The organism is Microbacterium sp. NPDC060117 (assembly GCF_042729315.1).
In the GTDB taxonomy this organism is placed as follows: domain Bacteria; phylum Actinomycetota; class Actinomycetes; order Actinomycetales; family Microbacteriaceae; genus Microbacterium.
The window spans coordinates 735,903-791,275 of record NZ_JBHWXR010000001.1; the positions used below are offsets into that span (position 1 = coordinate 735,903).

The 55,373-nt window shown below is 71.1% G+C and carries 51 protein-coding genes (1 of these 51 only partly in view); 26 read left to right on the forward strand and 25 right to left on the reverse strand.

The window, feature by feature from the left end:
• The first annotated feature begins 69 nt into the window (after positions 1-69).
• Positions 70-486 (forward strand): VOC family protein, encoded by a 417-nt coding sequence (locus tag ACFWCK_RS03305; protein ID WP_378804518.1) that lies wholly within the window; start codon positions 70-72, stop codon positions 484-486.
• 77 nt (positions 487-563) lie between these two features.
• On the opposite strand, the gene ACFWCK_RS03310 is transcribed toward ACFWCK_RS03305, so the two are convergent.
• The gene (locus tag ACFWCK_RS03310; protein WP_378804519.1) at positions 564-1,190 is read right to left on the reverse strand and encodes a MarR family winged helix-turn-helix transcriptional regulator; all 627 of its coding nucleotides are present in this window, start codon (positions 1,188-1,190) and stop codon (positions 564-566) included.
• Between the two features lie 94 nt (positions 1,191-1,284).
• On the opposite strand from ACFWCK_RS03310, the gene ACFWCK_RS03315 reads away from it, so the two are divergent.
• The gene (locus tag ACFWCK_RS03315) at positions 1,285-3,453 is read left to right on the forward strand and encodes an MMPL family transporter (protein ID WP_378804520.1); all 2,169 of its coding nucleotides are present in this window, start codon (positions 1,285-1,287) and stop codon (positions 3,451-3,453) included.
• A 15-nt stretch (positions 3,454-3,468) separates the two neighbouring features.
• Here ACFWCK_RS03315 and ACFWCK_RS03320 read toward each other — a convergent pair whose 3' ends face one another.
• From ACFWCK_RS03320 to ACFWCK_RS03330, 3 genes are all read right to left on the reverse strand, one after another.
• Positions 3,469-4,929: an MFS transporter gene (locus ACFWCK_RS03320; protein ID WP_378804521.1), complete on the reverse strand. Its 1,461-nt coding sequence runs from the start codon at positions 4,927-4,929 to the stop codon at positions 3,469-3,471.
• Between the two features lie 85 nt (positions 4,930-5,014).
• Positions 5,015-6,346 carry a M20/M25/M40 family metallo-hydrolase gene (locus ACFWCK_RS03325; protein ID WP_378804522.1) on the reverse strand — a complete coding sequence of 444 codons (1,332 nt, stop codon included), beginning with the start codon at positions 6,344-6,346 and terminating at the stop codon, positions 5,015-5,017.
• Between the two features lie 63 nt (positions 6,347-6,409).
• Positions 6,410-7,198, reverse strand: a complete 789-nt coding sequence (locus tag ACFWCK_RS03330; RefSeq protein ID WP_378804523.1) for a CPBP family intramembrane glutamic endopeptidase — start codon at positions 7,196-7,198, stop codon at positions 6,410-6,412.
• A gap of 56 nt (positions 7,199-7,254) precedes the next feature.
• Here ACFWCK_RS03330 and ACFWCK_RS03335 point away from each other — a divergent pair, with 56 nt between their 5' ends.
• A complete protein-coding gene (locus ACFWCK_RS03335) occupies positions 7,255-8,022 on the forward strand; it encodes an SDR family NAD(P)-dependent oxidoreductase (RefSeq protein WP_378804525.1) in 768 nt (255 codons plus the stop codon).
• Between the two features lie 59 nt (positions 8,023-8,081).
• On the opposite strand, the gene ACFWCK_RS03340 is transcribed toward ACFWCK_RS03335, so the two are convergent.
• Positions 8,082-8,735 (reverse strand): response regulator, encoded by a 654-nt coding sequence (locus ACFWCK_RS03340; RefSeq protein ID WP_378804526.1) that lies wholly within the window; start codon positions 8,733-8,735, stop codon positions 8,082-8,084.
• The gene (locus ACFWCK_RS03345) at positions 8,732-10,480 is read right to left on the reverse strand and encodes an ATP-binding protein (protein WP_378804527.1); all 1,749 of its coding nucleotides are present in this window, start codon (positions 10,478-10,480) and stop codon (positions 8,732-8,734) included. The genes ACFWCK_RS03340 and ACFWCK_RS03345 overlap by 4 nt, the downstream gene beginning before the upstream one ends.
• Before the next feature lie 143 nt (positions 10,481-10,623).
• Here ACFWCK_RS03345 and ACFWCK_RS03350 point away from each other — a divergent pair, with 143 nt between their 5' ends.
• A complete protein-coding gene (locus ACFWCK_RS03350; protein WP_378804528.1) occupies positions 10,624-12,168 on the forward strand; it encodes a CitMHS family transporter in 1,545 nt (514 codons plus the stop codon).
• A 63-nt stretch (positions 12,169-12,231) separates the two neighbouring features.
• On the opposite strand, the gene ACFWCK_RS03355 is transcribed toward ACFWCK_RS03350, so the two are convergent.
• On the reverse strand, positions 12,232-13,170 hold the full coding sequence (locus ACFWCK_RS03355) for a DUF1684 domain-containing protein (RefSeq protein ID WP_378804529.1): 939 nt from the start codon (positions 13,168-13,170) through the stop codon (positions 12,232-12,234).
• Between the two features lie 229 nt (positions 13,171-13,399).
• On the opposite strand from ACFWCK_RS03355, the gene ACFWCK_RS03360 reads away from it, so the two are divergent.
• Entirely contained in the window at positions 13,400-13,987 is a 588-nt protein-coding gene (locus ACFWCK_RS03360; RefSeq protein ID WP_378804530.1) for a flavin reductase family protein, read from the forward strand.
• Between the two features lie 9 nt (positions 13,988-13,996).
• Here ACFWCK_RS03360 and ACFWCK_RS03365 read toward each other — a convergent pair whose 3' ends face one another.
• Positions 13,997-15,484: a YdiU family protein gene (locus ACFWCK_RS03365; protein ID WP_378804531.1), complete on the reverse strand. Its 1,488-nt coding sequence runs from the start codon at positions 15,482-15,484 to the stop codon at positions 13,997-13,999.
• A gap of 187 nt (positions 15,485-15,671) precedes the next feature.
• Here ACFWCK_RS03365 and ACFWCK_RS03370 point away from each other — a divergent pair, with 187 nt between their 5' ends.
• The 7 genes from ACFWCK_RS03370 (at position 15,672) to ACFWCK_RS03400 (ending at position 22,248) form a co-directional block, all read left to right on the forward strand.
• On the forward strand, positions 15,672-16,061 hold the full coding sequence (locus ACFWCK_RS03370) for a carboxymuconolactone decarboxylase family protein (RefSeq protein WP_378804533.1): 390 nt from the start codon (positions 15,672-15,674) through the stop codon (positions 16,059-16,061).
• Positions 16,058-17,374 carry a M20/M25/M40 family metallo-hydrolase gene (locus ACFWCK_RS03375; RefSeq protein ID WP_378804534.1) on the forward strand — a complete coding sequence of 439 codons (1,317 nt, stop codon included), beginning with the start codon at positions 16,058-16,060 and terminating at the stop codon, positions 17,372-17,374. The genes ACFWCK_RS03370 and ACFWCK_RS03375 overlap by 4 nt, the downstream gene beginning before the upstream one ends.
• A gap of 221 nt (positions 17,375-17,595) precedes the next feature.
• The gene (locus ACFWCK_RS03380) at positions 17,596-18,636 is read left to right on the forward strand and encodes an amino acid ABC transporter permease (protein ID WP_378804535.1); all 1,041 of its coding nucleotides are present in this window, start codon (positions 17,596-17,598) and stop codon (positions 18,634-18,636) included.
• Complete coding sequence (locus ACFWCK_RS03385) at positions 18,633-19,424, forward strand: amino acid ABC transporter ATP-binding protein (RefSeq protein ID WP_378804536.1); 792 nt, start codon at positions 18,633-18,635, stop codon at positions 19,422-19,424. Before ACFWCK_RS03380 ends, ACFWCK_RS03385 begins: the two co-directional genes overlap by 4 nt.
• Before the next feature lie 67 nt (positions 19,425-19,491).
• Complete coding sequence (locus tag ACFWCK_RS03390) at positions 19,492-20,490, forward strand: ABC transporter substrate-binding protein (protein WP_378804537.1); 999 nt, start codon at positions 19,492-19,494, stop codon at positions 20,488-20,490.
• A gap of 73 nt (positions 20,491-20,563) precedes the next feature.
• A complete protein-coding gene (locus ACFWCK_RS03395) occupies positions 20,564-21,712 on the forward strand; it encodes an LLM class flavin-dependent oxidoreductase (protein ID WP_378804538.1) in 1,149 nt (382 codons plus the stop codon).
• The gene (locus ACFWCK_RS03400) at positions 21,709-22,248 is read left to right on the forward strand and encodes a GNAT family N-acetyltransferase (RefSeq protein ID WP_378804539.1); all 540 of its coding nucleotides are present in this window, start codon (positions 21,709-21,711) and stop codon (positions 22,246-22,248) included. Before ACFWCK_RS03395 ends, ACFWCK_RS03400 begins: the two co-directional genes overlap by 4 nt.
• A gap of 82 nt (positions 22,249-22,330) precedes the next feature.
• On the opposite strand, the gene ACFWCK_RS03405 is transcribed toward ACFWCK_RS03400, so the two are convergent.
• The 8 genes from ACFWCK_RS03405 to ACFWCK_RS03440 all read right to left on the reverse strand — a co-directional run bounded on the left by ACFWCK_RS03405 (position 22,331) and on the right by ACFWCK_RS03440 (position 32,333).
• Positions 22,331-23,212 (reverse strand): DUF1684 domain-containing protein, encoded by an 882-nt coding sequence (locus tag ACFWCK_RS03405; RefSeq protein WP_378804540.1) that lies wholly within the window; start codon positions 23,210-23,212, stop codon positions 22,331-22,333.
• Positions 23,209-24,594, reverse strand: coding sequence for an NtaA/DmoA family FMN-dependent monooxygenase (locus tag ACFWCK_RS03410; protein WP_378804541.1), 1,386 nt, complete (start codon positions 24,592-24,594; stop codon positions 23,209-23,211). Before ACFWCK_RS03410 ends, ACFWCK_RS03405 begins: the two co-directional genes overlap by 4 nt.
• A gap of 27 nt (positions 24,595-24,621) precedes the next feature.
• The gene (locus ACFWCK_RS03415) at positions 24,622-25,812 is read right to left on the reverse strand and encodes an LLM class flavin-dependent oxidoreductase (protein WP_378804542.1); all 1,191 of its coding nucleotides are present in this window, start codon (positions 25,810-25,812) and stop codon (positions 24,622-24,624) included.
• Positions 25,813-25,882: 70 nt separating this feature from the next.
• A complete protein-coding gene (locus ACFWCK_RS03420) occupies positions 25,883-26,905 on the reverse strand; it encodes an LLM class flavin-dependent oxidoreductase (protein ID WP_378804543.1) in 1,023 nt (340 codons plus the stop codon).
• A complete protein-coding gene (locus tag ACFWCK_RS03425; protein WP_378804544.1) occupies positions 26,905-28,560 on the reverse strand; it encodes an ABC transporter substrate-binding protein in 1,656 nt (551 codons plus the stop codon). The genes ACFWCK_RS03420 and ACFWCK_RS03425 overlap by 1 nt, the downstream gene beginning before the upstream one ends.
• Positions 28,561-28,621: 61 nt before the next feature.
• Positions 28,622-30,319: a dipeptide ABC transporter ATP-binding protein gene (locus tag ACFWCK_RS03430; RefSeq protein ID WP_378804545.1), complete on the reverse strand. Its 1,698-nt coding sequence runs from the start codon at positions 30,317-30,319 to the stop codon at positions 28,622-28,624.
• Complete coding sequence (locus tag ACFWCK_RS03435; RefSeq protein ID WP_378804546.1) at positions 30,316-31,269, reverse strand: ABC transporter permease; 954 nt, start codon at positions 31,267-31,269, stop codon at positions 30,316-30,318. The genes ACFWCK_RS03430 and ACFWCK_RS03435 overlap by 4 nt, the downstream gene beginning before the upstream one ends.
• On the reverse strand, positions 31,266-32,333 hold the full coding sequence (locus ACFWCK_RS03440; protein WP_378804547.1) for an ABC transporter permease: 1,068 nt from the start codon (positions 32,331-32,333) through the stop codon (positions 31,266-31,268). The genes ACFWCK_RS03435 and ACFWCK_RS03440 overlap by 4 nt, the downstream gene beginning before the upstream one ends.
• Before the next feature lie 271 nt (positions 32,334-32,604).
• Between ACFWCK_RS03440 and ACFWCK_RS03445 the strand changes: the two genes are divergently transcribed.
• The 4 genes from ACFWCK_RS03445 to ACFWCK_RS03460 are packed head-to-tail and all read left to right on the forward strand — an operon-like array spanning position 32,605 to position 36,533.
• On the forward strand, positions 32,605-33,336 hold the full coding sequence (locus ACFWCK_RS03445) for a GNAT family N-acetyltransferase (RefSeq protein WP_378804548.1): 732 nt from the start codon (positions 32,605-32,607) through the stop codon (positions 33,334-33,336).
• Positions 33,333-34,655, forward strand: coding sequence for an O-acetylhomoserine aminocarboxypropyltransferase/cysteine synthase family protein (locus ACFWCK_RS03450; protein WP_378804550.1), 1,323 nt, complete (start codon positions 33,333-33,335; stop codon positions 34,653-34,655). The genes ACFWCK_RS03445 and ACFWCK_RS03450 overlap by 4 nt, the downstream gene beginning before the upstream one ends.
• Positions 34,652-35,980, forward strand: a complete 1,329-nt coding sequence (locus ACFWCK_RS03455) for an NtaA/DmoA family FMN-dependent monooxygenase (protein ID WP_378804551.1) — start codon at positions 34,652-34,654, stop codon at positions 35,978-35,980. Before ACFWCK_RS03450 ends, ACFWCK_RS03455 begins: the two co-directional genes overlap by 4 nt.
• 28 nt (positions 35,981-36,008) lie before the next feature.
• On the forward strand, positions 36,009-36,533 hold the full coding sequence (locus tag ACFWCK_RS03460) for an NADPH-dependent FMN reductase (RefSeq protein ID WP_378804552.1): 525 nt from the start codon (positions 36,009-36,011) through the stop codon (positions 36,531-36,533).
• A 240-nt stretch (positions 36,534-36,773) separates the two neighbouring features.
• Here the strand turns inward: ACFWCK_RS03460 and ACFWCK_RS03465 are convergent, their stop codons facing one another.
• Together ACFWCK_RS03465 and ACFWCK_RS03470 are read right to left on the reverse strand one after the other, a co-directional pair.
• On the reverse strand, positions 36,774-38,045 hold the full coding sequence (locus ACFWCK_RS03465; protein WP_378804553.1) for a DUF222 domain-containing protein: 1,272 nt from the start codon (positions 38,043-38,045) through the stop codon (positions 36,774-36,776).
• Positions 38,046-38,137: 92 nt separating this feature from the next.
• Positions 38,138-38,653: a methylated-DNA--[protein]-cysteine S-methyltransferase gene (locus tag ACFWCK_RS03470; RefSeq protein WP_378804555.1), complete on the reverse strand. Its 516-nt coding sequence runs from the start codon at positions 38,651-38,653 to the stop codon at positions 38,138-38,140.
• A 587-nt stretch (positions 38,654-39,240) separates the two neighbouring features.
• On the opposite strand from ACFWCK_RS03470, the gene ACFWCK_RS03475 reads away from it, so the two are divergent.
• The 5 genes from ACFWCK_RS03475 (at position 39,241) to ACFWCK_RS03495 (ending at position 42,793) form a co-directional block, all read left to right on the forward strand.
• Positions 39,241-39,699, forward strand: coding sequence for a carboxymuconolactone decarboxylase family protein (locus ACFWCK_RS03475; RefSeq protein WP_378804556.1), 459 nt, complete (start codon positions 39,241-39,243; stop codon positions 39,697-39,699).
• Between the two features lie 33 nt (positions 39,700-39,732).
• Positions 39,733-40,656: a sigma-70 family RNA polymerase sigma factor gene (locus tag ACFWCK_RS03480; RefSeq protein WP_233310121.1), complete on the forward strand. Its 924-nt coding sequence runs from the start codon at positions 39,733-39,735 to the stop codon at positions 40,654-40,656.
• 90 nt (positions 40,657-40,746) lie between these two features.
• Positions 40,747-41,328: a cation transporter gene (locus tag ACFWCK_RS03485; protein WP_378804558.1), complete on the forward strand. Its 582-nt coding sequence runs from the start codon at positions 40,747-40,749 to the stop codon at positions 41,326-41,328.
• A 20-nt stretch (positions 41,329-41,348) separates the two neighbouring features.
• A complete protein-coding gene (locus tag ACFWCK_RS03490) occupies positions 41,349-41,711 on the forward strand; it encodes a metalloregulator ArsR/SmtB family transcription factor (protein ID WP_233310119.1) in 363 nt (120 codons plus the stop codon).
• Positions 41,711-42,793, forward strand: a complete 1,083-nt coding sequence (locus ACFWCK_RS03495) for a cation diffusion facilitator family transporter (RefSeq protein WP_378804559.1) — start codon at positions 41,711-41,713, stop codon at positions 42,791-42,793. Before ACFWCK_RS03490 ends, ACFWCK_RS03495 begins: the two co-directional genes overlap by 1 nt.
• Positions 42,794-42,831: 38 nt before the next feature.
• Here ACFWCK_RS03495 and ACFWCK_RS03500 read toward each other — a convergent pair whose 3' ends face one another.
• Complete coding sequence (locus ACFWCK_RS03500; protein WP_378804560.1) at positions 42,832-43,584, reverse strand: AAA family ATPase; 753 nt, start codon at positions 43,582-43,584, stop codon at positions 42,832-42,834.
• Between the two features lie 149 nt (positions 43,585-43,733).
• On the opposite strand from ACFWCK_RS03500, the gene ACFWCK_RS03505 reads away from it, so the two are divergent.
• Positions 43,734-44,681, forward strand: a complete 948-nt coding sequence (locus ACFWCK_RS03505) for an endonuclease/exonuclease/phosphatase family protein (protein WP_378804561.1) — start codon at positions 43,734-43,736, stop codon at positions 44,679-44,681.
• Between the two features lie 21 nt (positions 44,682-44,702).
• On the opposite strand, the gene ACFWCK_RS03510 is transcribed toward ACFWCK_RS03505, so the two are convergent.
• Together ACFWCK_RS03510 and ACFWCK_RS03515 are read right to left on the reverse strand one after the other, a co-directional pair.
• A complete protein-coding gene (locus ACFWCK_RS03510) occupies positions 44,703-45,305 on the reverse strand; it encodes a hypothetical protein (RefSeq protein ID WP_378804562.1) in 603 nt (200 codons plus the stop codon).
• A 4-nt stretch (positions 45,306-45,309) separates the two neighbouring features.
• Complete coding sequence (locus ACFWCK_RS03515) at positions 45,310-46,578, reverse strand: ammonium transporter (protein WP_233310114.1); 1,269 nt, start codon at positions 46,576-46,578, stop codon at positions 45,310-45,312.
• 168 nt (positions 46,579-46,746) lie between these two features.
• On the opposite strand from ACFWCK_RS03515, the gene ACFWCK_RS03520 reads away from it, so the two are divergent.
• Positions 46,747-47,787 (forward strand): zinc-dependent alcohol dehydrogenase family protein, encoded by a 1,041-nt coding sequence (locus ACFWCK_RS03520; RefSeq protein ID WP_378804564.1) that lies wholly within the window; start codon positions 46,747-46,749, stop codon positions 47,785-47,787.
• A 24-nt stretch (positions 47,788-47,811) separates the two neighbouring features.
• On the opposite strand, the gene ACFWCK_RS03525 is transcribed toward ACFWCK_RS03520, so the two are convergent.
• From ACFWCK_RS03525 to ACFWCK_RS03540, 4 genes are all read right to left on the reverse strand, one after another.
• Complete coding sequence (locus ACFWCK_RS03525) at positions 47,812-48,717, reverse strand: type II CAAX prenyl endopeptidase Rce1 family protein (RefSeq protein WP_378804565.1); 906 nt, start codon at positions 48,715-48,717, stop codon at positions 47,812-47,814.
• Between the two features lie 134 nt (positions 48,718-48,851).
• On the reverse strand, positions 48,852-50,072 hold the full coding sequence (locus ACFWCK_RS03530; RefSeq protein WP_378804566.1) for an RNA polymerase sigma factor: 1,221 nt from the start codon (positions 50,070-50,072) through the stop codon (positions 48,852-48,854).
• Complete coding sequence (locus ACFWCK_RS03535; RefSeq protein WP_378804567.1) at positions 50,069-50,437, reverse strand: YciI family protein; 369 nt, start codon at positions 50,435-50,437, stop codon at positions 50,069-50,071. The genes ACFWCK_RS03530 and ACFWCK_RS03535 overlap by 4 nt, the downstream gene beginning before the upstream one ends.
• 177 nt (positions 50,438-50,614) lie before the next feature.
• Positions 50,615-51,508 carry a LysR family transcriptional regulator gene (locus tag ACFWCK_RS03540; RefSeq protein WP_378804568.1) on the reverse strand — a complete coding sequence of 298 codons (894 nt, stop codon included), beginning with the start codon at positions 51,506-51,508 and terminating at the stop codon, positions 50,615-50,617.
• A gap of 78 nt (positions 51,509-51,586) precedes the next feature.
• Here ACFWCK_RS03540 and ACFWCK_RS03545 point away from each other — a divergent pair, with 78 nt between their 5' ends.
• The 3 genes in view from ACFWCK_RS03545 to ACFWCK_RS03555 are tightly spaced (each overlapping or abutting the next) and all read left to right on the forward strand, a layout consistent with a single transcriptional unit that may run on beyond the window.
• Positions 51,587-53,170, forward strand: coding sequence for an aminotransferase class I/II-fold pyridoxal phosphate-dependent enzyme (locus tag ACFWCK_RS03545; RefSeq protein ID WP_378804569.1), 1,584 nt, complete (start codon positions 51,587-51,589; stop codon positions 53,168-53,170).
• Positions 53,167-54,633: an amino acid permease gene (locus ACFWCK_RS03550; RefSeq protein ID WP_378804570.1), complete on the forward strand. Its 1,467-nt coding sequence runs from the start codon at positions 53,167-53,169 to the stop codon at positions 54,631-54,633. The genes ACFWCK_RS03545 and ACFWCK_RS03550 overlap by 4 nt, the downstream gene beginning before the upstream one ends.
• On the forward strand, positions 54,630-55,373 hold the 5' portion of the coding sequence (locus ACFWCK_RS03555) for a universal stress protein (protein WP_378804571.1). 153 nt of this gene lie beyond the right edge of the window; the window shows 744 of its 897 coding nt (coding positions 1-744); it begins with the start codon at positions 54,630-54,632; its stop codon lies off the right edge, out of view. The genes ACFWCK_RS03550 and ACFWCK_RS03555 overlap by 4 nt, the downstream gene beginning before the upstream one ends.

Here is a 55,373-nt window from a genome sequence, read left to right on the forward strand (position 1 = left end):
GTCGGTGGCCGGATCCAGACTGAGTGCGGCGCCGGAGCGGTGCCGTCGATCCGAGCACGGAGGACATCGATGACCAACCTCAATCCGTACATCTCGTTCCGCGGCGACGCCCGCGCTGCGATGGACTTCTACCAGCAGGCCCTCGGTGGCGATCTGCAGGTGATGACCTTCGGCGACATGCCGGGCATGCTGCAGGATGAGGCCGAGCAGACGCTCGTCATGCACGCTCAGCTGACCACTCCCGGCGGCCTGGTGCTGATGGCCTCTGACACCCCCGGATACATGGAGTACAAGGCTCCGCAGGGTGTCTCGGTGTCACTGAGCGGCTCCGACGAGGCCGAGATCCACGCCGCGTGGGACAAGCTCGCCGACGGCGCCACGGTCAGCCAGGACTACGGTCCCGCGCCGTGGGGCGGACAGTTCGGCATGCTCACCGATCGGTTCGGCGTCGACTGGATGTTCTCCGGCGGGGAGGGCAACGCCTGATCAGCATGCACGGACCCGCCGGGCGGAGCCGGGCCTGACAGGGCTGGCCCCGACCACTCACCGGGTTCCGCCGCGATTCAGAGTTCGGGCTCGGCGGTCGCCCACTCGACGCCGTCGAGTCCGAGCTCGCCGGTCATGTCGCGCAGGAATCGGATCACGACCTCGCGCTCGGCCTGCGTCAGGCGCGCCGCGGAATGGAAGCGGCGCGCCTGCTGCCGCCCGACGGTCTCCATGGCCGCGCGCTGCGTGTCCGGGGTGATGGTGATCGCGAGCGCGCGGCGGTCCGAGGGGTGCGCGGCGCGCGTGACGTGCCCGCCCTTCTCGAGCCGGTCGAGCAGCTTGGTGGTCGACGCGGTCGAGATCCCCAGGTGCTGTGCGATCCCGCCGGGCGTCGCGACGGCGCCGCGGTTCGCGCACACGATCAGATAGTGCAGCGCCCGCATGTCGGTCTCGTTGAGCTTCATGTACCGGCGAGACGCCTCGGCGAGGCGCTGCTCGGCGTCGCGCAACTCGCCGAGGGAGGCCATCAGCTCGCCGATCTGCCGGATCGCGCTCGCATCGACGCCGGCGCGATCGAGCAGGACACTGTCGGGATCGCTCGCCTCGATGTCGTAGACGGCGCCCGCTTCGACGCCATCGCGCGTCTGCCCCCCGGCTCGCGCAGCGAGTCTCTGCTCGTCCGCGTCGTCGCGCCGCTCCGCCATGCCGTCATGCTACACCGGGCATCTTTTCACGCCAGGGTGATTACTTGCCAAGCTAGCAAATTCGATCTATCCTGCGGGGGACGGAAGGAACCCGATGACCGCCCCGCAGCACGTCGCACGCCCGCGCCGGCCCCGCCGCCTCCTGCGCATCATCCTGCCCGCGCTGATCATCATCGGATGGCTGGCCGCCGCGTCGCTCGGCGGCCCCCTGTTCGGCAAGGTCGACGAGGTCTCCTCGAACGATCGCACCGCGTATCTGCCTTCCTCCTCCGACTCCGCCCGCGTGCAGGAGCTGCAGACCCGCTTCGCCGGATCCGACGAGATCCCCGCGATCGTCGTCGCCGCCTCCGACGCCACGCTCACGGATGCCCAGCGCACCGCACTCTCCGACGCCGTGGCCGCCACGACTGACATCCCCGGCGTCGGCGACGACGTCTCCCCCGCGCTGGTCTCGGACGACGGCAAGGCCGTGCAGGCCTTCATCCCGATCCGCTCCGACGCCGACCTCGGCGACGTGGTCGCGGAGCTGCGCACCTCCCTCGACAAGGCCGCGCCGGACGGCGTGCGCGTCTACATCACGGGCCCGGCCGGTTTCAGCGCCGACCTCGTCGCCGGTTTCGCGGGCATCGACGGGATCCTGCTCGGTGTGGCTCTCACGGCGGTGTTCGTGATCCTCGTGCTGGTCTATCGCTCCCTGCTGCTGCCGGTCGTGGTTCTGATGACGAGCCTGTTCGCGCTGTGCACCGCCCTGCTGCTGGTGTGGTGGCTCGCGAAGTGGGGCGTGCTGCTGCTCAGCGGACAGACCCAGGGGATCCTGTTCATCCTCGTCATCGGCGCCGCGACCGACTACGCGCTGCTGTTCGTCTCGCGCTTCCGTGAGGCCCTGCGCGTCGAGCAGGACCGCGCGAAGGCGGTGCTCGCGGCATGGAAGGGCTCCTTCGAGCCGATCCTCGCCTCGGGCGGCACGGTGATCGCCGGCCTGCTCTGCCTGCTGCTCAGCGACCTGAAATCGAACAGCGCCCTCGGCCCTGTCGCAGCGATCGGGATCGCTTTCGCGATGCTGTCGGCGCTCACCCTGCTGCCCGCTCTGCTCATGGCGTTCGGGCGCGCCGCGTTCTGGCCGCGGCGTCCGGTGTACGCGCCCGAGGCCGTCGCGGCGGAGGGCGGCATGCCCGCGACAGGCGTGTGGGCGCGACTGGCCGAGCTGATCCGGCGCCGCTCCCGGGTGATCTGGATCGCGACGACTCTGGTGCTCGCGATCGGCACGCTCGGTGTGGTGCAGCTCGACGCCTCCGGGGTGCCGCAGTCCGACCTCGTGCTCGGATCCTCGCAGGCCCGCGACGGACAGAAGGTGCTCGGCGAGCACTTCCCGAGCGGATCCGGCAGCCCGGTCCAGGTGGTCGTCGCGAAGGACTCGCTGCAGAAGACCGCCGACGTGCTGCTGGCCGACAAGGGCATCGACGGCGTCACCGTCACCGCTCAGGACTCGCCGAGCGGATCGGCACCCGTGACGAGGGACGGCGTCCAGCCGGTCGGCCGCCCCGGCACTCCCCCGCCGGCTCCGACCGTGGTCGAGGGCGACGTGATGCTGCAGGGCACGCTCACCGCGGCGGCGGACTCGACTGCCGCGGAGGACACGGTGCGGCGGATCCGCACCTCGCTCGAGGGCACCGGAGCCCTGGTCGGCGGCGTCACCGCGACGGCGACCGACACGGACGACGCCTCGCTGCACGACCGCGCCCTGATCATCCCGGTGATCCTCGTCGTGATCATGCTCATCCTGATGATGCTGCTGCGCGCGATCGTCGCGCCCGTACTGCTGATCGTGACCACCGTGCTCTCGTTCGGCACGGCGATGGGCGTCTCCGCGCTGGTCTTCAACGGGATCCTGCACTTCCCCGGGGCGGATCCGGCCGTGCCGCTGTACGGCTTCGTCTTCCTCGTCGCGCTCGGGATCGACTACAACATCTTCCTCATGACACGCGTGCGCGAGGAGAGCCGGTTGCACGGCACGCGCGAAGGCGTGCGGCGCGGGCTCGCGATCACCGGAGGCGTCATCACCTCGGCGGGTCTCGTGCTCGCGACGACGTTCGCGGCCCTCGCGGTGATCCCGATCCTGTTCCTCGTACAGCTCGCCTTCATCGTGGCGTTCGGCGTGCTGCTGGACACGTTCGTGGTGCGCTCGCTGCTCGTGCCCGCCCTCGTGCACGATGTCGGCCGCGCGGTGTGGTGGCCGTCGAAACTGTCCCGCGGGGAGCGCTGAGCGTCACCCCCGGGGTCAGCCGACGGCGGTCTCGGCGGCCGCGTGGCCGGCGCGATCGGTGAATGCCTGCTTCGGCACGAAGAGCAGCAGCACCGCCGCGGCGAGCGCCGTCGCCCCGCACACGACCCACACCGTCACGTAGCCGGAGAAGGATCCGGCCGTGCCCTCGGCCGCGGCGGATCCGGCGACCGCGTGCATGAGGGCGATTCCGAACACGCACGACGCGATCGCGCCGCCCACGGTCTTGACCGAGTTCGTGAGCCCGGTCGCGACCCCGGTCTGGGTGTGCGGTGCCGCCGACGCCGCGGCGGCCGGGAGCGCGGCGACGAGAGCGCCGGATCCGATCCCGACGATCACCATGTTCGTGATGACCTGCGCATACGCTCCGTGGAAGGGCAGGAACATGAGGAAGCCGATCCCGACGAGCACGGAGGCTCCGATGAGCGTGATCCGGGGCGTCGCGAACCGCGCGATCTGCGGGTAGCCGAGGGCCCCCGCGATCATCGCGATGAGATAGACGCCGATGATCAGCGAGGTCGCGAAACCGCTCGTGCCGAGCCCGTAGCCGTAGACGGCCGGATCCGTGCGGGCGAAAGTGGACAGCGGTGCCTGCGCGCCCAGCACGCTCACACCGAACAGGCCCGCGGTCAGGAACACCGGGCCGAGCGCGGGGCTGCGGAACATCCGCACGTCGATGAGCGGATCGTCCTGGCGCAGCTCCCACAGGGCGAACGGCACGACGAGGAGCACGCCGGCGACGATCACGATCCAGGACAGCGGGTTCGCGACCCCGCCGGGCAGTCGCAGCAGGCTGAGGCCCCCGGTGAGGCCGATGAGCGACAGGGAGATCAGGACGAGCCCCGTGGTGTCGAACACGCCGCCGGTCTTCTCCGGCGACTCCTGCACGCCGAACAGGATCACGAAGAAGCACGCCGCGATGAGCACCGCGGGCACGAGCAGCACGACCGTGAGCGGCAGCACGTCGACGAGCGCTCCGCCGACGAGGGCGCCGATGATCGCACCGCCCTCGAGCGCCGCGACCAGGATGCCGGCGGCCTTGGCGGTGATCGCCGAGCTGCCCTCGATGCGCCGGGCGCGCGACCAGATCAGCGCGATCTCCAGCGGCAGCCAGACGACGTAGAAGCCCATCAGCGCCCAGGCCACGAGGAAGACCCCGAAGGTGTCGGTGAACGGCAGCACGAACGCGGCGACCGCGGTGAGCGCCGTGGAGATGAGCAGCATCCGCTTGCGTCCGACCATGTCGCCGAGCTTCGCGAACGCCGGCACGACCAGGGCCGAGAGCATGAGCTGCGCGCCCTCGAACCAGTTCACGTCGGCGTCGTGGATGCCCAGGTGCCGCGCGATGTCGCTCAGCATCGGCGTGTAGTAGCCCTGCAGCACGCCGCTCGTGAACTCGACGAAGGCCAGGAATCCGACCACGGCGACCAGGGTGCCGAGGGTGGCGGTGCGCGTCATGGGCTGCTCCTTCGCAGGGTCTCGCGCCGGGCGCGGGACGGAGTGCGGCCGGCGCGAGGTTGCTCGGCGACCGCAGCGGGTCAGCTCACTGTAGCCGCTCGATGAGGGCGCGATGGAACCGCTCCCCGCGCTCGAGCGCCGCGATCTCGACGCTCTCGTCGACGCCGTGGATCGTGGCGCGCTGCGCGTTCGACATCTCGAGCGGCGCGAACCGGAAGACCGCCGGCACGAACCGGTGGAAGTGCCGGGAGTCGGTCGCCTGCATCGTCACGTACGGCACAGCCGGGATCCCGGGGTGGGATACGGCGAGCGCCTCTGCGAGGAGCGCGAAGGGCACCGTATCCGTCGGGGATTCGGGCGACGGATCGCTGCCCTCCAGCACCTCGACGGTCACCAGCGGATCCGCGATGCGCCGGCGCACCCCGGCCACGGCGCTCTGCACCGTCTCGCCGAGGGCGATCCGCAGGTTCACGGTGGCCGAGGCCTGCGACGGCAGCACGTTCGCCGCGGTGCCGCCGGACTGCATCGTGGGCGCGACCGTCGTGCGGACGAGGGCCGCCGCCTCACCGCCGAGCGAGGCGAACACCCGGGCGGACACGAATGGGAGCGCGCCGAGCGCGCGCAGCAGCAGGCGTGCAGGCCCGGACGCGCCGCCCGCGAGCTGCGTCAGCATGCGTGAGATCGCCCGCGGCGTGCGCGGGCGGAAGGTGCCAGGACCCAGCCGGTCGACCGCACGCGCGATGCGGCGCACCGCGGTGCGCGACGGCGGTGCCGAGGCGTGGCCGCCCTCTCCGCGCGCGGTGAGCCGCACCGTCATCACGCCCTTCTCACCGACGCCGATCATCGCCGCGCGCCCCGGCACGAACGGCAGCGGCGCGTCGACCACGGCGCCGCCCTCGTCGACGACCAGCCAAGGGACGATCCCCCGTGCCTTCAGCGCGTCCGCGATCGCGATGGCGGCGGATCCGAACGTCTCCTCGTTGCCGCCGAACGAGAGATAGACGTCCCGGGCGGGCGTGAAGCCGTCGGCGAGCAGCGTCTCGACCGCCTCCAGGATCACGATCAGCGGGCCCTTGTCGTCGAGGGCGCCGCGGCCGTAGACGGATCCGTTCTCGATCACGCCGGCGAACGGCGGATGCGTCCAGGCGTCGGACTCGTCGACCGGCACGACGTCGTAGTGCGCCATGAGCACGAGCGGTCCGTCGGCGGCCGTGCCGCGCCCCGCCCAGTGGAACAGCAGCCCGAAGTCGGTGTGGCGCTCGAGCGCGAGCTCGGAGTGCACCCGGGGGTAGAGCTCGGCGATCAGCGCCACGAAGTCCTCGAAGGGCGCGGAGCCGCGCTCGTCGAGTTCGGCGGACACCGTGGGCAGCTGGATCATCCGGGACAGGCGCTCGGCGATCGGGGGCACGTCAGTCATCGTGGCCATGCTAGCCGTGGGCGCACGCCCGTCGCGGGCGATGCGGGCGGGCGCGAGGCCGCCTCAGAGCGCCGCGGGGAGACCGCGCCGCACGGCGACCGCGGTCAGCACCACACCCCAGATCAGCTCGAACGCCATCACCGCGATCTGGTACCAGAGCGGCGCCGCCCCCGGGGACAGCACCTGGGTCCAGTCGCCGAGCCCGTGCAGGAACCCGAGCGCCCAGATCGAGCCCACGACGAGCCGCGCGCCGGCGAAGCAGACGCCGAACGTGGTCGCACCGAGCACTTGCCACCAGGTCTCATCGACGCTCTTGCCGAAGAACAGACCGTTGCCGAGGTGCCAGAGCCCGAACACGAGCGACGTCACGGCCACGGCGAGCCAGGGCCGCCGCCGCATCACGGCTCCGAGCGCCAGCCCGCGTGCCGCCGTCTCCTCGGAGATCCCGACCGCGAGCATTCCCGCGGCGACGCCCACGAGCATCCCGGGTGAGCCTGCGATCCCGGGGATGCCCTGTCGTCCGATCCAGATGTAGGAGAGCTGGATCGCCGCCACCGGTGCCAGCCAGCCGAGGGCGTCGACCCGGCCGGCTCCCCAGCCGGCGATCCACCGCAACGGCGCACCTCCCCACCACCCGGCGCGATGCACCAGCACCACGACGAGCCAGGCGACCGCCAGGCTGAGTCCGTTGGTGACCACGACGCCCAGCTGCGGGAACCAGCCCGGTTGCAGCGCGGGGATCGGGAGGGAGCCGAAGCCGTAGGTGGTGCCCCACCAGGCGAGCATGACGAGGAGCGCACCGGTCCACGTCCGCCACCCGGTGGGCTCGATCGGCGTGCGCGCGGTCGTCACGCCAGGAAGGCTACCGGACCGGATCCACCCGCAGGTCCGCGTCCTAGGCTGGGCCCATGAGCATCCCGCAGTCGCCCTCCGGATCCGCCCGCCCGCTCGCCGTCATCAGCGGCGGAGGCACGGGAATCGGTCTCGCCTCGGCGCTGCGCCTCGCGCGCGACGGCTTCGACCTCGCACTCATCGGACGACGCGAGACGGTGCTCCAGGCTGCGGCCGACCGCATCCGCACCCAGACCTCAGATGCGCAGGTGCAGACGATCGTCGCCGACCTGCAGGATCCGGCTGCCGTCGAGCGCGCGGCCGGAGAGATCGTCGGAGACGTCGACGTGCTGCTGAACAACGCTGGCGGCAACGTGCTGGATCGGGGCGTGGGGCTGGCGGGCATCGCCGCCAACTACGAGGCCAACATGCGCCTGAACGTGCTCACCGCGGTGCTGCTCACCGAGGCGCTGCTTCCCCGCATCGCGCGGCCGGGCGGCCGGATCATCTCGATCAGCTCGATCGCGGCGCTGCGCGGGGCGAACGGCTACGGGGCGGCGAAGGCGGCGATCCACGGCTGGATGATGGGCCTCGCCGCCGACCTCGCCCCTGAAGGAGTGACGGTCAACGCCGTCGCCCCCGGGTACGTGCCCGACACCGGGTTCTGGGATGGCCGGCGCACGCCGGACATCGTGGCGTCGCGGCTCGCCCAGGTGCCGATGGACCGCGCCGGCACGCCCGACGAGGTCGCCGGCGCCGTGTCCTACCTCGCCGGCCCCGAGGGCGGCTGGACCACCGGGCAGATCATCCAGGTGAACGGCGGCGCGCTGTTCGGTCGCGGCTGACGACCGGCCACGACAGCGCCGCCTCTTACGCACCGCGGCGCTGTCACGCCCGCGGCCCTTCACGCCCGCCGCGTGTAACGGTGCTCCGGGCGGCCCGTGGCGCCGTAGCGGAGCCGCACCTCGACCGCGTCGCGTTCCGCGAGCGCGGCGAGGTGCCGTTGCGCAGTGGCCCGGGAGATCCCCACGCGCTCACCGATCTCCGCGGCCGAGGCCTCGTCCTCGCCCAGAGCGGCGAGGACGACCTGCTCCGTCGCCGATCGCGAGGGTGACGCGGCCTCCCCGGATCCGTGCAGGATCGCGAGCGCGCGATCGAGGTCCTTCTGCTGCAGGGCGCGCTCGCCGGTCAGCAGGTTCCGGAAGCGGGCATACCGGTCCAGCGCCCCGGTGAGGGTGCGCCGCTCGAACGGCTTGATGAGGTAGGCCAGCGCCCCGGAGCGCAGCGCCCGGCGAACGGTCGCCGGGTCATCGGCGGCGGAGACGAGGATCGCGTCGATGCCCGCCTCGCGGACGAGCCCGATGCCGTCGCCGTCGGGCAGGTAGACGTCGGCGAGGAGCAGATCCGGAGACAGATCGCGGATCGCGGCCCGCGCCTCGGCGATCGTGCGCACGGGCTCCAGCGCGATGAAGCCGCCTCGCTCGTCGACGATGGTCTGATGCAGCCGGCCGACCCTGAAGTCGTCGTCCAGCACGAGCGTGCGGATCGGATCCGTCATCTGCTCTCCTCCTTCTCGGGGCGTGTCCTCGTTCGTTCGCGGGCACTGTCGGCGTCCGCGCGACCGGCGCCCCCAATGGGCGCGACGGCCCCGTCGAGACGCGCGGCGAAGACCGCCCCGTGCTCGTCACCGCCGCGGTCGATGATCCACAGATCGCCGCCGCCGCGCCGGGCGATCTCACGGGACAGGGACAGACCCAGCCCATGGCCGTGGACGGCCCCGGCATCCTCGGGATCGGCGCCCCCGGGCGCTGCCCGCCCCTCACGGGAGTCGGCGCCGGGGGCGCCCGGCGCACCCCGCTCTCCGGGAGACGCCCCGTCGAGACCCGCACCCGAATCCGCGACCGTGACCACCAGCGCCTGGGCGTCGTCGAGCACGGTGACCTCGACCCACCGCGGCACGCCGCCGGCGACCGCCGCGGTCACGGCGTTGTCGACGAGGTTGCCCAGCACGGCAGCGACGTCCTCGGCTTCGACGACGGCGCCGAGCAGGTGCGTGTCCTCCGCGATCCGCAGCGTCACGCCGCGCTCGGACGCCTCGAGCGCCTTCGCGCCCAGGAACGACTGCAGGAACGGATCGCTCAGCCGCTCCCGGCCCTCCACCGGGAAGTCCACGGATCCTCGGCGCATGAGCTCGGCGAGGAACTCCCGGGCGTCCTGCACGCGCTCCGCGTCGATGAGCCCGGCGGCGACGTGGATCCGGTTCGCGAACTCGTGGCGCTGCACGCGCAGCGCGGCCGTCATCGTGCGCACGGTCTCCAGCCGCTCCGAGAGCGCGACCAGCTCGGTGCGATCGCGGATGACGGCGACCGTGCCGAGCGCGCGGCCGTCGCGCTCGACGGGGCGGGTGTCGAGGTAGAGCACCCGGTCGCGGTGCACGGCCTCGGACAGCGCCCGCCCGCCGGAGACGGCGTCGCGCACCGCGTCGGGGAGGCCGGTCCGATCCAGGGGCACGCCGACGAGGCCGTGCACCGAGAGCAGACGCTCGGCGGCGGCGTTGCAGACCCGGACGACCCCCTCCGTGTCGACCGCGAGCACGCCGTCGTCCACGCCGTCGAGCACCGCGGTCTGGTTCTGCACGAGCGCGACCAGTTCCTCCGGCTGCACGCCGAGGGTCAGCCGCTCCCAGCGTCGGCGCAGCATGAGGGCGGCGACGCCCGCCAGCAGCAGCGATCCCACGGCGGCGATGCCGATCACGGCGAGCAGCGGCGGCAGGTCGTCGAACACGCCGGCGCGGGCGAAGCCGACGCTGACCTCACCGACCGGGGTGCCGCCCTGGTCCCGCACGGGCACCTTCGCCCGAGCCGAGTCGCCCAGGGTGCCGGTCTCCCACTCGACGACCTCGTGGCCGGCGAGCACGTCTTGGAACGGAGTGCTCACCTCCTGGCCGAGGCGATCCGGATCCGGATGCGCGAGCCGGATCCCATGATCGTCGGTGATCACGATGAACAGGGCGCCGGTGCGTCCGGCGGTCGCCGTCGCCGTGCGCTGCAGCACGCCGTCCCGCAGGTCGGCCGCCTGCGGCGTGCCCGGGTCTGCGGAGGCACGGGCGACCTCGGCGCGGATCTCGGGGTCTTCCGCGAGCGTGCGCGCGATGCCGAGTGCGGAGGATTCAGCCTGGGTACGCAGCTGCTGCACGGCGAGGAGCAGGTAGACCCCGGTGCAGAGCGCGACGACGAGCGCGACCGTCGCGAGCTGCAGCAGGAGGGTCCGCGTCGCGAACCGCATCCGGCGTCTCCGGGGCATCCGTCCTCCTTGAGCAATATGCGCAGAAGTCACGCTACGCGCACAACGCGGCGGAATGCGACTTACCGGGTCGGCCGTGCGCGTGTTCCCTAATCTCGGCGAGGTCCGTCGATGACGACAGGCGGATGACGAAGGAGTCACTCATGCCCACGGTTCTCACCGGCCTGCTCGCCGCAGCCGACGACAAGCCCTCGTACGACATCGCGTTCGCACCCCCGGAATGGGTGCTGGTGATCCTCGGCTTCCTCATGGTGCTGGTGTTCATGACCCTGATCATGACCAAGCGCCTCACCCCGATGGTGGCGCTGATCCTGGTCCCCACCGCGTTCGGCCTCTTCGCCGGCGCGGGACTGGGCCTCGGCGACATGATCCTCGACGCGATCGGCAAGATGGCACCGACCGCGGCGCTGCTGATGTTCGCGATCATGTTCTTCGGCATCATGATCGACGTTGGCCTGTTCGACCCGCTGATCCGCCTGATCACGCGCGTGCTCGGCGACGACCCCGCCAAGGTCGTCATCGGCACGGCCCTGCTCGCCGGCGCCGTGTCGCTGGACGGCGACGGATCCACGACGTTCATCATCACCACCTCGGCGATGCTGCCGATCTACCTGCGCCTGGGCATGAACCCGGTCGTGCTCACGTGCGTGGCGGGCCTCATGAACGGCACGCTCAACATCGTGCCGTGGGGCGGTCCCACCGTGCGCGCCGCGACCGCGCTGAGCCTGCAGCCCACCGATGTGTTCGTGCCGATGCTCCCCTCGCTGGGGGTGGGCTTGCTCGTCGCCCTCGGGTTCGCCTGGATGCTCGGCCTTCAGGAGCGCCGCCGTCTCGGCGCGCTGGACGAGAGCCGTCTGACCGGTGCCGCCGAGGGCGGACTGCTCGCCGCGGTGCCGGCGATCTTCCGCGGCTCCGCCACCAAGCCCGGCGCGCGTGCCTCCCTGCGCACCGGCAACATCGTCACCGTCGCCGGCGGACACGGCGGGGTCGCAGTCGCCGGGGTGGACCCGGCCGACACCGCGATGGCCGACACGATGCTCGACCCGAACCGGGCGACCCTGCGCCCCCGGCTGATCTGGTTCAACCTCGCCCTCACGGTCGCCGTGATGCTGCTGCTCGTGGTCGACATCATGCCCCTGCCGTACGTGTTCATGGTCGGGGCCGCGGTGGCGCTGCTCGTGAACTTCCGCAAGCTCAAGGACCAGGCGTCGGAGATCGTCGCCCACGCGCCGAGCATCGTCGGCGTCGTGTCGATGGTGATCGCGGCAGGCGTGCTCGTCGGCGTGCTGAGCGGCACCGGCATGGTCGACGCGATGGCGAACTGGATCACCACCGTGCTGCCGCCGCAGCTCGGTCCGTTCCTCGCGCCGATCACGGGCGTGCTGTCGATCCCGTTCACGTTCCTGATGTCGAACGACGCGTTCTACTTCGGCATCCTGCCCGTGCTCTCCGAGAGCGCCGCGCATTTCGGGATCGCGCCTGTGGAGATGGCCCGCGCGTCGATCACCGGCCAGCCCGTGCACCTGCAGAGCCCGCTGGTGCCGGCGATCCTGCTGCTGGTCTCCCTCGCGAGCGTGAACCTCGGCGACCACCACCGCAAGGTGCTGTGGCGCGCGCTCGTGGTCTCGCTCGTGATGCTCGCGGTCGGGATCCTGACCGGTGCGATCCCGTTCTTCGTCGCACAGTGACCACCCGGTGACAAGGCCGGCGCCCGCCTGTTTCAGGCGGGCGCCGGCCCTGCACGCGGATCGTCAGACGTCAGGCTGCGGGGTGACGACGATCGGTCCATCGGCTCCCGCGATGAGGCGCACGCGGGGCGTCTTCTCGCCCGCGGTGATCCGCATCCGGATCCGGTTTCCGAGGGGCGCCAACGCGCACGTCGTCATGTCGCTGTAAGCGCACGGCAGGTTGCTGGCGCGGGTGAAGTCGATCGTCACCGTCTCTCCGTCCGAGACCGGACTCACGACGACGTCTCGGCCCCAGACGGTCGTCTCGCGGCCTGAGGTGGCGTCGGTGAACGGCAGGCGCCAGCCGTTGCCGGACACGCTTTCGAAGACGGCGAGCTCGTGCACCCGTCCGCCGACCGTGAAACGCAGCGTGCCGGGAGACTGCAGCAGATGCAGGAAGTCCCCTACCGCAGCGTCGACCTCGTACTCGCGCGGATCCGCATGGAAGACGGCGAGGATCACCCATGCCTCGTTCGGGCGGAACGCGGGGGTGCCCTCGAAACTCTCCAGGAACGGGCTCGGCTGCAGCCGGCTGCGCAGCACCGCATGGCCGCCGAGCCTGGCGAACTCAGCTGCGCCGCCGGCGAACTCCAGGGTGCCGTTCTCGCCCGGATCGATGCGGGTCTCGCCGAAGAGGTCGACGCCGGCGTATCGCACATGCTCCTCGGGGTCGAGGGAGAGGAGCACGGATCCGCGAACCGCGCGGAAGGATCCGGGCACCTTCGGCACGCGCTGCGGGCGTGCCCCCAGCCAGTGCAGTCCCGTGTACGCGAGAGGCCCGTTCGGATCCCGCCGGCGCTCGTCGAGGTCGTCATGCCATCGCTGCCAGTCCTGCGCGAAGACGTAGGAGCCGAGGCTCTCGGATCCGAGGTCGTCGAGCAGCGGATCGGGGGACAACGAGGCGGACGAGAGTCCCGCGAACGTATCGTCCGCCAGCTCGGAATACCACTCACCGGTCACCATGATCCCTCTCCTTCCGCGTCGCCCTCGGCTGTGCTCATCTCACCGTGACGCTAGATCGCGGACGTCCGCTCGGCAGCGGATGTCGTCACCCGACGTCATGGCGCGCAACAGTTCTGCACCTGGCGAAACAGAGGCGTTCCGCGCGACGTCACGACGGCAGGCTGGGCGCCACGACGCCGGCACCCGCCGTGCGCCGCCGCATCGTCTCGAGCAGAAGCAGGGGTCCGGCATGACGACTCAGCAGATCGACCGGCCGCAGAGCGCGGAGGGCCACCGACGTGAGGAGCGCGGCCTCGACGGAGTGGAGGCGCTCTCCGCAGAGGAGTTCAGACGAGCGTTCCGGGAGCACCCTGCGGGCGTCGCGCTGGTCACCGCCGAGGCAGGCGCCGGACCAGTCGCGTTGACGGCCACCAGCGTGTCCTCGGTCAGCGCCGATCCGCCCCTGCTGGTGTTCTCCATCTCCGATCAGTCGTCAGCGTCGACCACGCTCAACAGTGCGGACACGCTCATCGTCCACCTGCTGTCCTCTGCGCAGCTCGGCCTGGCGAAGCTGGGCGCGACCAGCGGCATCGACCGGTTCGCGGATCGCGCGATCTGGAGCCGCCTGGACACGGGAGAGCCCTACTTCCCCGCGGCCCGCACGTGGATCCGCGGGCGCGTCCTGCACCGCCTGCGGGCGGGCACGTCCACGCTGGTGGTCGTGCACGCGCTCGATGCCGAGCTCCCCGAGCCGTCCGAGAGCGAAGCGGCCGCCACGCCGCTGGTGTACGTGAGCCGCACCTGGCACGCCCTCGGGGAGCCGTCCCGGATCGAATGACGTCCCCGGTCAGGTGCCGCAGTAGGTGCGGTGCCTCGGAGCGCCTCCGGGCGCGGGCCGGGCGAAGCGCCGGCTCTCGTGACCTGCGCGCTCGACGAACGGCGCACGGAGCAGCCCCCGCAACTGCGTGAACGGCGCGACATCGCCCGCGACCGCCGCGGCGAGCGCCTCATCGACGAGGTGGTTGCGCGGGATGTAGACCGGGTTGGTGCGGCGGATCAGCGCATCGTCCGGGCCGAGGGCGAGCCAGCGGCGCAACCACGCATCGAGCTCGGGCACCGGACCGAGGAACCGACCGCGGACGGGCCGCTCGTCGCCGGCTGCGGCGGCGGCGAGATCCCGCCAGAATCCCGTGAAGTCGACCGCCCGTTCGGCGAGGATCGCGAGGGCCCGCTCGGTCAGCTGATCGACCTCCACCCGGTCCGCACTCTCGTCGAGACCGAGCTTCCGGCGGAAGGCCAGGGACCGGTGCGCGCGGTACCGGCCGTCGAAGGAGGCGACGAGCTCCGCGGCGGTCCGCTCGCCGGTCGCCGGGTCGTCGTCGAGCAGCGGCGCGATCGACTCGGCGAGACGTTCCAGATTCCACTGCATGATCGCGGGCTGCCGGTCGTAGGCGTAACGACCGAACGCGTCGATCGAGCTGAAGTACGCGCCGGGCTCGTACGCATCCAGGAAGGCGCAGGGGCCGTAGTCGATGGTCTCGGCGGAGACCAGGACGTTGTCGGTGCTGAGCACCCCGTGGACGAACCCGACGCGCATCCAGTCGGCCGTGAGCGCGGCCGTCGATTCGACGATCTCCCCGAGCAGCGCTCGATAGGGCTGCTCGGCGTGCGCGGCCCGCGGGTGGCTTCGGGCGATGACGTGATCGGCGAGGCGCCGGAGCAGGCCAGGATCCCGCTGCGCGCGGGCGTACTCGAACGATCCGAAGCGCACGTGGCTCCTGGCCGTGCGGGCGAGCACCGCCCCCGGCAGCACCTGCCCGTCGCGGTCGCGAGGGGCGCCCGTCGAGACCACCGCGAGCGCTCGCGTCGTGGGGATGGCGAGCGCGTGCATCGCCTCGCTCAAAAGGAACTCGCGAAGCATCGGCCCGATCGTCGCGAAGCCGTCGACGCGCGACATCGACGTCGGCCCGATGCCCTTGAGGTGCAGGTCGCGCAGGAGGCCCCGGCGGTCCCGTCGCTCGCCGAGGAGGGCGGCCCGGCCGTCGCCGAGGATCGGCCGGAACTCGCCCCATTGGTGGCCCGCGTAGACCTGGGCGACCGGAACCGCTCCCGCGGCTCGCGCCTCGCCGGTGAGGAAGCGCACTCCGTCGTCCGACCGCAGCCAGCCGGGATCGAGGTCGAGCTCGTCGGCGATCTCCTCGTCGAGCACGATGAGCCGCGGTTCGGGCGTGCGCGCGGGCGTCGCGGGGCGGGAGAGCTCCGGCAGGAGCTGCGCCCATATCTGCTCGAGCACCGGCGGGCGACGCACGGCGGCAGAGGGGATCGGATCCGTCATGCGACGAGTCTCCGCCCGCGTCGCGCGGCGCGGATCGCGACCGAAACCCGGCGACATGCGGCGGAACAATCCGTCCTCGATGTCGCCGTGAGACGCCCGATGACGGCGTGCTTCGAAACAGTCCCGCACCCCGATTACCGTGAGGGCGCGCCGTGCCCTTGCGCGGCCTGGACTCCGAGGAGAGCACGTGTCGGACTACTTCGATCGCACCGCAGACAAGACCTTCACCCGCGTCTACAAGAGCGAGACACCCGACATCCTCGCCGCGTTCGCCGCATTCGACCAGGCGGTCTTCGCCGCGGAGGGGCGGGCCATCCCGCTGAAGTTCCGCGAGCTGATCGCCCTCGCGGTCGGGATCACGACGCAGTGCGCGTACTGCATCGACGGGCACGCGCAGAACGCAGTGCGTGCGGGCGCCACCGAGGCGGAGCTCGCCGAGGCCGCCTGGGTCGCGACCGCCATCCGCGCAGGCGGCGGTTATGCGCACGGCAGGCTCGCGTTCAAGCTCGCCGGCGACGCGCGCGTCGAGCACGGACACGAGCACGCGGGCGCGGGCGCGGGCGCGGGCGCGCGATGACGGTCCCGTCACCGGTCGAGGCGGAGGCCCTCGAACTCATCCGCGACCTCATCCGCATCGACAGCGTCAACACCGGTGACGACGCCACGATCGGCGACGGCGAGACCCGGGCGGCTTTGTTCGTGAAGCAGAAGCTCGAGGAGGTCGGCTATCACGTCGACCTGGTCGAGCCGCGACCCGGCCGGGCGAGTGTCGTCGCCCGGCTGGCCGGGGCGGATCCGGACGCCGGGGCGCTCGTGGTGCACGCGCATCTCGACGTCGTGCCCGTGGTGGAAGCGGACTGGACCCATCCGCCGTTCGGCGCGGAGATCCACGACGGCATCCTCTACGGGCGCGGCGCCGTCGACATGAAGAACTACGCGGGGACGATCCTGGCCCTCGCGCGGTCGTACCTCAGAGCGGGCGTCGTGCCCCGCAGGGACCTCGTCTTCGCGTTCTTCGCGGACGAGGAGGCGGGCGGCGTCTGGGGAGCACGCTGGATCGTGCGGCATCGACCCGAGCTCTTCTCCGGCGCCACGGAGGCGATCAGCGAGGTCGGCGGGTTCTCGATCCCGCTCACCGACGACCGGCGGGCCTACCTCGTGGCCACCGCCGAGAAGGGCGTCACCTGGGCCACCCTCACAGCGCGCGGGCACGCCGCCCACGGGTCGCGCCCGACACCCGACAACGCGGTGGTGCGCCTGTCGCGCGCCGTCGCGGCCGTGGGCGCGCATCGCTTCCCGGTTGTTGCGACCCCCGCCCTGAAGCGGTTCCTTCAGGTGTTCGGCGAGCACCGCGGGATCCGGTTCACCGACGAGGGACTGGACGGGCAGCTCGCCGGGCTCGGTTTCGTCTCCTCGATCGTCACGTCCTCCGCCCGCAACACGGTCTCGCCGACGGTGCTCAGCGCCGGCGGCAAGACCAACGTGATCCCCGCCGAGGCCACGGCACGGCTCGACATCCGTGCGCTGCCGGGAGCGGACGCCTCCTTGCAGGAGGAGCTCGCCGTGCTCGTCGGAGACGACGTGGATCTCTCGTGGGGTCGTCCGGTGCCTGCGATCGAATCGCCGATCGACTCCCCGCTGCTGGAGGTGCTCCAGGACGCGATCGCGACCGAGGATCCCGACGGCCTCGTCGTGCCCTATCTGCTGCCGGCGAGCACCGACAACAAGCACCTGGCGCAGCTGGGCATCCACGGGTACGGCTTCGTGCCGCTGCGGGTTCCGGCCGACTTCGACGTTTTCGGGGAGTTCCACGCCGCGGACGAGCGCATCCCGGTGGACGCACTGCACTTCTCGACGCGCGTCACCGATCACATCCTCCGCAACGCCTGAGCCGATGACCCGACGGGGCGCCGATCCGACCAGGACCGGCGCCCCGTGGTCGTCCGTGCGTCGGTGACGCGGGGAATCCTTCCATTACGCCGCGTATCAGCCGGTTGCGTCGCATATCAGCCGGTTGCCGCGTGTGAATCCCGGCTGTGGAGGCAGCCGAGGGCGCTCATACCGTGACTTCACGCAGCACCCGCTGCACTGAGGAACCACGAGGGAGCATCATGACCGACACCGCCGCACCGCCTCTCGGCCGCTCGGTCGACCACGGGCCGGACCAGCCGAAGGGCCTGGCTCGGAACAGGGTCGACATCAGTGCCGTCCCCGTGGTGCACACCCGCCACTGGTGGCGCTGGACGTTCGCGGCGCTCATCCTCTTCGTCGTCGCGCAGTTCGGCTGGAGCCTCGTCACGAACAGCCGCTACGAGTGGGGGACGTTCGCCGAGTACTTCTTCTCGGGCCCCGTGCTCATCGGCATCGGGTACACGCTCGCGATCACCGCCGTCTCGGCGATCGTCGGCTTCGTGCTCGGCACGATCATCGCGCTGGGACGGCTGTCGAGGTCCCCGCTGCTCAGCTCCGCCGCGTGGGCGTACATCTGGTTCTTCCGCTCGGTGCCGCTGGTCGTGCAGATCATCGTCTGGTACAACCTCGGCTACCTGTACCCGACGCTGGGCCTGGGCACCCCGTTCACGACCGACTTCTGGATCGTCGAGTTCCCCACCGTCCAGCTGGTCAGCGCGTTCGCCGCGGCGATCCTGGGCCTCGGACTGCACCAGGCCGCGTACTCGGCCGAGATCATCCGCGGCGGCCTGCTCTCGGTCGATCAGCGCCAGGCCGAGGCGGCGGCCGCCCTCGGCATCCCGGCGGGCCGGCGGCTGTTCCGGATCATCCTCCCGCAGGCGGCGCGCTCGATCGTCCCGAACGCGACGAACGAGGTCATCGGCCTCGTCAAGGGCGCGTCCGTCGTCTTCGTGATCGCGATCCCTGAGCTGTTCTACGCGGTGCAGGTCATCTACAACCGCAACAGCCGCGTCATCCCCCTGCTCCTGGTCGCGGTGGTCTGGTACACGATCATCACGACGATCCTCAGCATCGCCCAGTTCTACATCGAGCGGCACTTCGCCCGCGGCTCCGCACGGGCGCTGCCGCCCACCCCTCTGCAGCAGGCCCGGCGCTGGGTCGGTTCGCAATGGGCCCGGCTCGGCGATGATCCGACACCGGCCGGTGCCGCCATCCGCTCCACCGGAAAGGCGAGCGCATGAGCACCATCAGCGCGGAGACCGCCACCAGCGGACTCGTCGAGATCCACAACGTCCACAAGAGCTTCGGCGGGGTCGAGGTGCTGTCGGGGATCGATCTCACCGTGCAGCCCGGCGAGGTCATCGCACTGCTCGGCCCGAGCGGCTCCGGCAAGTCGACCCTGCTGCGCACCATCAACCACCTGGAGAGCGTGGATCGCGGATCGGTCACGGTCGACGGCGAGCTGATCGGCTACGAGCTGCGCGGTGAGAAGCTCCATGAGCTGCACGAGCGGGAGATCCTGCGGCGCCGCACGCAGGTGGGAATCGTCTTCCAGCACTTCAACCTGTTCCCGCATCTCACCGCGCTGGAGAACATCGTCGAGGCGCCGATCGCTCTCAAGCGCCTGGGTGCCTCGGACGCCAGAGAGCTCGCCCTCGGCCTGCTCGATCGCGTCGGCCTCGCCGACAAGGCCGACGCCTACCCCCGGCAGCTCTCCGGAGGCCAGCAGCAGCGCGTGGCGATCGCCCGCGCACTCGCCCTGAAGCCCAAGGTGCTGCTGTTCGACGAGCCGACCAGTGCGCTGGATCCAGAGCTCGTCGGCGAGGTGCTCGAGGTCATCAGCGACCTCGCCCGGTTCGGCACCACGCTCATCATCGTCACCCACGAGATCGGCTTCGCCCGCCAGGTCGCCGACCGCGTCGTCTTCCTCGACCACGGGACCGTGATCGAGGAAGGGCGCCCCTCCGACGTCCTGGACCACCCGAAGCATCCACGAACCCGGGAGTTCCTGGCCAAGGTCCTGAACTGACCCGCACGACCCGAACGCGGCACGGCCGCATCATCGCAAGGCCCCTCATCACAAGGAGAAACACAGCATGGCACTCAGCAAGAAGCAGGGCGCGGTGGTCGGCATCGCCGCCGTCGCGGTCGCCGCGATCGTCGCCGTCGGCGCCGTCGTCGCCCTCAACCAGCCGGCGGCAGCGACCGCTGCCGACAGCACACCGAAGCCCACGAAGAGCGCGGCGAAGGTCTCGGCCGACGACGTGAAGTGGGTCGAGGGCGACGTCGTCCCGAAGGCCGTCGAGGCTCTCAAGAAGAGCGGCTTCCACCCCGTCGAGCCGGGCAAGCTCACCGTCGCCGTGGGTGCCTTCGTGCCGCCGCTCAGCTACGTCCCGGACGGCAAGACCCTGCCCGCCGGCACCGAGCCGAACATCGGCAGCCTGATCGCGCAGGGACTCGGCCTGACCTACAACCCGGTGGTCGTCGCCTGGGCCGACTGGCCCCTGGGGATCCAGTCCGGCAAGTACGACCTCATCACCTCGAACGTGACGGTCACCGAGGCGCGCAAGGAGCTCTTCGACTTCGCCAGCTACCGTCAGGATCTGCTCGGCTTCTACGTGAAGTCCGACAGCACGATCTCCAAGATCCAGAAGGCCGCGGACATCTCCGGCCTGAAGATCGTCGTCGGATCCGGCACCAACCAGGAGCAGGTGCTCCTGAAGTGGAACGAGGAGCTCAAGAGCGCGGGCAAGGCACCGGCCGACCTGCAGTACTACGACGACAACGCGGCCGCGACCCTCGCGCTGCAGTCGGGTCGCGTCGATGCCACCTTCGGCCCGAACGCCTCCTCCGCGTGGGCGGCCAGGGAGACCGGCGCCACCAAGCTCGTGGGCATCGTCCCGGGCGGGTGGCCGCAGGCGGCCGCGATCGCGGCAGGCACCGCGAAGGGCAACGGACTCATCGAGCCCGTCAACATCGTGCTCAACGAGCTCATCGCGAACGGGAAGTATGCCCAGGTGCTCAAGGGGTGGGGGCTCGACTCGGAGGGGATCACGACCTCCGAGATCAACCCGCCGGGGCTTCCCAAGTCCTGAATCCGAGGTGCGGGCCGGCGGCAGACGCCGGCCCGCACCTTTCCGTGTATCCGCATCCGAGAAAGACGAACATATGACCAACCGTGCACCGCTCAGCATCCTCGAGCTCTCCCCGTTCGGCGAAGGATCGACCGCGGGCCAGGGCCTCCGCGACACGATCGCGCTCGCGCAGACCGCGGAAAGACTCGGCTACCACCGCTTCTGGCTCGCCGAGCACCACCTGAACCCCGGCGTCGCCGGCGCCGCCCCGCACGTGCTGCTCGCGGCCATCGCCGCCGCGACCGACCACATCAGGATCGGCACCGCCGCGACCATCATCGGCAACTACGCGGCCCTCCAGGTGGTGGAGGCCGCCGGCGTCGTGGCCGCCCTCCACCCCGGACGCTTCGACCTCGGGATCGGCCGATCCGGATCCACATCGCACCCCTCGGCGCCGATCGCATCGGCCCCTGCGGAGGCCCGCATCGTCGATGGCCTGCTGCTTCCGACCGCCAAGCCGTTCGCCTTCGACTCCGCCCGGTTCGCCGCGCAGGCGCGCCTGCTGCGCCGCACCGCGGGTGACGCCGATCGGTTCGAACAGGACGTGCACGACATCCTCGCCCTCATCGCGGGCACCTACCTCGCGCCGGAGGGCGTGCCGATCCATGCGACACCGGCCGAGGGACAGGACATCCAGGTGTGGCTGCACGGCAGCACCGCGGGCATCAGCGCAGAGCTCGCCGGGCGCCTCGGGCTGCCGTTCGGCGCCAACTTCCACGTCGCGGGCAGCTTCGTGCTCGACGCCGTGCAGGCCTATCGGCGCGCGTTCCGGCCCGGCGCGCTCGCCGAGCCGCGCGTGATCGTCTCGGCCGACGTGCTGGTCGCGGACACGGCGGCCGACGCGGAACGCATCGGCCGCGGGTACGCCGAATGGGTGCACAGCATCCGTGCGGGCCAGGGCGCGATCGCCTACCCGCACCCCGACGATGCGCTCGTGGCGCCGTACCCCGCGGATCTTCTCGACGTGGTCGGCGACCGTCTGGACACGCGCTTCGTCGGCGACGCGGAGACCGTCGTGGAACGTCTCGACACCCTCCAGCGGGTGACGGGCGCCGACGAGCTGCTGCTCACCACGATCACGCACGACCCCGAGGATCGCGCGCGCTCGTTCGCGCTGCTCGCCGACGCATGGGGATTCGAGAGCAGCGCGCCCCGGGTCCTCGAGACGGCGCGCGGGCGATGAGCCCGACAGCGACGGCCCTCGCTATCCGGCTCGCCGCGCCCGACGAGTACGGAATCGTCGGGCGCCTCACCGAGGACGCCTACGTCTCGAGCTATTCCGAGCTGTCGGCCGCGTACCTCCAGTCGCTGCGCGACGTGGCCGCGCGTGCGGCGCTGGGAGACATCTGGGTCGCGCTGGAGGCGGATGTGATCGTCGGCAGCGTCTGGGTCCCGCGCCCCGGTGCGCATCTGTCGGAGGTGGCCCGCGACGGCGAACTCGATTTCCGCCAGCTCGCCGTCGCCCCCGCAGCACGCGGACGCGGCATCGGAGAGGCTCTCACCCGACATGTCATCGCTCTCGCCGTCGAACGGCGGGCCGAGCGAGTGGTCATGAACAGCGGGCCGGAGATGACGGGTGCACACTCGCTCTATACGAAGCTCGGCTTCCGCAGGCTGTACGAGCGCGAGCAGAGCATCGAGGTCGAGCCAGGGGTGTTCCTCGAGCTTCTGGCGTTCGGCCTGGACATCGCGCCGGCGGAGACCTCCGACGCGACGTAGCCTGCCGACGCCCATCACAGCACTCAGCGCCGCCCGCGGATCCGCGGGCGGCGCTGAGTCTTGAGCGCTCGAGGTCGGGCGCTCAGAGCGAGTCGGCCCGGGGGATCAGGCCCTCGGCGGAGACCTCGCCGTGCACCCGTCGGTCCGGCGTCCGCTCCCCCGCGGTCACCGCGACGCGGAGCCTGTTCTCGGCAGGAGGCAGCGGGCAGGTGGCGAAGTCGGTGTAGGCGCACGGCAGGTTCGTCGCACGATTGAAGTCGATCACCGTCGTTTCGGATCCCTCGGCCACCTCGAACGACACGGTCCGGTTCGCGGCGTACGTGGTGACGCCGCTGGTCGCATCGGTGAACAACGCGAACAGCGAACCGGTCCGGTGCCCGTCGAACGCGAGCAGCCGGAACGGCTCGTCGTCGACGAGGAACTCGACGTAGCCCGGGGAGTCGTACACGTGGCTGATGCCGTCGACGGCTGCACCGACCTCGATCGCCCGCGGCGCGACGAACCGGACGAACCGGCCCGGGATCTGCCAGCGCGGGTCGGGCGGGAATGCGGCTGTCCCCGTGTAGGCGGACAGGAACGGGAAGTCGGGGCGGCGCGGCCGCAGGATGTCCCGTCCGCCGCGCTTGGCGACTTCGACGACGCCTCCCTCGAAACCGACCGTCACGCCGTCGCGCTCCGCGAGGGGGCCGAACGCGTGCGTGCCCGTGACCTCGGCGCCGTCCACCGTGAGCGCCTCGCCGTCCGCGACGACCACGACGGGCCCGGTGACGCCGGTGAACCACTCGCCGGGCAGGCCGGGGAAGCGGAGCGGTTCCGCCGTCAGCCAGAACAGGCCGCTGACGGCGAGGAACCCGTGCGGGTCGGCACGGCGCTCCTCATGCGTTTCGTGCCAGTCCTCCCACTCCTGCGCGAATGCGTCCGCCGTCTGCGCGGATGCCGTCTCGACCGCGGCAGGGAGCGTCATCGTGCCGTCTCCGTCGCTGCGGAGACCAGGGCGTCGTCGCGCGCCGGCAACGGCAGGCGCAGGTTCGCGCGCAGCGTCGTGACGTCGTACTCGCTGCGCAGCGAACCGCGCTCCTGCAGCAGCGGCACGACCTGGTCGACGAACTCGTCGAGGCCGGACGGGACGAGGTGGGATCCGAGGACCACGCCGTCGCCGCCGTCCTCCTGCACGAACGTGTCGAGCTGGTCCGCGATCTCCGCGGCGGTGCCGACGTATCCGGGGCCACGGCTGATCTCACGCGCGAGCCCGCGGAACGTGAGACCGCGCTCGTCGGCGAGCTCGCGCCAGGTGCGCACCGTCTCGAACCGGTCCTGGAACACGAACGCACGGCCCTGGATGATCGAGGGCGCTTCGGGGTCCGGATCCACGTCCGGAAGCGGTCCGTCGAGGTCGTAGGCCGACAGGTCGCGATTCCACACCTGCTCGAACGTCACCTGGATGGTCTTGTCGGTCAGCTGCTGCTCGAGGATGTGGCGCGCCTTCTCCTCCGCGTCCTTCGCCGAGTCCCCGATCACGAATCCCGCCGCAGGCAGGATCTTGATCTCGTCCGGTCCGCGACCGAAACGGGCGGCGCGCTCCCGGATGTCCGCGTAGAAGGCCTTGCCCTCGGGCAGCGACGAGTAGGGCGAGAAGATCGCATCCGCGGTCGCGGCCGCGAAGTCGCGACCCTGCGGCGAGACCCCCGCCTGCACGATGACCGGACGGCCCTGCGGGCTGCGCGGCACGGTGAAGCGGCCCGCGATGTCGAACTGCGTGGTGGACTGGGCGAACGCGCCGGCGTCGGCGTCGGCGAGAAAGACCCCCTCGGCCTTGTCCGCGACGATCGCCTCCTCCGCCCACGAGTCCCACAGTCGGCGGACGGCCGCGACGGTCTCCTCCGCGCGTACATAGCGTTCGCTGTGCGGAAGGAAGCCGCCACGGCGGAAGTTCGCCCCGGTGAACGCGTCGAACGAGGTGACGACGTTCCATCCGGCCCGGCCGCCCGACAGGTGGTCCAGGCTGGCGATCTGGCGGGCGAGCTCGTACGGCTCGTTGAACGTCGCGTTCAGCGTGCCCACCAGGCCGATGTGGTCGGTCACCGCGGCCAGCGCCGCGAGCACGGCGAGCGTGTCGGGGCGTCCCGCGATGTCGTGGTCGAAGATGCGGCCTGCCCTGGCGCGCAGGGCGAGCCCCTCCGCCAGGAAGAAGTAGTCGAAACGCCCGCGCTCCGCGGTCTGCGCGACGTGACGGAAGGTCGAGAAGTCGATCTGGCTGCCCGCATCCGGGTGCTCCCAGAGCGTGTGCTCGTTGACTCCGCCGACGTACGCGGCGAGGATGATCTGCTTGCGTGCTCTCGTGGTCATGGTCGTTCTCCTCTGATCTCTGATCGGTCAGACGCCGGCGTAGCGACTGGGGACGTGCTCCGGCAGGCCGAGCAGCCCGCGCAGGGTCTCCGCCTCGTAGGCGTCGTGGAAGAGCCCGCGTGCGCGCAGCTCCGCGGCGAACGCGCCGGCGATGCGGGGCAGGTCGTCGGTCAGCACCCCGGGGCGCAGGCGCACCCCGGCATATCCGAGGACGCCGAGCTGGGCGACGAGGTCGGCGAGTTCGGATACGGAGCCGGTGAAGACGCGCGCGTCGCTCGCGAGCGGACGGCCGAGCGCGTCGAGACGCCGGAGTCGATCCGCGGCGGATTCCCCGTCCGGATCGTCGAGGAACACCACGAGATCGGCGAAGACCTGGAGGGGCTCTCCCCCGCGGCCGTCCGCAACGGCGGCGACCTCTGTCAGGATCCCCTCCGCGTGCGCGGCGTCGGCCGGGGTGACGAAGACGAGGTCGGCCGACCGCGCGGCCAGCCGGTAGGGCACCTCGGCGTGCGCGAGCGCGGCGACGACCGGCTGGCCCTGGGGCGGGCGCGGGGTGATCGACGGCCCTCGCACGCTGAACCAGCGGCCCTCGAAGTCGATCTCGTGCACCTTGTCCGCGTCGAGGAACCGGTCGGTCACGACGTCGCGGATCTCGGCGTCGTCCTCCCAGCTGTCCCAGAGCCTCCGAACGACCTCGACGTGGTCGGCCGCCTCATCGAAGAGTTCGCCGACCAGGCCGTCGAAGGCGGGGTCGCCCCAGCCGATCTGGTCGCCGGGGTGGGCCCGGCGACCGAAGTGGGCGGCCTCATCGGCGCGTCCCGAGACCTTCACCTGCCACCCGGCTCGCCCTTCGCTCGTGTAGTCGAGCGTGGCGACGCCCGTGGACACGTGGAAGGGCTCCGTGTGCGTGGTCGTCACCGTCGGGATCAGCCCGATGCGAGAGGTGACGGGCGCCACACGAGAGGCGATCAGCAGGGCGTCCAGGCGTCCGCGCACCTCGTCGGTGCGTTCGTCCCCGCGGACGGGATCCGAGGACTGCAGCGCGAGGGAGTCCTCGATCGTGACGAAGTCGAGGAGCCCGTCCTCCGCGGTGCGGACGAGGTCGGTCCAGTACCGGGGGGTGAACAGCTCGGCGGGCCGCGATGACGGCTCCCGCCAGGCGGCAGGGTGCCAGCCGGCGCCCTCGAGGGCGACGCCGACGCGAAGTCGTGAACTCATGATGTGCTCCTTGTCTGGGACGGTCGATGTGTCTGAGGCGGTCGGGGGGGGACGGTCGAGGGCGGATCCGCTAGGCGGCGGCCGAGGCGAGCGCCGCGGCGGCCGGCACCCAGCCGAGCCGGGGCAGGACCGCGTGGCGGATGTCGGAGAGGATCTGGCGGTAGTCGTCGAGCGACAGTGCGTACGGCAGGGCGATGCGCAGCTCCGTGAGGCCGTCGATCGCGGGGTCGGCGGCGAGCCGCTCGACGATCTCCTCGGCGGTGCCGAACAGATCCCGCTGGAACACGTGTCCGTTCGTGGGCTGCTCGGTGCGCGCCTGCCTGCTCTCCGCGAACGCCGTGTACCGCGCGCGCTGGTCGGCCGTGGCGCTGTCGACCGGCAGGATCACCCGTTCGACGCCGACCGATCCCGTGCCGGGACCGGCGAAGTGCGCGTGGTAGTCGTCGATGTGGGCGCGCTGCGCGTCCTCGAAGGAGGCGGCTCCCGCCGCGGCGGTGATGTTCCCGAGCAGGAGCTTGAGCCCCTGGTCGGCGGCCCAGCGCACCGAGCGGGCGGAGCCGCCGCCGAGCCACACCCTGTCCCGGAGGCCGGCGATGTGCGGCTGCACCCGCGGGGTCTGCGGGCCGTACGGCGTGGGGATGTCTGCGCCGAGCGCATGGCCTTCCAGCGCCTCGAGGAAGCGTCCGATCAGGACGTAGGCGTCGACGTCGCCGTCGTCCTCGATGCGGCCGAGGTGTCGCAGCAGCGCCCCGTGCGGCGCGGACGAACTGACTCCGACGTTCAGCCGCCCGTTCGACAGGGCATCGACCGTGCCGAAGTCCTCAGCGAGGCGGAACGGCGTCTCGTAGCCGAGCGGCACCACCGCCGTCTCCAGGCGGATCCGCTCGGTGCGCTGCGTGGCTGCGGCGAGGAAGGTCAGCGCCGACGAGACGCCGCGCTCGAGATGGCGCTGGCGGATTCCGGCCACCTGCAGACCGATCTCTTCGGCGAACTCGAACAGCCGCAGCGTGTCCTCGAGTCCTGCCGTGGGATCGGCCTCGGGGTAGTTCCCGGCCAGGGTGAAGCCGGCGGAGACAATGGTCGCGGTGCTCATCAGCGGGCGTCCTTCCAGGCGGAGACCAGCGAGTCCAGGCGTGAGTCCGCTCCGAGCCTGATGCCGTGCACGGTGGACTGGGTCGACAGGATCGAGGTGAGCTCGTGCACCGGGATCTGGTAGTACTGCGCCGCGATGCGCGCCTGCGCCTCGGCGAGGATCTTGTCGCGCGCGGCGGGGTTGCCCGCCGCCAGCTGCCCCTGCAGCAGCGTCTCGAGCTCGGGGTCGTCGATGTGCAGCTTCGTGGTGGCCTTGGAGTACTGCGTGCGCAGCACATCGCCGTCGGCGCGAGAGAGGTTGCCCCACACGATGTCGAAGTCGCCCGACGCCTGCTTCGCGAGGAACTCGGGCACGGTGCTGCCGGAGAGGACCACGTCGATGCCGACCTTCTTGAGCTGCTGCTGGATCAGCTCGAGCGAGGTCTGGTTCGGCCCGAAGTTCGTGATCCACGCCAGCTGCAGGGTCAGCGGGGTGCCGCCCTTGGTGCGGATCCCGTTCGCGCCCTTGGTCCAGCCCGCCTTGTCGAGGAGCGTCCCGGCGTGCTTCGGGTCGTAGGAGAAGTGCTTGCTCTCGTCGGCCCAGGAGGGCGTGTTCTTCGCCAGCGTGCTCGTGGCGACCGCGAAGAGCTTGTTCAGTGACGTGTCCCGCACGACGGTCGGGTCGATCGCGGCGGCGATCGCCTCCCGCACGGCGATGTCCGAGACGACAGGGCGGGCGAGGTTGAAGGAGAGCCCGAAGCTGATGCCCGGATTGCCGCGGGAGATCAGCGGGTAGCCCGAACCCTGAAGCGTCTGGACGTCGGTGGGCTGGACGCCGCCGATGACGTCGACCTGGCCGCTGGTCAGGCTGCCGGTGCGCACGCCCGCCTCGGGCGCCACCTGGAAGGTCACAGTATCCAGGTGGGCGCGCCCGGTGTTCCCGAGCGGCTGGGGCGCCCAGGCGTAGTTCTTGCGGGCGGCGAGCACGGTCGAGACGTTCTTGGTGTAGCTGTCGAGCGTGAACGGGCCGGTGCCGACGATGGCCTTGCCGTCGGCACGGTTGGCGAAGGGCACGGCGAGGGTGGCGTTGCCGACGATGCCGAGGCCGACGCTCGCGGTCGAGTTGGGGAACGCGGCGTTCGGGGTGCTGAAGTCGACCTCGACGGTGTCGTCGTCGATGACCTTGGTCTCCTTGTAGCCGACGAAGTTGCTCGTGGTCTGCGTCAGCGCCCCCGCGGTCTGGATGTCGTCGAAGGTGGCCTTGACGTTGGCGGCCGTGAAGGGCGTGCCGTCGGAGAAGGTGACGCCGTGGCGCAGCTCGAAGGTGAACGACGTGGCGTCGGCGTTGCTCTTGTACGAGGTGGCGAGCCACGGCTCGAGCTTCCCGGTGTCGGGATCCTGGTAGAGCAGGGAGTCGACCAGCTGCCGCGTGACGTACCAGGTGTCGTTGCCGGATCCGATCCCGGAGGGGTTCAGCGAGATCGGGTCGTTGGCGATCGCGAACGTGAGCGCGCCGCCGTCGACCGGCTTCGCTCCAGCGCTCGTCGGCGCGGCGGCGGGTGCGGCGGCCGAGCAGGCGCTGAGGGCGAGGCCGGCGATGACGGCGATCGAGGCGAGCGCCGTGGTTCGCAGGCGCAGGGCGGCGCGGGGGCGCGACGCGGTTCGGGTCGGGTTCATGGTGGCTCCTTGGTGGGGGTGCGGTCCGGTGCAGGACGGAGGGGAATCGGGTGGGAGATGGTCAGAGGGCGATCCGCAGGCCGCCGGGGATCGCGTCGAGCAGGGTGCGGGTGTACTCGGTGCGCGGGTGGTCGAAGATCTCCCGCGCGGTGCCGGACTCGACGATGCGACCGCGCTGCATGACGCCGACGGTGTGCGCGATCTGCCGGACCACGGCGAGGTCGTGCGAGATGAAGAGGTAGCTGAGGCCGAATTCGCGCTGGATGGTGCTGAGCAGCGTGAGGATCTGGTGCTGGATCGACACGTCGAGGGCGGAGACGGGCTCGTCCAGAACGATGAGCTCGGGCGAGATCGCGAGCGCGCGGGCGATCGCGACGCGCTGCCGTTGCCCGCCGGACAGCTCCGATGGCTTGCGCTGCAGCACCGAGGAAGGCAGTGCGACGACGTCGACGAGTTCCGCGGCGCGGGCGCGGCGCTGGGTCCGATCTCCGAGGCGGTACGCGATCAGCGGGTCGCTGATGATGCGCTCGATGGTCAGTCGCGGATTCAGCGCGGCGTAGGGGTTCTGCTGCACGAGCTGCACCCGGCGGCGCAGCTGTCGCAGCTCCGCGCCGTGGAGTGCGGTGACGTCGGCGCCGTCGAACCGGACGGTGCCGGACGTCGGGTCGGTGAGGCGCAGCGCCAGCCGGGCGGTGGTCGTCTTGCCCGACCCCGACTCGCCGACCAGGGCGAGCGTCTGGCCGCGTTCGATCCGGAAGCCGACGCCGTCCACGGCGCGCTGCACGGCCCCGCCCGTCCCGGGCACCGCGAACTCCTTCACGAGCGCGTCGACTTCCAGTACGGGCTCGGCGATGGCCGGGCTGGTCGGCGGTACTCCCGAGTCCCGGGCGGCGAAGGGATCGCCGGGACGCCCGCGCAGCACGAGGGGCGATGAAGCAGGGGCGATCTCGGGTTCGTGGCGCGCGTTCAGGCCGGGGGCAGCCGCAATCAGCTGACGGGTGTAGGGGTGCTCGGCGGCGAGCAGCACCTGATCCGGCGTGCCCTGCTCGACGATCCGGCCCTGGGACATGACGACGATGCGGTCGGCCCTGTCCGCGGCGACGCCGAGATCGTGCGTGATGAGCAGCAGGCTCGCACCGCGTTCGCGCTTGAGCTCATCCAGGTGGTCCAGGATCTGCCGCTGCACGGTGACGTCGAGCGCACTCGTCGGCTCGTCGGCGATGATCAGCTGCGGATCGGCGGCGATCGCGATCGCGATGAGGACACGCTGCCGCATCCCTCCGGACAGCTCGTGTGGATACTGCCGGGCGCGCAGTGCGGCATCCGGCAGGCCGGCGCGCTCCAGCGCCTGCACGGCGCGCTCCGCGGCGCCCTGCCGATCGGCGAGCCCGTGCACGCGCAGCACCTCCGCCACCTGCGTGCCGATCCGCTGCACCGGGTTGAGGCTCACCGCGGGGTCCTGCGGCACGAACCCGATCCGGCGACCGCGCACCGAGCGCAGGGCGGGGTTCGACACGGTGGCCAGATCGGTCCCGTCGAAGCGGATGGCACCCGAGGCGATGCGGGCCGCACCGGGCAGCAAGCGGATCACCGCGTGCACGGTCGTGGACTTGCCGGATCCGGATTCGCCGACGATCGCGACGGTCTCGCCGTGCGCGACCGACAGGCTCACGTCCCGCACCGCATCGACGCGTCCGCGTGTCGTGCGGTATGTCACGGACAGGGACTCGATCTCCAGCAGAGGCGTCTGCGCGTTCATGAGGCATCCGTCCGTTCGGTGTCGAGCGCCCGCGCGAGCCGATTCGCGGCCAGCACGGTGAGGGCGATCACGAACCCCGGGAAGGTGGTGAGCCACCAGGCGTTGCGGAGGAAGTCGCGGCCGCCGGACACGAGGGCGCCCCATTCGGGGGCGGGCGCGGGGGCGCCGTACCCGAGGAAGCTCAGCGCGGAGACGGCGAGGATCGCGCCCCCGAGCTCGAGCACGCCGAGGGCGATGACCGGTCCGGTCGAGTTCGGCAGCACGTGTCGCAGGAGCACCCGGATCCAGCTGTTCCCCGAGGCGCGTGCGGCCTCGACGTAGGCGGAGCTGCGCACCTTGATGACCTCGGCGCGCATGATGCGCGACACGGAGGCGACGCTGGCCGTGCCGACTGCGATCGCGACGTTGACGGTGCCGAAGCCCAGCGCCGTGATGACCGCGAGCGAGAGCAGCAGGCTCGGGATCGCCAGGAGCACGTCGGCGATCCGCATCAGGACGGCGTCGGTCCTGCCGCCGGCGAATCCGCTCAGCAGGCCGATCGCGGAGCCCGCGATCACCCCCACGGCCACGGCCAGCGACGCGGCGCTGATCGTCAGCGAGGTGCCGTGCACGACCCTGGTGTAGAGGTCTCGCCCGATCTGATCGGTGCCGAACCAGTGTGCGACGGAGGGGCCCTGAAGGTGCTCGGCCGGGACGCCCGCGAGCGGATCGCCCGGAGCGAGCAGCGCGGGTGCCAGCGCGGCGAGGATCACGGCGACGAGCCACAGCAGCGAGACCGCAGCCGCCGGGCGGCGCGCGAACCAGCTCCACGCGCTCGGGGCGGAGGCATCTCCCCCGCCGTGCGCGACGCGCTCTGCGACCGCGTCGTCGAAGCGGTTCGCCGCCGTCCCGCCGAAGCCGTCCGCGGGGTGCTGTGTGCCCTCGGGCAGCAGGGCGATCGTGTCGCTCATCGGACTTCCTCCAGGACGGCGTCGATGTCGACCGAGGTCGACTCGGCGGGAGCGGGGGTCGTGGTGGGGGTCGCGGCGCGCGGGCGACGCCGGCGGCGCGGCACCGATGTCAGCTCGATCCGCGGATCCAGGAGCGGATAGATCAGATCCACGACGAGATTCACGGTGACGAAGACGACAGCGGCGAAGAGCACCACGCCCTGGACCACGGGGATGTCCTGCTGCTGCACGGCCGTCGCGGTGACGCGGCCGATCCCCGGACGGGAGAAGACCGTCTCGGTGACGACCGTGCCGCTGAGCAGCTGGCCGACGATGAGCCCGGTCACCGTCAGCGCCGGCAGCGCCGCGTTGCGCAGCGCGTGGCGCAGATGGATACGGATGGGGCCTGCCCCCTTGGCGAGGGCAGTGTCGACGTAGGGCTCGCGCAGCGCGGCCGCCAGGCTCTTCGACAGCAGCTGGGCGATCATCGCTCCGGTCGGCAGGGCGAGGGCGACGGACGGGAGTACGAGCGAGGGGAAGCCGCGGTCTCCCATCGCGGGGAACAGCGGCAGCTGGAACGAGAACAGCTGGATGAGGATCAGTCCGAACCAGAACGCCGGAATGGCGACGCCGAGCGGCGGCAGTCCGAGCAGGAAGGTCGACAGCGCACGGCTGCGCACAAACGTCGCGACCACGGCGAGCGCGGCGCCGGTGAGCACGGCGATGGCGAAGCCGAGGCCCGCGAGCTGCAGCGTGGGCGGGATCGCCTCGCCGATCACCTGCGAGACGGGTCGCCCCGTGTCGATCGACGTGCCCAGGTCGCCCGTGAGCGCGTGGCCCAGGCGCAGCACGTACTGCACGAGGAGGGGCCGATCGAGCCCGTACTTCACCTTCAGCGCGGCGAGCTGCTCCGGGGTGATGTCGCTGGCGTCGCCGCCGGTCTTGAGCGCGACCGGATCGCTGGGCAGCGCGTAGAGCACGAGGAACGACACCGTGTACGCGGCCCAGAGCACGATCACTGCCTGGCCGAGTCTCGACGCGAGGTAGCGCGCAACCGCCGATCGAGACGAATTCGCTGTCGACATGGGGTGCTCCTTTCGCGCTGCACAGAACGGATCCGGGGATTCTGCAGGGCCATGAGGGCCCCGGTTCGAGCGATGCTTCCATCGGCCACGGCACCGGTCGCGAGCAGGGGTCACGTGCTGATGCAGACGGTCAAGAACCGTCGTGCTCCGTCACGCGGCGTCGCTTCGTGTCACCGGGCGACACAGTCGGCTGCAGCCCTCGCCGAGAGCACCACGCGGTACCTACTGTGGGTGTCCCTGACCCATCGAATGCAGGAGAGGGATCCGCGTCATGGCATCCACAACCTCGGGCGACCACGTGCTCGACAACCCGGCGTGGCATGCACTGACCGGCCCGCACGCCGCGTTCGCGCTCGGCGGCGACCTGGTGCGCCGGTATCCGTCCGACGTCGCCCCCTTCGTCGCGGTGCGCACCTGGGAGGACCCGAACGTGTGGCAGGCCCTGATCGAGCTGGTCGGCCCCGGGCAGGAGATCGGCATCTCGGCTGCTGATCCCGTTCTCCCGGAGGGATGGGAAGAACTCGGCCGTGGCGATGGGGTGCAGCTCGTGCAGACCGACGCGCTGCGGCCGGTCCCGGACGACGAGGCGATCGAGCTGGGAGCTGACGACGTGACCGAGATGCTCGCCCTCGTCGAGCGGAACCAGCCGGGTCCCTTCCGACCTCGCACGGTCGAGCTGGGCCGCTACATCGGGATCCGCCGTGGCGGACGCCTTATCGCGATGGCCGGGGAGCGACTGCATCCGCGGGGCTGGACGGAGATCAGCGCGGTCTCGACGGATGCCGAGCACCGCGGTCAGGGAATCGCCTCGCGGCTCGTCCTCGATGTCGCCTTCCACATCCAGCGGCGCGGGGACAAGGCGCTGCTGCACGCGGCGGCGACGAACGTCGGAGCCATCCGCGTCTACGAGCGCCTGGGGTTCGCCCTGCGCCGGCACACCACCTTCCTCGCCGTCCGCACCCCCGCCGTCGCGGACGACCGCGTGCTTGCGGAGACGCGATGACCCGCCCCGCCGTCCTCGGCTTCGCGACCAGGCAGCTGCACGCGGGCGCCGACTCCGCTGATCCGCATCGGCCGCGTGCCACGCCGATCCACCTCAGCGCAGGTTTCGTGTTCGAGGACTTCGACGAGGCGCACGCACGGTTCGCAGGGTCCGCGGACGGGTTCTCATATACCCGGGTGTCGAATCCCACGAATGCCGCTGCAGAACGTCGCATCGCCGATCTGGAGTCCGGTGCCGGAGCCCTCCTGCTGGGCAGTGGGCAAGCGGCCGTGGCGGTCACGCTCCTGTCCCTCGTCTCCGCGGGCGATCACATCCTCGCCTCGCCGAGCATCTATGAGGGCACCCGAGAGCTTCTGCGCGACGATCTCTCCCGCCTGGGCGTGCACACCTCGTTCGTCTCGGAGCTGAACGACCTCGCCGCCTGGGAGGCCGGGATCCGGCCGGAGACCCGCGCACTGTTCGCCGAATCGATCGCGAACCCGAAGAACGAACTGCTCGACGTCGCCGGGGTCGCCGCGATCGCCCGCCGGCATGGGATCCCCCTCATCGTCGACAACACGCTGGCGACGCCCTACCTGCTGCGTCCGATCGAGCACGGCGCGGACGTCGTGGTGCACTCGGCGAGCAAGTTCCTCGCCGGTCACGGCACCGTGCTCGGCGGTGTCATCGTCGACGGCGGACGCTTTCCCTGGGATGCCCAGGCCACCCGGTACCCACAGCTCGCCGTCGACCACGGGGCGGACGGGCTGACCCGGGTCGAGCGCTCGGGAGCGGGCGCGTTCCTGGAGCAGGTCAGGCACGTCGCGATGCGCTACGGTCCCACGCCCTCTCCGTTCAACGCCTTCCTGATCCTGCAGGGCATCGAAACGCTGTCCCTGCGCGTGCAGCGGCAGTCGGCGACGGCCCTGCGCCTCGCCCAGTGGCTGGAGAGCCACCCGGCGGTCGCATCGGTGGACTACAGCGGCCTGCCGTCGAGCCCGCAGCGACGACTCGCCGAGCACTACCTCCCACGGGGCCACGGCGCCGTCCTCTCCGTCACCGTGCACGGCGGACGCGATGCCGCGCGCGCGTTCACGGATGCGCTGGGCCTGTTCACCCGGATGACGCATCTCGGCGACACCCGTTCGCTCGTGCTGCACCCGGCATCGACGACGCACGTGCTGCGCGACGAGACCGAGCTCGCCGCGGCCGGCATCGGGCAGGGACTGCTGCGCCTGTCGATCGGGCTGGAGGATCCGGAAGACCTCATCGCCGACCTCGATCAGGCGCTCACCGTGGCGTCCGAGGCGGAGATCCTCACGAGAGCAGGAGTGAGATGACCCGTCCCCAGCACTTCGGCTGGTTCCTGTCTCGCGGCTTCGGCCCGCACGGCTGGGCCCGCCCGTACCAGGAATGGAACTACGCCTGGCAGCGTCCCGACATCTATCAGCAGTCCGCTCGGGACCTGGAGCAGGCCGGGTTCGATTTCGTCCTCATCGAGGACGCACTGTCGGTCGGCATCACCCCCGCGACGCTGGATCTGCGGGTGCGCAAGGCGTACGGCGGCCCCAAGCACGACCCCTGGACACTTGCCCCGTACTTGTTCGCGGCGACCAGCCACCTCGGTGTGATCCCGACGGCGAATCCCGCGGCGTACCCGCCGTACCTCGCGGCGCGGCAGTTCGCATCGCTCGCGCATCTCAGCGGCAACCGCCTGGGGCTCAACGTGGTCACGGATGTCGGCAGCGCCCATCACTTCGGCACCGACCGGCTGCCGCACGATCAGGCCTACGACAGGGCGCAGGAGTGGCTGGACGCGTTGCGGCTGCTCTGGCACAGCTGGGACGATGACGCGCTCATCGCCGACCCGGTCTCGCAGGTGTACGCCGACGGATCCAAGATCCGCGCCGTGCAGCACCGCGGGCAGTACTTCTCTTTCGATGGGCCGCTCAACGCCGAGCCGCTGTCGGCCGGAGATCCCATCGTCGCCTCACCCGGCGGGTCGCCGCGCGGGATCGATTTCGCCGGACGCAACTCCGAGATCCAGCTCGCGCTCTCGAATCTCGACGTCGAGAGCATCCGGGAGTACCGCACGCGCGTGCACGAGGCTGCGGCCGCGCAGGGTCGCACCCCGGAGGACATCTCGATCCTGTTCGTGTTCAAGCCGATCGTCGCGGCGAGCGTCGAAGAGGCCGACCGCATCGTGCAGGCGTCGCTGTCCCCCGGTGACGCCGCGCTTCGCGAGGTCGCCGAGGCCTGGTCCAGCGACTTGGAGACGGATCTGACGGCGTTCGATCCGGACCGCCCTCTGGATCCGGCCGCCGCGTTCGGCGACCACGTGTCGAAGGGCACGATCCGGGGTCTCCTCGGGCACCACGATTCTTTCGACGGGGTGCCGCTGCGAGAGATCCTGGCCGGCAAGGCACGGCTGGGCCGCATCACCGACGGGCGCGGTGGGACGGTCGGCACCGCGGAGGAGATCGCCGACGTGATCCAGGCGCTCGGCGACGATGCCGACAACGACGGCCTCATCTTCTCGGGAGATCTCCACCCGGTCACGATCCACCGCACCCTCGATGAGCTCGTGCCGGTGCTTCGTCGCCGCGGCATCCTGCGCGACGGCTACGCCGACGGCGGCCTGCGCGCCAACCTGACGTCGTTCTGACCAAGACTTCACTCTCGGAGGCACACCCATGACCCGGATCGCAGTGCTGGTGGGGAACCCCCAGCCCGCTTCGCGCACCCGTCTCGTCGCGGAGGAGGTGGCGGCCCTGCTCAGTGCGCGCAGCGGCGCCGACATCGATGCCACGATCGACCTCGCCGACGTCGCGGAGGCCCTCTTCCGCTTCCCCGAGCCACGGCTCGACGACCTGCTGGACCGGGTCGCGACCGCGGACGTGGCGATCATCGCGAGCCCCACCTACAAGGCGTCCTACACGGGCCTGTTGAAGGCGTTCCTGGACCGCTACGGATCCGACGGGCTGCGTGGTCTCACCGCGGTGCCGGTGCTCACCATCGGGGCGCCGACGCATGCGCTCGCGGTGGAGACGACTCTTCGTCCGCTCCTCGTGGAGCTCGGCGCGAGCGTGCCGACCCGCGGACTGGCCTTCCCCGCCGCTGCAGTGGAGGATCGTGCGAACATCGTGGGCGAGTGGTTCGGTGCCGAGTGGCCGCGGATCCGCCATGCGTTCGGCGTCGGCGCGGAGACAGGTCGATGAACGGCCGCTTCCGCTCGGCCGAGCCACTGGCCTCCGTCGCCGTCGCGGTGTCCGAGACCATCCCGGGCGGCGGGTCCGGAGCGGCGCCTAGTGAGACGCCTCGTGCAGAGACGCCTCCTGCGGAAACACCTCGTGTTCAACCAACGAGCGTGCAGCTCGAGCCGGCCTGCCTGGAGGTCGCGCACCGGACGCAGCTGCTCGCCGCCCGCTTCTGACCCGGTCGGTTCGATTCGCCCGGTGTCAGGCGGCTTCGGCCCTGCTTTCTTCCGCATCCATGAACATCACGCGCGGTGGTGGTGCATCCGTGTACTCGACGCCGGATGGACTGGTCCAGACGATGACGCCGCCAGGACGCTGTCGCGCGGTCCAGCGCCAGCGCGGGTCGAGATCGGGATGCTTGAGCGCGTGGTGGGTCTCGCAGAAGCACGCGAGGTTCACGGGATCGGTGGGGCCGCCACGGGCGTAGTCGTGGTTGTGGTCGATCTGACATCGCCGGGCGGGCATCCGGCAGTTCAGGAACCGGCAGGTCCGATCCCGGGCGCGGAGGTGTCTCTTCATGGCCTCGGTAGGCCGATAGGGGCTGGTGCGGACCACCCGGCCGCGCGTGTCGATCTCGAGGCGTTCCCAGGCATACGCGGCGGCGGCGAAGCGGCGGGCGAGGTCGGGATCCATCGGCCCGCGTCCGTCGAGTTCCGCCATCCGGTCATCGTGGCCGGAAAGAGTGGTCTCTGCGACCGTGATGTGAACCGTGGCATGGACACGGTCGAGGGGGTCGGCGTCGTCGGCGATGCGGCCGGTGAGGATCTTCAGCAGGAACCGGTCGAAGCGCACCTGATCCAGCCGTCGCACGTCTTCGGCGGCGCCATCCTGCTTGGCGGCGTCGAGAATGACACGGCCTTCCTGCGTGAGCAGGTCGAATGCGGCGTGGATGAGCGCCGCCGGGCCGGTCGCGTGCATCGTGGCCTGCCCAGCGCCGTCGTCGGTCACGCTGACAGCGCGATCATCATGGGCGCGTCGATGCGCCTCGGTCAGGGCGACCGGAGCGACAGCCGCGGCCACAGTCTCGGCGAAGGCCTTCGTGCGCGCCCGGGATTCGGCAGTCGCGAACGGCACGACCTCCGCCTCGTAATCGGCCAGCCCGCCAGCGTCGTCATGGGGGATGTCTGCGGCGGCTTCGAGGATCGCCTCGACGTGACCGAGCGAGACCTCCCCCGACTCGAGCGCCGCGCAGGTGACGGGGAATCGTTCGTGCAGGGTATGCCCGGTGGCGAGGAGCTTTGCGGCGGCGTAGCGGGACAGGTGCACTCCCGCGGACAGCTCACTGATCATCGACCGCTCAGCCGCGTCGAACCCGTCGGATCCGGGGCGGATCTCATCGAGCAGCAGCGCCACCCGCTCGTGGGCGAGGGCGGTCTGGCATGCGTGCAGCCGAGCGATCTCGCGGCCCAGTTCCGCGCACTCCCCGACGATCTCCGCACTGCGGCGAAGGTAATGATCGAGGGGCTGGTCCATACCTCCAGTTTAGAACAAATCTTCGATGAAGGGAAGAGTTCTCCACAGCCGAATCCATCGCGGAACGGATGCCGACGCGAATCGGATCCGGCTCAGAACAGCGCCTGCGGCAGCGCCCCCTCATGCTCGAGCAGCCAGCGCTTGGTGAGGAGCCCTTCGCCGGGCGCACCGCCGGAGTAGCCGCCGAGGCCGTCGCTCGCGACCACGCGATGGCAAGGCACGATGATCGGGATCGGGTTCGCTCCCATGATGGATCCGATCGCGCGGGCCGGCACCGACGTGCCGCTGCGCTCGGCGAGCTCGCCGTAGGTCACGGTCTCGCCGTGCAGGACCGTATCGTAGAGCGCGTGCAGTACGGCGTTCGTGACATCGGACTGCGGGCCGAGGTCGAACGGCAGATCGAACGCGGCCCGCGCCCCCGCGAAGTAGGCGCCGAGCTGGTCGAGGGCCTCGGCGAGCAGCGGATCCCGCTCGGCATCGGACGACGTGCCGGGCTCTGCCGGCGCCGACTGCCCGGGTCGCGGCCAATGCACCCGCCGGATCGCCGAGCCGTCGCTGTGCACGGCGAGCACACCCATGGGTGTCGTGATCGAGCCGGAGAAGGTCACGGGCCGATCGTACGCCGGGGATCTGACATCCCTACCCGTCTCTCCACTGAATAGGACGGGCCCTCCCCGCCGGATATGACGCGGCCTCCCCGCCGGGCATGAGGTCAGCCCGACCAGCACCGAAGCTGCCAGCGGTTGGGCTTCCGGCCCGGCGCACGATCTCGGCTCGGCCGGCGCCGTGACGATCAGCACACCATGTGACGATCAGCACAGGGATCCGGCGATTCGGTGTGCTGATCGTGCCAAGCTGTGTCGATCGCGACAATGTCCGCCGGTCATCGCACGACCCGCAGATCGCGGCAACCTGTGCTGATCGTGACAGCCTCTGCCGATCGCGACAACGTCCGCCGGTCATCGCACGGCCCGCAGAGATCGTGCCAACCTCTGCCGATCGTGACAGCATCTCGCGGATCCTCCCAGCATCCGCGAGTCGCCGCAGCGTCCGCGGACCGCCGCATGCATCGCGGATCCGGCGACGGATTAAGCGCCCCTGTCACACTTCCCTCGCCCGATCCGACATCCCCGATGAGAGCCGCACGAACGCCGACGAGATCCGTCGACGGCGTCGGCCACGGAGAGGAACGACGATGACCAGGATCGACATGGGCCGCACCAACAAGCTCGGCTACGCCGCGGTGCTCGGACTGGAGGCCTACTCCCGGAAGAGCGTGGAGCCCCGGCTTTACGAACTGATCAAGCTGCGCGCCTCGATCCTGAACGGATGCGGGTTCTGCGTCGACATGCACGCGACCGAAGGCGCCAAGCGCGGCATCCCGCAGCGCACCCTGCATGCGGTCGGCGCCTGGCAGCACGCCAAGGGCTTCTACTCGGAGCGGGAGCTGGCCGCGCTCGCGCTGACCGACGCCGTCACGCAGCTCGGCCCGGAGACCGTGACGGACGAGATCTGGAACGCCGCCGCGCAGCACTTCGACGACGGCGAGCTCGGCGCCCTCGTCCTGGCGATCTGCACGATCAATGTCTGGAACCGCGTGGCCATCGCCACCGAGATGGCGCCGCCGATCGACGACAAGCACCCGATCGTCTGAACGGTGCCCGAATCCGGGCGATACCGTAGGCCCATGACCCTCGTCTCGCCTGCCACGCGCGCGTGGCAGGCGGAGCGCGGGCGCCTGATCGGCATCGCGTACCGGATGCTCGGCGACTACGGCCACGCCGAGGACGTGGTGTCGGAGGTCGCGATCGAGGCGCTGCAGCAGGAGCGCGCCGAACGATCGGGCCAGGACGGGGCCGTGGCCGACGGGGCGTCGACGAGCCGCGTGCGTTCCTGGCCCGCATGGCTGACGACGGTGTGCGTGCGCCGCTCGATCGACCGCGTGCGCGCGCTCGCTGCGGTGCGGGAGGACTACGTCGGCCCGTGGCTGCCGGAGCCGGTCGCCACCTCGCGGCTGCCCGAGGACGCGGTGGCCGACCGCGAGCTGCTCTCGCTGGCGCTGCTGCACATGGCGGAGCAGCTCGCTCCCGACGCGCGGGCAGCCGTCGTGCTGCACCGGGCGTTCGGGATGTCGGCCGTGGAGATCGGCCGCATCCTCGAGAAGTCGCCCGCCGCCGTGCGACAGCTCGTCTCGCGCGCCGAGCGCCGGCTGCGCCTCGCCGACGACCCCGCCCTCACGCGCGCAGCGGATCCGGCCGCCCTCGGCGCGCTGCTCGTCGCCGTCGAACACGGCGACGTCTCCGGAGTGCTCGCCCTGCTCTCCGACGACGCGATCCTGTGGAACGACGGGGGCGGCAAGGTGAGCGCCGCACGCAACCCGATCTTCGGCGCCGACCGCGTGCGGCGCTTCCTCGTGGGAGTGCTGCAGAAGGCGACCGCCGACCCCGCGCTGCCGTTCTCGGTGAAGCGCCTCGACGTCAACGGAGAGCCGGCGATCGCGTTCCTGCGCTCCGACCGCGTCGACGTGCTCGCGCTCGAGTTCGGCGCCGACGGGCTGATCCACGGCCTGCGCCAGGTGTGCAACCCGGAGAAGCTCGCGTACGTGCTCTGACCGGCCGCCTCACGACGAAGCCGCTCCACCGGTCGAAGCCGACGCCACCATCCACAGCGCCTTCATCGGATCCGCCTCTACCGTCGGGCCGTGCCCGCAGACCGTGCCCGTCTTCGCCGCGCCGGCATCGCGCTCGAGGTCATCACCCTGGCCTGGAACGTGGTCGGCGTCGTGCTGCTCGGGATCCTCGCGTACCGTTCCGGATCCGTCGCACTGCTCGGCTTCGGCCTGGACAGCCTGATCGAGATCGGCGCATCGACGGTGGTCATCTGGGAGCTGACCGGGGCGGACGAGCGCCGTCAGCGCCTCGGCCTCCGCCTGATCGGCGTCGCCTTCGCGTTGCTCGCGGTCTACCTGCTGGTCCAGGCGGTCGTCGCCCTCGCGTCCGCTCATCGGGCGGTGCCGCTGCAGGGCGGCATCTGGTGGACGGCTCTGACCGCGATCGTCATGTTCCTGCTGGCGTTCGGCAAGCACCGGGTGGGACGCAGGCTGGAGGATCCGGTGCTGCTCACGGAGGGGAGGGTGACGCTCATCGACGGGATCCTGGCCGCCTCGGTGCTCGCCGGCATCCTCCTGAACGCTCTGTTCGGCCTGTGGTGGGCCGATCCGGTCGCGGGCCTCGTGATCGTGTTCTACGCGGTCCGGGAGGCGCGGGGTGCTCTGCGCGGCTGACCATCCATTAGTATCTGCGTATGAGTGCAGATAAGCAGGCGTGTGGCTACTCTCCCGACAGCTCCTACGTGGAGCTGGCCGTCGAGGTGTTCTCGATGCTCGCCGACGCGACCCGCGTGCGGATCGTCATGGCGCTCGGCGAGGCCGGCGAGCTCTCGGTCAACCACCTGGCCGATATCGTGGACAAGTCGCCCGCCGCCGTCTCGCAGCACCTCGCGAAGCTGCGGCTCGCGCGCATCGTGTCGACGCGGCAGGACGGCCAGCGCGTCTTCTACCGGCTCGAGAACGAGCACGCCTCCCGGCTCGTCGCGGACGCGATCTTCCAGGCCGAGCACTCCCTGGGCGGGACGCCTCGCCATCATCACGCCGACCGGGACGCCTGATGCACGACCACCCGCACGAGCATCACGGCGACCACGATCGCGACAGCGAGCACGCGAGCGGCACCCACCATCACGACGATGCACAGGGGCATTCCCACGCCGGCCACGGTCATTCCCCCGATCATCCGCACACCCACGGCGATCACCACCACGAGCACCCGACCGGGTTCAAGGGCTTCCTGTACGGCCTGTTCCTACCGCACACGCACGACGCTGCCGATGCGATCGACGACGCGATGGAGGCGTCCAGCGCCGGCGTCCGCGCCCTGAAGATCAGCCTCGTCATCCTGCTCGTCACGACGATCCTGCAGGCCGCGGTCTTCTTGTTCAGCGGATCCGTCGCCCTGCTCGCCGACACCGTGCACAACTTCTCCGACGCGCTCACGGCGATCCCGCTCTGGGTCGCGTTCGTGCTCGGGCGTCGCGCGGCGACCCGCCGGTACACCTACGGTTTCGGGCGTGCGGAGGACCTCGCCGGACTATTCATCGTGTTCGTGGTGCTGCTGTCCGCGATCATCGCCGCGTGGCAGTCCGTCGAGCGGCTGCTGAACCCGCAGCCCCTGCACAACCTGGGCTGGGTGATCGTCGCAGGCGTGATCGGCTTCCTCGGCAACGAGGCCGTCGCGATCTACCGGATCCGCGTCGGCCGACGCATCGGATCCGCCGCGCTCGTCGCCGATGGCGTGCACGCCCGCACGGACGGCTTCACCTCGCTCGCCGTCGTGCTCGGCGCGCTCGGGGTGCTCGCGGGCTTCCCTCTGGCGGATCCGATCGTCGGCGTGCTCATCTCCGTGGCGATCTTCGTGCTGCTGATCGGCACGGTCCGCAGCATCGGGCGGCGCCTGCTCGACGGCATCGAGCCCGAACTCGTCGAGCGCGTCGAGCATGCGCTGAGCCATGTCCACGGCGTCGCCGGCGTCGAGCGAGTGCGTCTGCGCTGGGTCGGCCATCGCCTGGAGGGCGACACCGTCATCACCACGAGCGGCGACCCCGTCGCGATCGCCGCCGAGGCCGAGCAGAGCGTCCGCGCGCACGTGCACAACCTCGACGGGTTCCTCGTCGCGGTGCGCGCCGCCCCCTGAGCGGTCAGCGGGACCCCGCGCAGCGCGCCGTCGGATCCTCAGTCCAGCAGGTGCCGGGTGTAGCGTGCGGGGTCGTCGAGGAACGACCGCCAGTGACGGACGAGCTCCAGGTCCTCCCACACCGCGGGCCGCAGCCCCCACTCCCCGACCTCGAGAATGGTCGCGCCGGGCAGCGCGGCGAGCACCGGGGAATGCGTCGCGCAGAGCACCTGCCCGCCCTCGTCGGCGATCCGGCGCAGCACGGCGATGAGGCTCAGGGTCGAGGAGAACGAGAGCGCCGCCTCGGGCTCATCGAGGCAGTAGAAACCGGGATCGTCGAAACGCGTCTCCAGCACGGCCAGGAAGGACTCGCCGTGGCTCATCTCGTGGAAGAGCGGCTCGGGTCCGGTTGACGGATTCTCCTCGAGGTAGGTGTAGAAGGAGTGCATCGTCTCGGCGCGCAGGAAGAAGCCCCACCGGTTCGCGCCCACACCCCGCTGGATGCGGAGCCATTCCGACAGCGGGGACTCGGTCGGGCGGGTGCTGTGCCGCGCCTGCCGGGATCCGCCCTCCGGCGAGAGCCCGTAGGCGACCGCGATGCCCTCGACCAGCGTCGATTTTCCGCTGCCGTTCTCGCCGACCAGGAACGTCACCCCCGGGTCCAGATCGATGCCCTCCCGCAGCACCTGGGCGACCGCGGGAATGCTCGCAGGCCAGGTGCGATCCGCGGCGGGCGCGTCATCAGCGGGGTGCACGGCGACGACCGGCTGCTGCCGGCGACGGCGGCTGCGCGGGTCCCAGAACGGATCCATGTCGCTCCCCTCGGGCGATCGGCTCTGATCCATTGTGCCGGTGGGCACCGACAGGGAACCGAGCACGACCTGCGGTTCCGTCGCATGCCGGCCCGCGCTGGCGGCGGATCGTCAGCGGTTCCCCAGATCGGGGCCGGAAGGATGGACCCGTGAGTCAGGCGACGAGGGAACCGGTCAGGACGAGACGCGCCGCGCCCCGCCGTGGTGCCATCGTCGCGCTGCTGCTGAGCGCGATGGCGTTGACGGCGACCGTGCTGCTCGGATCCGTCCCCGGCCCCCTCGGGACCGCGATCGCCGTCGCCCTGCCCTGGCTGGGGCTGCTCCTCGTCCCGCTCGTGATCGCCGCGCTGCTGATCCGGCCGCGGACGGCGTGGATCGCCGCGGTGCCCGTCGTGGCGTGGACCGTAGCCCTGTGGGGGTTCCTCCCGGTGCCGTGGCAGGGCGACCCGTCCGCGGAGACCTCGGGACTGCTGGTCGCGACGCAGAACGTGGAAGCGGGATCCGGCACCGGAGCGGCGTCCGCGCGCACCCTGGCCGGCCAGGGTGCGCAGATCCTGGCGTTCACCGAGCTCGACGGCGACTCGGGGTCGGCGATCGCGGACGAGCTCGCCGAGTCGTACCCGCACGCGTACCGCGTCGGCACCGTCGGGATCTGGAGCCGCTACCCGATCCTCGACGAGGAGGCCCTCGACCTCGGGCTGGGCTGGAAGCGCGCCCTGCGTGTCGAGATCGACGCCCCCGGCGGCCCCGTCAGCGTCTACGTCGTGCACGCCGCCTCGCTGCGTCCGGGCGCGCAGAGCGCTCGGGACGGCATGCTGTCCGCACTGGGCGAGCGGATCCGCGGCGATCGGAGCACGCGGGTGATCGCCCTCGGCGACTTCAACGCGGTGTCGACGGATCCGGCTCTCGCCCCGATCGCCGACGCCCTCGGCGAGGTGAGGTTCGGCGGGATCGGCCCGTCGTTCACCTGGCCCGCGTCATTCCCCGCAGTCAGGATCGACCACGTCTTCCAGCGCGGCTTCCCCTCCGCCTCGGGGCGGACGACCTCGGCCGGTGCCAGCGACCACCTCGCGGTCATCACCGCGCTGGGCGGCTGACACCGCCGGACCGGCGCGATCTCAGCCGAGGACCATGAGGACCCGGGCGTCATCGGCGACAATCCCGGGTCCGCGGGCGACCACGCTGTCACCCGTCATCGCGGACGGCAGCACCAGCGCCTCCATCGCCGATGCCGTGCTGCCGCCCGTGCTCACCTGCCCTGAGCGCACGACGACCGCGCGCACGCCCTCAGGCAGATCGGACGCGCCGTGCAGGTCGGCGAAGACCAGCGCGGGCCTCGCTCGGGACGTCACCGTGGACAGCACCAGGATCCGGCTCAGCTCCGCGGCACGCAGCCGGGGCCGGCGCAGCTCCAGGAGCGGACCGGTGTGCCGCAGCACCCGCTCCTTGCGAAGCCCGATCTGCGCACCGGGGCCGACGTCGACCTGCGGGCCACCGATCCCCGCGAGCACGTGCGCCGCCTCGTCCGCCAGGTGCAGGATGCCCACGGGGCCCCGCAGTTCCACGAGCTGCAGGATCCAGTGCAGCTCGCCGTTCGGACCTCGCAGTCCGCAGATCTCGCGCACGTGCCCGCCTCCCGCGGCGAGCCCGCGCCTCGGCAGACTCCGCAGCTGCAGGAGACCGACCGTGGCGGAGCTCGCCGCGAGGGAGGCGGGGTTCATCGGCTCAGACCCGTGCGCCGATGAGGACATAGCCCTCTTCGCCGTGGACCACGGTGTCGAGGCCTGCGATCTCGTCCTCGTCCTTGACCCGGAAGCCCAGGGTCTTCTGGACCACGAAGCCGATCGCGAGAGCGAGCACGAAGGAGTACACCAGCACAGCACCCGCGGCGAGTGCCTGGGCCGCGAGCTGCGCGAAGCTGCCGCTGTAGATCAGGCCCGTGCTGTTGGCGAAGATGCCGAGGTACAGCGTTCCGATGATGCCGCCGATGAGGTGGATGCCGACAACGTCGAGGGAGTCGTCGAAGCCGAGCTTGAACTTCAGGTCGATCGCGAGCTGGCAGACCGCGCCGGCGAGCAGACCGAGCACGACGGCCCAGATCGGGGTGAGGGCGGCGCAGGCCGGGGTGATCGCGACGAGGCCCGCGACCGCACCGGATGCGGCACCAACCGAGGTCGGCTTGCCGTTGCGGATCTTCTCCATCACCAGCCAGCTCAGCAGAGCGGCGGCGGGGGCGGCGAGGGTGTTCACGAATGCGATCGAGGCCGTGCCGTCGGCGCCGAGCTCGGAGCCGGCGTTGAACCCGAACCAGCCGAACCACAGCAGGCCGGCGCCGAGCAGCACGAACGGCGGGTTGTGGGGCACGTCGGCGCCCTTCTGGAAGCCGAGCCGCTTGCCCAGCACGAGGGCGAGTGCGAGGCCCGCGGCTCCGGCGTTGATGTGCACCGCCGTGCCGCCGGCGAAGTCGATCGCGCCCACGCCGAGCATGTCCTGCAGGCCCTTGGTGACCCAGCCGCCGTAGGCGTAGCTGCCGTCCTTGTTCAGTCCGAAGTTGAAGACCCAGCTCGCGACCGGGAAGTAGACGACGGTCGCCCAGATGCCCGCGAAGATCATCCAGGATCCGAACCGAGCGCGGTCCGCGATCGCGCCGGAGACGAGGGCGACCGTGATGATCGCGAACGTCGCCTGGAACGCGACGAACGCGAGCGGCGGGTAGGCGGCATCCTTCGGCACCTCGAGCAGGCTGTTCAGGCCGATCGCCGACCAGTCGATCGTCCACGGGGCGATCAGGCCCTTGCCGCTGGGGAAAGCGATCGCATAGCCGAAGACGACCCACAGCACGCCGATGAGGCCGATGGCGCCGAAGCTCATCATCATCATGCTGATCACGCTCTTGGCCTTGACGAGGCCTCCGTAGAAGAACGCGAGACCGGGGGTCATCAGCAGCACGAGGGCTGCGCAGATCAATACGAAGGCGGTGTTCCCTTGATCCATGGGTCCGCTCCTCTCTCAGTGAGAACGCTCCTGCAGCGTCGGGTGAGGTCAGACTGTCACTCGTGCGTTTCGCCTCGACGCGCGCTGTGTTTCGAGTCCGTTTCGTCGCATGCCCCCGGCGTGAACACCCTGTAACGAAGACCCGCGGGAGCCTGGAAGGATGAGCCCATGCGCGCAGTGGTGTTCGATGCGGTCCGTTCCCAGCCCGAGGTACGCGTGGTCCCCGAGCCGGATCTGCCCGCCGACGGCGTCCTCGTGCAGGTGATGGCCACGGGGATCTGCCGCAGCGATTGGCACGCGTGGGCCGGGCACGACGACATCGCGTTCCCGCATGTGCCGGGGCACGAGCTCGCCGGGATCATCACCGAGGTCGGGCCGCAGGTCTCCCGCTGGCACGCGGGCGATCGTGTGACCGTGCCCTTCGTGTGCGGTTGCGGGCGCTGCGAGTGGTGCCTCTCCGGCGATGCGCAGGTCTGCCCCGACCAGCAGCAGCCGGGCTTCACGCACTGGGGCTCCTTCGCCGAGGTCGTCGCCCTGCACGCGGCCGACGTGAACCTGGTCGCCCTCCCCGACGACGTGGACTTCGCCACGGCGGCCAGCCTCGGCTGTCGCTTCGCCACGGCCTTCCGCGCGCTCGTCGGGCGCGCTCGGGTGCGCGAGGACGAGTGGGTCACGGTGATCGGAGCCGGCGGCGTCGGACTCAGCGCCGTGATGATCGCGCGGGCTCACGGCGCCCGGGTGATCGCGGTCGACCGCAACCCCGAAGCCCTCGCGGTGGCGCGCGAGGTCGGCGCCGAGCACACGCTCCTCGCGGACGGGACCGACATCCCCGCATCCGTGGCCGCGCTGACGAACGGCGGGAGCCACATCTCCATCGACGCGGTCGGAAGCGTGCAGACCCTCGCCGACGCGATCCTGGGGCTGCGGCGGCGCGGCAGGCACGTGCAGATCGGCCTCCTCCCGCCGATCGACGGGCACCCGCGCGTGCCGATGGATCGCGTGATCGGCTGGGAGCTCGACGTGCTCGGCAGCCATGGCATGGCGGCTGCCGACTACCCCGCGATGATGGCGCTGATCGCCGCGGGGCGCCTCACACCGCAGCGCCTCATCGAGCGCACCATCGGTCTCGAGGAGGCCGCCGCGCTGCTGCCAGGGTTCGACCGGGCGACGGTGGCGGGCATGACCATGGTGGATCCGCAGCTCGGCTGACCGCTGCAGTCGCCGAGACGCGACTCAGGTCGCCGTCGTCGGGCCGAGACCGGGCGATCGAGCGCCCTTCGGGAGGCCGAGACGGCCCCGGGTCACGAGGATCAGCACGAGAGCCGTGCCGGTGAAGCCGATCAGCACCGGCAGGAGTCCGTAGTCGTTGAAGATCGGCGCGGGGAAGAGCGGTGCGCCCACCTTGTTCGCGAAGGTGTTGAAGGAGGCGTGCATCAGCATCGTGATCAGCACGCTGCCCCCCGCGTGGTTGAAGACCCAGGTCATCATGATCGTCAGCGCGATGATCATCACCACGAACATCACCATGTTCGCGGGCGTCGGCGGCGTCCACACCCCGCTCCAGAACAGCGGGAAGTGCCACAGCGCCCACAGCGCCCCCAGGATCACACTGCCCATCAGAGGGCCGTGGCGCTCCTGCAGCCGCGGCAGCGCGAACCCGCGCCACCCCGGCTCCTCCCCCAGCGGACCGCCGAGGAGGAAGGTCATCACGAACGCGAGCGGGTAAGCGGCGAGCAGGGGGCCGATGATCGGCTGGAACGATGCCAGGGCGGTGGGCACCACGATCGTTCCGAGCAGGATGATGACCGGCACGCCGACGAGCAGGAACAGGTACCACCCGATCCCCACTCGCCAATGGACGCAACGATGCAGCAGCCGGACGACGCCTTCCCTGCCCTCCGTCACCGCGGTCACGACGAACGCCGCGACGGCCGGACCGAGGGTTGCGACGGGGATGAGGATCCCGATCGCGAGTTTGGGCATCGCCGGCAGCGCCCCCTGCGCGGAGAGAACGGCCGGCAGCTCGACGAGCCACGCGAACAGGTACGCGATCACGAAGTAGGAGGTGAGCGGGTACCGGGCGAGCACACCGTGGGGCGTCGCACGAGAAGAGCGACCGACGTCTCCGACCACAGCCATGATGGTGACCCTTCCGTCCGCGACGGGCCCGCGAACGCGCGGGATCACTCGCTCGCGATGGCCCAGTGTCCCACTCGCCGGGGCTGACCGCCAGAGGCGGCGGCGGCAGACAGGCCGCGCCCCTCGACCGGGGCTCAGCCCCGCAGCCGTGCGGCGCGGGCTCGCAGATAGTCGCGCTCCGGGACGGAGAGGGTCGCCCGGGCCGCTTCCAGGTATTCGCCGATCGCCTCCTGGGTGCGCCCCGCGCGCTCCAGTAGATGCGCGCGCACCGAGGCGATGCGCTTGCGGTCGCCGCGCACCCTCGCGTCCGCGATGCCGTCGATCACGGCCAGCCCGGACTCGGGCCCGTGCACCATCGCCTGCGCCACGGCGCGGTTGATCGTCGCGACGGGGTTGCCGGTCTCCCGCTCGAGCAGGCGGTACAGGGCCAGGATCTGCGGCCAGTCCGTGGTCGCGGTGCTCGGAGCATCGTCATGCAGTGCCGCGATCGCGGCCTGGATCGAGTACGGGCCATGACGGCCTGCGGCGAGCGCCGCGTCGAGGATCCCGGTGCCCTCCTCGATCCCGTCCCGATCCCATCGCGTGCGGTCCTGCTCGTCGAGCGGGATCAGCTCGCCGCGGGTGCCGATGCGCGCGGCGCGGCGGGCGTCGGTGAGCAGCATCAGCGCGAGCAGCCCCGCGACCTCGACGTCCTCCGGACGTTCGCGGTGCAGCATCCGTGCCAGGCGGATCGCCTCGTCGCTGAGCCGGATGTCGTTGGCGTCCGCTCCCTCGGTCGCGGTGTGCCCCTCGGTGAACATGACGTAGAGGACGGCGAGCACCGGATCCAGACGGTCCTCGGGGTCGGACGGCTCCGGGAAGACGGCCCCGGCGACCCTGATCCTCGCTTTGGCCCGGCTGATCCGCTGGGCGATCGTCGCCTCGGGCAGCAGGTGCGCACGGGCGATCTGAGCGGTCGACAGGCCGGCGACCGCGCGCAGCGTCAGCGCCACCTGCGCCGGCATCGTCAGGGCGGGGTGGCAGCACAGCCGGAGCACCTCGACGCTGTCATCCGCGTGCGCAGCCTCGGCTTCGGCGAGGGGGCGCCAGGCATCGGCGTACGCGTTCTCGCGCTCCCGGCGCTGGTGCTCGCTGCGGATCCGATCGATCATCCGGCGGCGCGCGACGGTCAGCAGCCAGCCCTTCGCGTCCGCCGGGGCGCCCTCGGCCGGCCACTGCTGGTGCGCCGCGAGAAGCGCCTCCTGCACCGCGTCCTCGCAGAGATCCAGCTGTGCGGCGCCGTAGCGGCGCAGCAGCGCGGCGAGGACCTGCGGCGCGCTGCTGCGCCACAAGTCCTCGTAGCGACGATCAGTCACACGTCGGACCCGGCCGAGAACATCACGGGGCGGACCTCCAACGCGAGCCCGTCGATCGCCGCATCCGGGATCTGCCGGGCGAGCTCGAGCGCGCGCTCCTCGGACTCGACCTCGATCAGGTAGTACCCGCCCATGAACTCCTTGGTCTCGGCGAACGGGCCGTCGACCACCTCGGGGGCGCCGCCCGCGCCGCGCACCACTTTCGACTGGCTGGGGTCGGCGAGCGCCACGGTGCCGAGCATCTCTCCCGAAGCGGTGACGGAATCCATGAACGCCTGGTGTCCTTCGCCGATCGCCTGCATCTGCTCAGCGGTGAGCGCATTCAGCACGTCCTGACGCACCTGCATGAGGATCATGTACTTCATGGTCGTTCTCCTTCTGTTCGTCGGGCGACCCGATGTCCGCCTCGGTATGTGGTCGGAGCCGATGCGCGGTTCTCGACATCATTCTGCGCGCGGATTCCGCCAATCGCGTCCGAACGCCCGCGCCGGCGGACGGCGCCGCCTCGGAGGGAAGGGCACCCCGACCTCGGATCGGCCTCCTCAGCCGTCTGTCGTCGTGCGCAGGGCCCGCTCCAGAGCCGTCCGCGCCTCCGCGCTCACCGTCGGCGCGGTGACGAGGAAGATGCGCCGCTCGAACACGGCGTCGGCGATCTCGACCGTGGCCACGGCATCGAGATGCGCGGGCAGCGCCAGCTCGGGGACGAGGGCGGCGCCGAACCCGGCGGCGACGTAGGCCGCCACCACGGCGTAGTCGTCGCTGCGCATGGCGATCCGCGGGGTGAAGCCCGCCTGATCGGCGGCCCGGAAGAGAGCGGCATCGACGGGGTCCGCCTCGGTCGCGCCGGCGATCCAGGCCTCGTCGTCGAGGTCCGCGAGCGGAACGCCGGTGCGTCCGGCGAGAGGGTGCGCCGGCGGGACGATGACGGCGAGGTGCTCCTGACGCACCGGGATCATCCGGAAGCCCGGCGGCAGGATGGTGGGCCGGCCGGGGGCGTCGTACACGATCGCGGCATCGAGGCGGAGTCCGACGACCGCCGCCATGAGCGGGTCGAGCTCGGCCTCGATCACGTCCGGATCGAACCCGGCCGCCTGCAGCGCGCGCACCACCTGCGGGAGCAGCCTCGCCCCGGCGGAGGGGAACACGCCGATCGCGATGCGCCGCCGTCCGGACTCGACCAATGCCCTGAGCTCGTCGACGGCGCGTTCGGACCGATCCAGGATCGCGGTGGCGTGCAGCAGCATCGCCTCTCCCACCGGTGTCAGCCGCGTGCCGCCGGATCCGCTCATCACCACCGCGGCGCCGAGCACGCGCTCGAGGCCCCGGAGGTGGTGGGTGACCGTGGGCTGGCTCCACTGCAGGGCATCGGCCGCGCGCAGCACGGATCCCTGCTCGGCCACGGCCTCCAGCGCCTTGAGCTGCCTCAGATCGAGCATCCGCGCTCCATAGTGAGTATTGATGAATGAAGAAAGGTATGCATTCCTCATCGTATCCGGCTTCGCCAGAATCGATCCGTGACGACAACCACGCCCTACGCCGACGCCATCCGCCGTTTCGCCGCACGCGACCTGCAGCGCCTCAATGTCCCCGGGCACAGCGCCGACCCCGCCGCCGCTCCCCTGATGGCGGAGTTCTTCGGCGAGGACGTGCTGCGCTACGACGTGGAGCCGCTGCTGGACGGCATCGACAAGGGATCCGAGAACCCGCTCGTCCAGGCCCGCGCTCTGGCCGCGCGCGCCTGGGGCGCCCGTCGCACCTGGTTCCTCACCAACGGCGCCTCCGAGGCGAACCGGATGACGGCGCTGGCCCTGGCCGCGTTCCGCACTCCGGACGAGGTCGTGGTCGCACAGCGCAGCGCGCACTCCAGCTTCTTCGACGGCATCATCCTCGGCGGCCTCGATCCCCGCTTCGTGCAGCCGACGATCGACGAGCACCACGGGATCAACCACGGCGTGACGCCCGCAGCGATGCGCGAGGCGCTCGAGGGCGCGGATGCGAAGGCCGCCTACATCATCAGCCCGAGCTACTTCGGCGCGGTCGCCGACGTCGAGGCGATCGCGGAGGTCTGCCATGAGGCCGGCGTGCCGCTGGTCGTGGACGCCGCGTGGGCGGCGCACTTCGGCTTCCACCCCGACCTTCCTGCGAACCCGATCACGCTCGGCGCGGACCTCGTCGTCTCGTCGACGCACAAGATGGGCGGCAGTCTCACCCAGTCGGCCATGCTCCATCTCGCGGACGGCCCCTTTGCGGCCGAGCTCGAGCCGCTGATCGACCGCGCCTTCATGTTCACGCAGTCCACGAGCGCCAGCTCGCTGCTGCTCGCCTCGCTCGACCTCGCCAGGGCGACGCTGGAGGGCGGCCACGACCGCATCGCCGCGTCACTCGCCGCGGCCACCGAGCTGCGCGATGCCGTGCGCGCGACGGGACGCTTCCCGATCGTGAGCGACGGCTTCGACGCCTTCCCCGACATCGTGGGCCACGACCCGCTCCGCGTCTCGATCGATGTCGGCGCGGCGGGGCTGGACGGCCACGCCGTGCGGGAGGAGCTGCTGCGCACCGCGGGGATCATGACGGAGATCTCGACCGGATCCTGCATCGTCGCGTTCGTGGGCCCCGGCACGACGCCCGACGCGGCGCGGTTCGTGGCGGCGCTCGAGGCGCTGCAGCCGGTCGGCGACCTCGCCGCTCGAGGGGAGGCCGGATCGATTGCGCTGCCCAGGACCGGCCCCGCCGTGATGCGCCCGCGGGACGCCGCCTTCGCGCACACCGAGATCGTCGCGGCCGCAGAAGCCGTGGGCCGGGTCTCGGCCGACGCGCTGGCCGCCTATCCGCCCGGGATCCCCAACGTCCTGCCCGGCGAGATCCTCACCGCCGAGACGATCGCGTTCCTGCGCGGGATCGCGGCGATGCCCGGCGGCTACGTTCGGGGCGCCGCGGACGCGCTCGTCGACGGCGTGCGCGTCGTGATCGAGCACAGCGCGCCGATCCCCTCGGTTCGTCCGAAGACCACACGATCCAGCAGGATCGATCCGCACCTCAGAACCGGCATGCGACGTGCAGCGAAGCCGTCGCCGACGAAAGAACAGGTCACCGCATGACATCGATCGCCCAGCAGCTCCTCCGGCGCAAACCCATCGCCAGGGAGGCAGGCGATTCGCCCCTCACCCGCTCGATCGGGCTCTTCTCGCTCATGGCGATCGGGATCAGTTGCACGATCGGCACGGGGATCTTCTTCATCATGTCCCAGGCCGTGCCGCTGGCCGGCCCCGCCGTGGTGTGGTCGTTCGTGATCGCCGGCATCGTCGCCGGACTCACCGCGCTCTGCTATGCGGAACTCGCGGGGGCGGTTCCCGTCTCCGGATCCACCTACTCCTACGCGTACGCGACCCTCGGCGAGGGCATCGCCATGGTCGTCGGCGCCTGCCTGCTGCTGGAGTACGCGGTCTCCGCCGGGGCCGTCGCCGTGGGCTGGTCGCAGTACGTGAACGAGCTCATCGGCAACCTGTTCGGCTGGCACATCCCGCTCGTGCTCAGCAATTCGCCCGAGGAGGGCGGCGTCGTCAACCTGCCTGCCGTGATCCTGATCGCGCTCTGCGCGGTGCTGCTCGTGCGCGGCACCAAGGAGTCCGTCGTCACCAACGCGGTGATGGTGTGCATCAAGATCGCCGTGCTGCTCTTCTTCGTCGCCGTGGGCGTGACGGGGTGGAACTCCGACCACTTCGCGAACTTCGCGCCGTACGGGCTCAGCGGCGTCGCGGCGGGCGCCGGCGTGATCTTCTTCTCGTTCGTCGGGCTCGACGCGGTCTCGACCGCGGGCGAGGAGGCGAAGAACCCCAAGCGCAACCTGCCACTGGCCATCCTGCTCGCGCTCGTGGTCGTCGTCGTGCTCTATGTCGGTGTGGCCCTCGTCTCGGTCGGCGCCCAGGCCCCGGCGAAGTTCGACGGCCAGGAGGCCGGCCTCTCCGCCATCCTCGCCGACGTCGTCGGCAGCCCCTGGCCCGGCACCGTGCTCGCGGCGGGCGCCGTGATCTCGATCTTCAGCGTCACACTCGTCACGCTGTACGGGCAGACCCGGATCCTGTTCGCGATGGCGCGGGACGGCATGGTGCCCAAGGTCTTCGCGAAGGTCAACGAACGCACCCGCACGCCCGTCCAGAACACGATCATCGTGTCGGCCGTCGTCGCAGTGCTCGCGGGCGTGATCCCGATCAACTTCCTCGCCGAGATGACGAGCATCGGCACGCTCGCCGCGTTCCTGGTCGTCTCTGTCGGCCTGATCATCCTGCGTCGCCGCGAGCCGGACCTCGAGCGCGGCTTCACGGTGCCGCTGTACCCGATCACGCCGATCCTCTCGATCCTCGGATGCATCTGGATCATCACCCAGCTGCGGCCGGTCACGATCCTCGTCTTCGCGATCTGGGTCGCGGTGTTCCTCGCGTTCTACTTCTTCTACGGACGTCGCCGCTCCGCGCTGCAGCCGGGCAACGGTCCCCTCGCCGCCGACGTGCCGTACACCTCCGCCGTGCGTCAGCAGGCCCCGCTGGAGCGGAGCGAGCGATGACCCTCCTCGTCGGGCTGGACACCGCGCGCCGCTCGTCGTCGATGCTCGCCCTCGCCGCGCAGCTGGCGAACTCCCTGGAGACCGACCTCGTCGTCGCCGCGGTCGTCGCCTCCGCGTGGCCGCACTCGCGCGCGAGCGTCGATCACGAGTGGCAGGCGCACAACCGCGACGCGGCCGACCTCGTCCTCGACCACGCCGCGAGCGTGCTCGGCGGGCAGGTGCCGGCGCGCTACATCGTGCACGAGGCCTCCTCGGCCCGCCGCGGCCTGCTGGAGCTCGCGGAGCAGGAGCGACCCGACGCCCTCGTGCTCGGATCCGCGGTGCGCGGCGAGCCGGGACGGATCGCGCTCGGCGCGGTGTCGGAGGCGCTGCTGCACGCCTCCCCCGCGCCCGTGGCGATCGCACCGGTGGGCTATCGGGCTCGCGTGGATGCGAGGATCGACCGCCTCACCGTCGCGTACGGCGGATCCGGCGCCGCACAGGACCTCATCCCCGGCGCGGCGTCCGTCGCCGCGCTCGGTGGCGTGAGTCTGCGGATCGCCTCGTTCGCCGTGCGGCCCGACGCCGAGATGGGGATCCTCGCCGGCGCGGGCGGTCGCGCGGAGGATCCGGTCCTCGTCGAGTGGGAGGCACGGATCCGAGATCACGCGTCGACGATCCTCGGCGGGATCACCGGCCCTCCGCCGGCCGTCGATCCCGTCGCGATCGGTGTGGGCGGATCCTGGGCCGCGGCGATCGAC

Excerpts from the sequence above, each read along its gene's own strand:
- ACFWCK_RS03320 (WP_378804521.1), bottom strand. The coding sequence starts at position 4,929 with ATGACGCGCACCGCCACCCTCGGCACCCTGGTCGCCGTGGTCGGATTC.
- ACFWCK_RS03465 (WP_378804553.1), bottom strand. The coding sequence starts at position 38,045 with ATGGACCAGCCCCTCGATCATTACCTTCGCCGCAGTGCGGAGATCGTC.
- ACFWCK_RS03380 (WP_378804535.1), top strand. The coding sequence starts at position 17,596 with ATGACCGACACCGCCGCACCGCCTCTCGGCCGCTCGGTCGACCACGGG.
- ACFWCK_RS03495 (WP_378804559.1), top strand. The coding sequence starts at position 41,711 with ATGCACGACCACCCGCACGAGCATCACGGCGACCACGATCGCGACAGC.
- ACFWCK_RS03540 (WP_378804568.1), bottom strand. The coding sequence starts at position 51,508 with ATGCTCGATCTGAGGCAGCTCAAGGCGCTGGAGGCCGTGGCCGAGCAG.
- ACFWCK_RS03550 (WP_378804570.1), top strand. The coding sequence starts at position 53,167 with ATGACATCGATCGCCCAGCAGCTCCTCCGGCGCAAACCCATCGCCAGG.
- ACFWCK_RS03430 (WP_378804545.1), bottom strand. The coding sequence starts at position 30,319 with ATGAACGCGCAGACGCCTCTGCTGGAGATCGAGTCCCTGTCCGTGACA.
- ACFWCK_RS03460 (WP_378804552.1), top strand. The coding sequence starts at position 36,009 with ATGACCCGGATCGCAGTGCTGGTGGGGAACCCCCAGCCCGCTTCGCGC.
- ACFWCK_RS03490 (WP_233310119.1), top strand. The coding sequence starts at position 41,349 with ATGAGTGCAGATAAGCAGGCGTGTGGCTACTCTCCCGACAGCTCCTAC.
- ACFWCK_RS03420 (WP_378804543.1), bottom strand. The coding sequence starts at position 26,905 with ATGAGCACCGCGACCATTGTCTCCGCCGGCTTCACCCTGGCCGGGAAC.
- ACFWCK_RS03305 (WP_378804518.1), top strand. The coding sequence starts at position 70 with ATGACCAACCTCAATCCGTACATCTCGTTCCGCGGCGACGCCCGCGCT.
- ACFWCK_RS03455 (WP_378804551.1), top strand. The coding sequence starts at position 34,652 with ATGACCCGTCCCCAGCACTTCGGCTGGTTCCTGTCTCGCGGCTTCGGC.
- ACFWCK_RS03415 (WP_378804542.1), bottom strand. The coding sequence starts at position 25,812 with ATGAGTTCACGACTTCGCGTCGGCGTCGCCCTCGAGGGCGCCGGCTGG.
- ACFWCK_RS03335 (WP_378804525.1), top strand. The coding sequence starts at position 7,255 with ATGAGCATCCCGCAGTCGCCCTCCGGATCCGCCCGCCCGCTCGCCGTC.
- ACFWCK_RS03480 (WP_233310121.1), top strand. The coding sequence starts at position 39,733 with ATGACCCTCGTCTCGCCTGCCACGCGCGCGTGGCAGGCGGAGCGCGGG.
- ACFWCK_RS03500 (WP_378804560.1), bottom strand. The coding sequence starts at position 43,584 with ATGGATCCGTTCTGGGACCCGCGCAGCCGCCGTCGCCGGCAGCAGCCG.
- ACFWCK_RS03345 (WP_378804527.1), bottom strand. The coding sequence starts at position 10,480 with ATGCCCCGGAGACGCCGGATGCGGTTCGCGACGCGGACCCTCCTGCTG.
- ACFWCK_RS03405 (WP_378804540.1), bottom strand. The coding sequence starts at position 23,212 with ATGACGCTCCCTGCCGCGGTCGAGACGGCATCCGCGCAGACGGCGGAC.
- ACFWCK_RS03535 (WP_378804567.1), bottom strand. The coding sequence starts at position 50,437 with ATGAAGTACATGATCCTCATGCAGGTGCGTCAGGACGTGCTGAATGCG.
- ACFWCK_RS03510 (WP_378804562.1), bottom strand. The coding sequence starts at position 45,305 with ATGAACCCCGCCTCCCTCGCGGCGAGCTCCGCCACGGTCGGTCTCCTG.
- ACFWCK_RS03525 (WP_378804565.1), bottom strand. The coding sequence starts at position 48,717 with ATGGCTGTGGTCGGAGACGTCGGTCGCTCTTCTCGTGCGACGCCCCAC.
- ACFWCK_RS03325 (WP_378804522.1), bottom strand. The coding sequence starts at position 6,346 with ATGACTGACGTGCCCCCGATCGCCGAGCGCCTGTCCCGGATGATCCAG.
- ACFWCK_RS03445 (WP_378804548.1), top strand. The coding sequence starts at position 32,605 with ATGGCATCCACAACCTCGGGCGACCACGTGCTCGACAACCCGGCGTGG.
- ACFWCK_RS03375 (WP_378804534.1), top strand. The coding sequence starts at position 16,058 with ATGACGGTCCCGTCACCGGTCGAGGCGGAGGCCCTCGAACTCATCCGC.
- ACFWCK_RS03340 (WP_378804526.1), bottom strand. The coding sequence starts at position 8,735 with ATGACGGATCCGATCCGCACGCTCGTGCTGGACGACGACTTCAGGGTC.
- ACFWCK_RS03520 (WP_378804564.1), top strand. The coding sequence starts at position 46,747 with ATGCGCGCAGTGGTGTTCGATGCGGTCCGTTCCCAGCCCGAGGTACGC.
- ACFWCK_RS03315 (WP_378804520.1), top strand. The coding sequence starts at position 1,285 with ATGACCGCCCCGCAGCACGTCGCACGCCCGCGCCGGCCCCGCCGCCTC.
- ACFWCK_RS03395 (WP_378804538.1), top strand. The coding sequence starts at position 20,564 with ATGACCAACCGTGCACCGCTCAGCATCCTCGAGCTCTCCCCGTTCGGC.
- ACFWCK_RS03350 (WP_378804528.1), top strand. The coding sequence starts at position 10,624 with ATGCCCACGGTTCTCACCGGCCTGCTCGCCGCAGCCGACGACAAGCCC.
- ACFWCK_RS03425 (WP_378804544.1), bottom strand. The coding sequence starts at position 28,560 with ATGAACCCGACCCGAACCGCGTCGCGCCCCCGCGCCGCCCTGCGCCTG.
- ACFWCK_RS03310 (WP_378804519.1), bottom strand. The coding sequence starts at position 1,190 with ATGGCGGAGCGGCGCGACGACGCGGACGAGCAGAGACTCGCTGCGCGA.
- ACFWCK_RS03355 (WP_378804529.1), bottom strand. The coding sequence starts at position 13,170 with ATGGTGACCGGTGAGTGGTATTCCGAGCTGGCGGACGATACGTTCGCG.
- ACFWCK_RS03440 (WP_378804547.1), bottom strand. The coding sequence starts at position 32,333 with ATGTCGACAGCGAATTCGTCTCGATCGGCGGTTGCGCGCTACCTCGCG.
- ACFWCK_RS03435 (WP_378804546.1), bottom strand. The coding sequence starts at position 31,269 with ATGAGCGACACGATCGCCCTGCTGCCCGAGGGCACACAGCACCCCGCG.
- ACFWCK_RS03385 (WP_378804536.1), top strand. The coding sequence starts at position 18,633 with ATGAGCACCATCAGCGCGGAGACCGCCACCAGCGGACTCGTCGAGATC.
- ACFWCK_RS03515 (WP_233310114.1), bottom strand. The coding sequence starts at position 46,578 with ATGGATCAAGGGAACACCGCCTTCGTATTGATCTGCGCAGCCCTCGTG.
- ACFWCK_RS03450 (WP_378804550.1), top strand. The coding sequence starts at position 33,333 with ATGACCCGCCCCGCCGTCCTCGGCTTCGCGACCAGGCAGCTGCACGCG.
- ACFWCK_RS03365 (WP_378804531.1), bottom strand. The coding sequence starts at position 15,484 with ATGACGGATCCGATCCCCTCTGCCGCCGTGCGTCGCCCGCCGGTGCTC.
- ACFWCK_RS03360 (WP_378804530.1), top strand. The coding sequence starts at position 13,400 with ATGACGACTCAGCAGATCGACCGGCCGCAGAGCGCGGAGGGCCACCGA.
- ACFWCK_RS03390 (WP_378804537.1), top strand. The coding sequence starts at position 19,492 with ATGGCACTCAGCAAGAAGCAGGGCGCGGTGGTCGGCATCGCCGCCGTC.
- ACFWCK_RS03400 (WP_378804539.1), top strand. The coding sequence starts at position 21,709 with ATGAGCCCGACAGCGACGGCCCTCGCTATCCGGCTCGCCGCGCCCGAC.
- ACFWCK_RS03475 (WP_378804556.1), top strand. The coding sequence starts at position 39,241 with ATGACCAGGATCGACATGGGCCGCACCAACAAGCTCGGCTACGCCGCG.
- ACFWCK_RS03410 (WP_378804541.1), bottom strand. The coding sequence starts at position 24,594 with ATGACCACGAGAGCACGCAAGCAGATCATCCTCGCCGCGTACGTCGGC.